Genomic DNA, 56,006 nt, shown 5'->3' on the forward strand with positions numbered 1-56,006 from the left:
GCGCCGCTGCCGCCTCCGGGACGTCCGTGGAGTCGGGACCGGTCACCGTCACCGCGGACGTCCGCGTGACGTACAACGCGACCGTCGCCTGAGCGTCGTCCCCTGAACGCTTTTCTTGTGCCCGCGTGAACGCCCGGTCGTGCGACTCGTTCAGGCGACCGTTCCGACGGGCAAACGCGAGGCCGTCCTCGACGCGCTCGACGAGGAGGGCATCGACTACGTGGTCAGCGACGAGACCAGCGGTCGCGACTACAACGCCGTCGTCCACTTCCCGATACCCACCGAGGGCGTCGAGGACGCGCTGGAGGCGCTCCGCTCGGCGGGGCTCTCCGAGGACGCCTACACGGTCGTGTTGAGCGCGGAGACGGTCGTCTCCCGGCACTTCGACGACCTCGAAGACCGCTACAGCGAGGAGGAGGAGAACGGCGACAAAATCGCCCGCGAGGAGCTGGTCGCCCGCGCGAAGGAGCTCGCGCCGTCCCGACCGACGTACGTCGTGATGACGCTCGTCAGCACCATCATCGCGACCGCGGGCCTGCTGTTGGACTCGCCGGCGACGGTCGTCGGCTCGATGGTCATCGCGCCGCTTCTCGGTCCGGCGATGTCCGCGAGCGTCGGCACCGTCGTCGACGACGAGGACCTGTTCCGCAGGGGCGTCTATCTCCAGTTCGTCGGTGTCGTGCTCGCCGTGGTGGGCGCGGCGGCGTTCGCGTTCTTCGTGAAGTACACGAACGTCGTCCCGCCCGGGCTGGACGTGCTGACGCTGTCGGAGGTCAGCGAGCGCCTGCGCCCGGACTTCCTCTCGCTCGTGGTCGCGCTCGGCGCCGGCGTCGCGGGCGTGTTCAGCCTGATGACCGGCGTCTCGTCGGCGCTGGTCGGCGTCGCCATCGCCGTCGCGTTGATTCCGCCGGCCGCCAGCGTCGGCATCGGCATCGCGTGGGGCGTCCCGGCGCTCGCCGTCGGGTCCGGCGTGCTCGTCATGGTGAACGTCCTCTCCATCAACCTCGCCGCGCTCGTCGTGCTGTGGTACTCGGGCTACCGCCCCCAGCGCTTCTTCGAGGTCGGGCAGGCGCGCTCGGCGCTCCTGAAGCGCGGCGCCGCGCTCGCCGTCGCCATCGTCGTGCTGTCGGCGTTCCTCGGCGGCGTCACGTACACGTCTTACCAGTCCGCCACCGAGGAACAGGCTATTAACGACGCCGTCGGCGACGTGCTCTCGCAGTCCGAGTACGGCGACGCCGCGCTGCTGGACACGAACTACGAGTACGAACAGGGGCTGATTCAGCGCGAGCCACAGCGCGTCGTCGTCACCGTCGGCGCCCCGCCCGGCGCTGACTACCCCGGGCTCTACGACGCGCTCGACGAGCGCGTCAGCGCGACCACGGACCACGACGTCGAGCTGGAAGTCAGGTACGTCTACCGCCAGCAGTCGGGCTGACTACTCCTCGTGGGGGAGCGTCGGCTCGTAGCCGACCGCTTCCACCGCCGCGTCCAGCGTCTCCTGGACGCCCTCGCCGTTCTCGACGCTCATGTAGCAGTCCGCCGCCACGTCCTCGGAGAGGTCCGCCTTGTTGCAGACGGTGACCAGCGGCACGTCCCCGAACTGGTCGGCGACCTCCGCGCGGAGCGCGCGCTGGTCCTCGAGCATGTACCCGCAGGTCTCGCTGGCGTCGAGGAAGAACAGGATGACGTCGCCGGCGTGCGCGAGCGCCGACACCGCCTGATTCTCGATTTCGTTGCGCTCGTCGGCCGGCCGGTCGAGCAGGCCGGGCGTGTCCACGATCTGCCAGCGCACGCGCTCGACGTCGAAGTGGCCGACCTCGATGCCCTTCGTCGTGAACGGGTACTCGGCGGTCTCGATTTTCGCCGACGACACCGCGTTCACGAACGACGACTTCCCGACGTTCGGGTAGCCTGCGACCACGATGGTCGGGGCGTCCGGGTCGATTTCGGGGAGGCCCTTCAGCGCGTCGCGGGCGCGCCCCACGGCATCGAGGTCGTCGTCGATTTGCTCCATCACGGAGCCCATGCGCGCGAACCCCTGCTTGCGGACCTTCCGCATCGCGTCGGTGTCCCCGCGCGGGAGCTTCCCGATGTACTCGCGGCCGAGGTCGTGGGTCTTGTTCGCCGCCCACGAAATCTCGGAGAGGTGCTGGCGGAGCGCGTCTATCCCCCTCTCGTCGTCGAACTCCCGGCGGAGCACGGCGTCCGCGAGCTCGTAGTAGAACGGGTCCACGCTGTCGAAGTCCGGCCACGCCGTCACGACGTTGTGGAGGTTGTCACCGAGGATGTTCGACGACGTCTGCAGCATCGACTCCTGGGCCTCGTAGCCGCCCTTCGCGCGGCCCGCCCGAGCCGCCCGCGAGAACGCCTTGTCGAGGAGCTCCTCCGACGTCGGCGTCGTCGGCAGGTTCTCGAAAATCATACACCGAAGTAGGTCCGCGGGACGTAAAAGCGCACGTATCGCCGCCGACGGCCGCCCGCGAGGCTTTTCGGCGTCGCCCACCTCTCTCCCGGCATGGTCAACTGGCGCGCGGTCCTCACCGGGTTCGCCGTGGAGTTCGTACTGGGTGTGTTCGCGTTCGCGCTCCCGGGCGTCGGGCACGCGGCCGCCGGTCTTGTCGGCGGCTTCGTCGCCGGCTGGATGGCCGACGACGGCGTCTGGGGCGGCGTCGTCCACGGCTTCCTCGCGGGCGCGCTCGGCGGCCTCCTCGTCGCCGTCGTCGTGCTCGTGCTCGGCGTGCTGTTCTCCGCGACGGGCCTCCTGCCCGTCGGCCTGCTCGGGCTCGGTATCGGTGCGATAGCGCTGGTTTTCTTCGGCCTGCTCGCCATCGACAGCGCCATCGCGGGCGCAATCGGCGGCTGGCTCGCCGCGTCGTAACTACCGCCGCGCTTCCAGTTCGTCCAGCAGGTCCTCGGCGTCCACGTCGTTCTGCGCGAGCACGACGAGCATGTGGTAGACGATGTCCGCGCCCTCGTGGGCGAGTTCCTCCTCGTCGCCGTCCTTCGCGGCGAGGATGAACTCCGTGGCCTCCTCGCCGAGCTTCTCTAGGGCGGCGTTCTCGCCCTTCTCGTGGGTGAACAGGTCGGCCGTGTAGGAGTCCTCGGGGAGAGTCTCTTTGCGGTCCTCGATGACGGCGAACAGCTCGCGGATGGTGTCGCTCACGCCGCCATCACCTCCCGGATGTCGTCGAGGTCGTCGAACTCCGCGGGGTCGCGGCGGCCGTCCTCGAAGACGGCGTCGTCCACCTCGATGGGGGCGTCCGTGCGCGCGGCAAGCGCCAGCGAGTCGCTCGGGCGCGCGTCCACGATGGCGTCGCCGCGCGGTGTGTCCACGTGGAGGTCCGCGTAGTACGTGCCGCCGTCCACGTCCGAGACGGCGACGTGGTCGATGCGGCCGCCCAGCTCCTCCACGAGGTCGAGCGTGAGGTCGTGGGTCAGCGGCCGCCCGATGTCCGTGGCGTCCAGCCCGCGCGCGATGCTCGTGGCCTCCTCGAAGCCGACGAAGATGGGGAGCACGTCGTCCTCGCCGTCGACGCCGACGAGCACGACCGGCAGCGGGCCGTCCGGCGTCCCCGCCACGCGGACGCCGTCGATGTGAGCGTTCATGGCCATGGTTTCGTGAGGACGGTCAAAAGCTTGCCTCCTCGTTCAGGAAGAAGGCTAAGTCGTGGATGCGGGAGTCACTCGTCAGTTCGGGGTGGAACGACGTGCCGACCACGGGGCCGTCCCGAATCGCGACCGGGTTCCCCTCCCAGTCCGCGAGCACGTCCACGTCCGCGCCGACGTCGGCGACCAGCGGCGCGCGGATGAACACCGCGGGGAACGGCTCGTCCAGTCCCTCGACGTCCAACGGCGCCTCGAAGGAGTCCTTCTGCCGGCCGAACGCGTTCCGGTCCACCGTCGCGTCCACGAGGTCCAGCGTCTGCACGCGGTCGTCGTTGGCGTCCGTCGAGGAGACGATGAGGCCCGCGCACGTCGCCAGCATTGGCTTCCCGCTCTCGACGTGTGCTTTCACTTCCTCGTCGATGCCCTCGCGGGCGAGCAGCCGCGAAATCGCGGTCGACTCCCCGCCCGGCAACAACAGGATGTCACAGTCCGGGACGAGCCCCGAGCGCCGAATCTCGGTGACCTCGGCGTCCAGCCCGTGCTCGTCGGCGGCCCGACGGATGGCGTCCGCGTGCTCGGAGACGTCCCCCTGCACGGCGACGACGCCGGCGCTGACAGTCATGGACTGGCCTACGGACCGCCGCGGAAAAAGCCTCTCGGGGTCGGGCTACGCGAAGAACTGGAGGAGGAGGACGGCGATGCCGAAGAACGCGCCCGTCGCCACCACGGAGCGCGGGTCGATACGGATGGCGTTCGGGTCCTCGGAGTCGAAGTACCGGACCAGCCCTGCGCTGGACATCAGTCCGCCGGAGTTCTGTCCACTGCTCATACGACCGAGTCGGGACCGAACCCGCGTAAACCTTTCGTGTCCACCCGGGCGTGCCCGCTGTAGCCCCGCGAGCCGCGCCGTACCGGGGCGCTCGGCGTGGGCGTCCCCCCGGTTCGCGGCCCGAACGAAGCGGCGAGGGTCGTCCCGTGAGAAACCCTTATGCGGGGCGCGGGGCAAGGGAAAACAGACCGATGACTGTCACCATCAAGGACTTCTACGCCGACTGGTGTGGCCCCTGCAAGACGCAGGACCCCATCCTCGAGGACCTCGAGGAGGACTACGGCGACCGCGTCACCTTCGAGAAGATCGACGTCGACGAGAACGAGGACGTCGCCAACGAGTACCAGGTGCGCTCGATTCCGACCGTCGTCATCGAGGACGACGACGGCGTCGTCGAACGCTTCGTCGGCGTCACGCAGCGCGACCAGCTCGAGGACGCGCTCGAAGAAGCCGGCGCGTAAGCGCTCGTTCTCGCGGCCCGGCCGACACCTCCCTCCCCGTTGTTTTCGCCCCGCCAGCGCAGCGACCGTCAGGCTGTTGTAACCCACCGCCGACAGTCCCCCCATGTTCGCGTCTCTGCCGCTCGCCGCACTCGGGGACCTCCCCCCGGTGACGACCGAGATGGCAGTCGTCTTCGTGCTCGTCGCAATCACGCTGGTGTTGTTCGTGACGGAGGCACTGCCGCTGGACGTCACCGCGATTCTCGTGATGGTGACGCTGATGGTCCTGCAGGACTGGACGAACATCTCCGTCACGGAGGGGCTGTCGGGGTTCTCGAACCCGGCGACCATCACGGTGCTGGCGATGCTCATCCTGAGCAACGGCATCTCGCGGTCGGGCGTCGTCCAGATCATCGGTCGGTACATGTCCGCGTTCGCGGGCACGAACAAGCACCGCCAGCTCGCCTCCACGATTCTCGCCACGGGGCCAGCGTCGGGGTTCATCAACAACACGCCCGTCGTCGCCATCCTCGTCCCCGTCATCAGCGACCTCGCGCACAAGGGCGGGACCTCTCCCTCGAAACTACTGATGCCGCTGTCGTTCGCGTCGATGCTCGGCGGAATGTTGACGCTCATCGGGACGTCGACGAACATCCTCGCGAGCCAGACCGCCGAGCGCATCGGCACCGAGCGCGGCGTGGAGGCCCTGCACGCGTTCTCGATGTTCGAGTTCACGCACCTCGGCGCCATCGTGCTCGTGGTCGGCGCCGCCTACCTGATGACCATCGGCTACTGGCTGCTCCCCGAGCGCGTCCCCCCGGAGGAGGACTACCTCGCGGAGTACGACATGCAGGACTACCTCAGCGAGGTCGTCGTGCAGGCGTCCTCGCCGCTCGTCGGGAAGACCGTCTCGGAGGCCATCGACGAGCAGCGCTTCGACGCGGACGTCCTCCAGCTCGTGCGCGGCGGCGAGCGGTTCATCGAGCCCATCGGGCAGAAAGTCATCAAGCCCGGGGACGTGCTCACGATTCGGACGGACCGCGAGACGCTGGGCGCTATCGCGAACGTCGACGACCTCGCGCTGACGGGCGCGCCCGAGACCGACCCCGAACTGGAGCCCAGCACCGAGGAGGCAGAGCAGACGCTCGTCGAACTGGTCATCCAGTCGGGGTCGTCGCTGGTCGGCGAGACGCTGCAGTCGTCGTCGTTCCGCGGGCGCTACGACGCGAACGTGCTGGCGTACCGCTCCCGGGGGGAGACCGTCCGCCAGCGCATGGACGAGCTGAAGCTCCGCGTCGGCGACACGCTGCTGATTCAGGCACCCGAGGACAGCATCGACCGGCTCTCCCAGAGCCCGGACTTCATCCTCGCGCACGAGCCCGACGAGCCCGACTACCGCACCGAGAAGATTCCGTACGCCGTCGCCACCATCGTCGGCGTCATCGGCGCGGCGACGCTGCTCCCCATCAACATCGTCGTGTCGGCGCTCGCGGGCGTCGTCGCGATGGTTGCCACCGGCGTGCTGCGGCCCGGCGAGATTTACGAGTCCGTGGACTGGAACGTCATCTTCCTGCTGGCGGGCGTGATTCCGCTCGGCATCGCCTTAGAGCAGACCGGCGGCGCGGAACTACTGGGAGCGCTGGTCGCGTCCACCGGCCAGTTCCTCCCCGCTATCGGCGTGCTGTGGGTGTTCTACATGGCGACCAGCCTCATTACGGGCGTCATCTCGAACAACGCCAGCGTCGTGTTGATGATTCCCGTCGCCGTCGAGGCCTCCCTGGAGGTCGGCGCGAACCCGTTCGCGTTCGTGCTCGCGGTGACGTTCGCGGCCTCGACGGCGTTCATGACGCCCGTCGGCTACCAGACGAACCTCTTCGTCTACGGGCCGGGCGGCTACAAGTTCAGCGACTACGTCCGCGTCGGGATGCCGCTGCAGCTGCTGTTGTCGTTCGTCACGGTCGCCGGCATCGCGTTCTTCTGGACGCTGTGAGCGCCCCCGTCAGAAGCCGAAGACGGGGACGAAGCGGAACGTGAGGTAGGCGCCGACGGTCGCCAGCATCGGGACGACGTTCTGCATGAGGACGACCCGGGCGGTCGTCCCGGGGTCGAAGAGGTCCGACGCGCTCGGAATGTCCTCGGGCTCCTCTTCGCCGATTTCCGGCACTTCCTCGTCGCCCTCCTCGTCGGCGGCGAGCCCACCCACGGAGACGGGAACCTCGCCCTCGCCGCGGACGGCGTCGGGCACCGACACCGGGCGCGTCGCGCGCCCCCAACCGAGGCCGACGATGGACATGGTCGCGATGACGACGAAGCTCGCGGGGATGCCGATGGCCGACAGGAAGATGACCAGCGACGCGCTCACCACCGCGACGACGATGGCCGCGGTCAGCGGGAGTTCCGTGATGTCGCTGCCCATCGTCTCCAGCGTGCGGCGCGCGATGGTGAACGCGCCGATGCCGACCGCCACACAGCCGATGATGATAGCCGGGTTCATCTCTAAGACGCCGCTGCCCACGAGCGGTGCGATGGCGTTGGCGACGTTGCTCGTCCCCGAACTGAACGCCATCAGACACCCGATGGCGATGACCGTCGTGACGCCCCACAGCTCGCGGCGGTTCGTCGTCTCTGTCGGCCGCGGCACCGGGACGACGCCCGAACGGTCGAGTTCCAGCAGGTCGCCGCCGCTGCGCTCCATCGCGATGAGCCGGTGGAGCCGCGCGTAGAAGTACCGGCCGACGACCAGCGACACCCAGAAGCCGATGACGGGCGCGACCAGCCACCAGATGGCGATTTCCCCGAACACCGCCCAGTCGAGGGCGTTCTGGGAGACGCCCAGCCCCGCGATGGCGCCGACGGCCGTCATCGACGTGGAGGCGGGCACGCCGAAGAAGTTCCCGACGAACAGCGCCAGCCCCACGAAGAACAGCACGCCGATGCTGGCCTCCAGCGTGAAGATGCCGGGGTTCGTGACGAGCTCGCGCCCGAGCGTGTCCACGACCCGGCGGCCGAGCGTCCACGCGCCGACCGCGAAGAACGCGGTCATCAGCAGCGCCGCCACGGGCTTCGAGATGGCGTCCGCGCCGACCGCCGGCCCGAACGCCGGTCCGGTCGTCGACCCGCCGACGTTGAAGCCGACGAACATCGCCACCAGAATCCCCACGAGGAGCAGGACGCTAATCACGCCGCCACCCCGCTGTCGGTCCGCGTGACGAGCGCGCTCATTTGGGCTCGTCCTCGTCGGGCTCGACGTCGTCTTGCGACCGCTTCTCCTCCTCGCTGTCCTCGTCTTCGCCGTCCTCGTCACCGTACCGCTCTTCGACGGCTTCGACTTTCTCCTCGACGGACTCGTCGGTCTCGGTGTCGCCGGTCGTCTGCTCCACCGTCTTCTCGACGGTCTCCTCGACGGTCTTCTCCACCGTCTCCTCGACAGTCTCCTCGACGGTTTCGCCGACTTTCTCCTCGACCGTCTCCCCCACTGTCTCCTCGACGGTTTTCTCGACGGTCTGCTCGACGGTTTCGCCGACTTTCTCTTCGACCGTCTCGCCCACTGTCTCCTCGACAGTCTTCTCGACGGTCTGCTCGACGGTTTCGCCGACTTTCTCCTCGACCGTCTCACCGACGGTTTCTTCGACGGTCTGCTCGACGGTTTCGCCGACTTTCTCCTCGACCGTCTCACCGACGGTTTCTTCGACGGTCTGCTCGACGGTTTCGCCGACTTTCTCCTCGACCGTCTCACCGACGGTTTCTTCGACGGTCTGCTCGACGGTTTCGCCGACTTTCTCTTCGACCGTCTCGCCGACCGTCTCCTCGACGCTGGCCTCCACGGTCTTGTCGACGGTTTCGCCGACGGACTTCTCGACGGTCTCTTCGACGGTTTCCTCGACAGTTTCGCCAACCTTCTCCTCGACCGTCTCGTCGACGGTCTCGCTGACGGTCTCCTCGACGGTGTCGGTGACCGCTTCGGTCATCCAGTCGGGGTCGAAGCGCGCCATCTTCCACGCGATGTGGACGACGTACGACGCCAGCACGCCCAGCCCGAACGCCAGTCCGGTCCGGGTGCCGACGACCGAGAACAGCGCCACCGAGACGAAGATAAGCACGCCGTACACGAGGTCGGTGAGGCTGTCAACGCGGTTCGGGTTCATGCACTCACCTCCGTCTGCGCGAACGCGCCGCCCGCTGTGCAGGTCGTTTGCAAGCCACGCGACCGTGTGTAGCCCGGCGCTAACGGGCTACGGTGGACGAGAAATGTGATACTAACACGGAGGGCGCGCACGGAGAAAGGGATTCCGATGGGTGGGGTCTCCCGGCGACAGGTGTCCGCCCCGCCCGAGGCCGTTCGACGCCGAAACTCGGCTGTGGGCCCGCGGCCGCAGTCGCACACCCCAACCGATAAGTAGTCGGTGGTAACACTAGCGAATATGTCGTTCGACTCGTTCGCCGACGCCGACGAAGCACAGGTCACGCGCGCAATTGCCCGCCAGTGGACGGAGGAGTTCATCGACGACACCGAGACCGACGTCATCATCGTCGGCGGCGGCCCCTCCGGGCTGATGGCCGCCAAGGAGCTCGCCGAGCGCGACGTTGACGTCACCGTCGTCGAGAAGAACAACTACCTCGGCGGTGGGTTCTGGCTCGGCGGCTTCCTGATGAACAAGCTCACCGTCCGCGCGCCCGCCGACGACGTCCTCGACGACCTCGGCGTCCCCTACGAGTACGACGACGAGACCGAGGGGCTGGCGGTCGCGGACGGCCCGCACGCCTGCTCGTCGCTCATCAAGGCCGCCTGCGACGCCGGCGCGCGCATCCAGAACATGACCGAGTTCACCGACGTCGTCGTGCGCGACGACCACGAGGTCGCGGGCATCGTGATGAACTGGACGCCCGTCCACGCGCTCCCCCGCGAACTCACCTGCGTCGACCCCATCGCCGTCGAGTCCGACGTGGTCGTGGACGCCACCGGCCACGACGCCGTCGTCGTCTCCAAACTCCAGGAGCGCGGCGTCGTCGAGGCCGAGGGCATCGAGCACGCCGACGAACACAACACGGGCATGGACAAGACCGCGGACGGCGAGTACGGCGCGCCCGGCCACGACTCCCCCGGCCACGACTCGATGTGGGTCGCCGACAGCGAGGACAAGGTCGTCGAACAGACCGGGAAGGTCCACGACGGCCTCGTGACCGCGGGCCTCTCCACGGCGACCGTCCACGGCCTCACGCGCATGGGCCCGACGTTCGGCGCGATGCTGCTCTCCGGGAAGGCCGCCGCCAACGCCGTCATGGACGAACTCGGCACCGACGAACCGCGCGTCGACCTCCCGTCGCGGGCCGCGCCCGCCGCCGACGACTGATGCGCCCCGTCGCGCTCACCGTCGCCGGGTCGGACAGCGGCGGCGGCGCGGGCGTGCAGGCCGACCTGAAGACGTTCGAGGCCTGCGGCGCGTTCGGCACGTCCGCGCTCATCGCCGTCACCGCGCAGAACACCACCGGCGTCACCCACAGCGCCGTCCTCGACCCCGAGACCGTCCGCGCACAGTACGACGCGGTCGTCTCGGATTTCGACGTCGCCGCCGCAAAGACCGGAATGCTCGGTGGCGCCGACGTGGTCGAGGAAGTTGCGGACGCAATCGCCGCAGCCGACTTCCCGGTCGTCGTCGATCCCGTCGTCGTCGCGCAGTCCGGCGACCGCCTGCTCACCGAGCGCGGCGTCGACGCCGTCCGCGACGACCTGCTCCCGGAGGCCGCGCTCGCCACGCCGAACGTCCCCGAAGCCGAACTGCTCGCGGGCGTCGAAATCGAGGACGAGGCCGACCTCCGCGCGGCCGCCGAGGCCGTCCGCGACCTCGGCCCGGACGCGGTCCTGCTGACTGGCGGCCACCTCGACGGCAACCCCGTGGACGTCTACGCCGGCGAGACGACGCGGGCGTTCTCCCGCGAGCGCGTCGACACCGACGACACCCACGGCTCCGGCTGCACGCTCTCCGCTGCCATCGCCGCTCGCCTCGCGGCCGGCGACGACCCCGAGCGAGCGGTCGAGCGCGGCGTCGACGCCACCGCCAGCGCCATCGAGTCGGACCTCTCGCTCGGTGCCGGCAGCGGTCCCGTGGACCACGCCGCAATCGCTGACGGGCGCCGCGCCGTTCCGGACGGCTCGCGCGCGCCCGAGAGCGACGACGCGACCGACGCAATCGAAGCGGTCCGGGACGTGGCCGCCGTGCTCGAACGCGAGTGGCCGCCCGAACTCGTGCCCGAAGTCGGAACGAACGTCGCTGTCGCTCCCGCCGACGCGACCGCTCCCGAGGACGTGGTCGCCGTCGATGGGCGCTTGCACGCGACGAAGCGCGGCGTCCGCGCCGTGGGCGGCGTCGCGCCGGGCGCGTCCAGTCACGTCGCGCGCTTCCTGCTGGGGGTCCGCGAACGCGACCCGCGGGTTTCGGCGGCCGGGAACGTCCGCTGGAGCCGGGAGCGCGAGGCGGCGCTGCGCGAGCGCTGGGACGTCGAGCGCATCGACCGCACCGACGAGCCCGCGGACGCCGACGGCACGATGGACTGGTCCGCGCGCGAGGCGATGGCCGGCCGCGAGCGCGCGCCCGACGCCGTCGTCGACCGCGGCGCAGTCGGGAAGGAAGCGATGATTCGCGTGGTTGCAGCAGACGCCGACGCGCTGCTGGAGAAGCTCAGCGAGGTCGCGTCACTCGAACGTGACGCCGACGTCGTGTAGGCCGTCGTTGTGGAGCGCGAGGTCCACGAGCAGCGGCGTCAGCGATTCGACCTCGGCGGCGTTCGCCAGCGGCCCGGCGTCCAGCGCGCGGATGCCCTCGATGCCCTCCGCGAGCGAGACGACGTTCTCCTTGGCGTCGCCGTCGTCGCCGACGACGAGCGTGTCCAACTCTAACTCCACGTCGAGGTTCGCCAGCCGGTCGGCCGCGAGGTTCTGGAACGCGCCCACTACCGGCACCTCGTCGGGCGCGGTCTCGGCGACGAGTTCGGTGACGCTGCCCGCGCTCGGCGGGTTGTAGTCGAAGCCGCCCTGCCGCTTCTTCATGCCGACCGCGGGCGACACGAGCAGGGTGTCCTCGTCGATGCGGTCCGCGATTTCCGCCACGAGGTCCGCGACGTGGTAGGGGGGGACCGCCAGCACCACGACGTCCGCGCGGTCGGCCGCCATCTCGTTGGCGAACCCCGTAATCTTCCGGTCGATGCCGCGGCTGTCCAGCTCGGTCTCGTACTCCTCGGCCTTCCCGCGAGCGCGCTCGGGGTCCCGCGACCCGACCACGACCTCGTGGTCGGTGTCGTACGCCCACCGCAGCGCCAGCCCTTCGCCGATGTCGCCGGTCCCGCCGAGTAACGCGATTCGCATACCTCACCGTCTCCCGGCGCGTGGTTAAGAATTGTGTGGGCGCCGGCGCGGGCGGCGGCCCGAAAAATAATTTACTACATAAAACATTAAGTTTTGGAACACACTGGGTGGGGGTGCATGCCAACACTCGACAGGCGAACGCTGTTGAAGGCGCTCGGCACCGGCGCGGCCGCGGCGGTTGCGGGCTCAGGGAACGTCGCGGCGGCCGGCGCGCCGTCCGGCGGCGACGACGCGTACTGGACGACCGGCGAGCAGTACGGCGTCGGTACCGTCGCCGACCACGCGGCCGACGACCCCTCCCGCGTCTGGTACACGCTCACCGAGGGTGCGCTCGCGCAGGCTCGCTTCCCGCGCGCGGACCTGACGAACGTGCGGACGCTGGACGTGCTCGTCGCCGACCCCGACAGCGAGTACGCCGCCCGCACGTTTCAGGTGGACCGCACGGGCGACGCCCTCGAACGCACCACGGAGCCGGTCGCGGACGACGCGCTCCTGTTCCGACAGACGGTGACCGACCCCGAGCGCGGCTGGGAGGTGGCCGTCGAGTACGCCGCCGACCCCGACGGCGACGCGGTGCTCGCGGACGTCGACTTCGACGGCGCCGGCCGCGAGTACGACGTCTACGTCGTCTGCGACCTCGCGCTGTCGAACTCCGGGCTCGGCGACGACGCGTCCGTCCGCCAGCTCCGCGAGGCAAACGGCAACGGCAAGGCGAAGGGCGGCGGCAAGGGCAACGGCAAGGCGAAAGGGCACGGCCCCGCATACGCGCTCACCGCACACGACACCGGCGAGAACGACGACCAGGCCGTGATTCGCGACGAGAACGGCGACCCGTACAACGTCGCGCTCGCGCTCGCCGCGCGCAGTGGCTTCGAGTGGGCGAGCGTCGACGTGGTCGGCGGGGACAGCCTCTCCCCGCTGCTCACGGCCGGCGACGCCTCGACGGCCTACGAGAACGCGTCCGGGAACGTTGCGCTCACCGCGCGCATCGGCTCCGGCGCCGCGCTCTCGGAGACGGTCGCGCTCGGGTTCGCCGAGAACGCCGACGAGGCCGCCGCGCTTGACGAAGCCACGGGCAGCCTCAAGCGGTCGTTCGACGCCACGCGAGCGAAGTACGCGAAGTCGTGGCGGTCGTGGCTGCGCGGCGTCGACACACCCGCGTCCGTCGCCGGCGACGACGTCCTCGAACCCCAGTATAACTTCGCCGCGATGGCGCTGAAAGCCGCCGAGTCCAAGCAGTTCCCGGGCGCAGGGCTGGCGGCGCTGTGCGTGCCGTGGGGCACCGAAGTCCAGGCGAACCAGCCCAGCGACTACGGCTACAACTACGTCTGGGGGCGGGACCTCTACCAGTCCGCGACCGCCTTCGAGGCGATGGGCGACGTCGAGTCGATGCGCGCCGCCGTCGAGTACCTCTACGGTGTCCAGCAGCGCGAGGACGGCTTCCTCCCGCAGAACACGTACCTCGACGGCCGCACGCGCTGGGGCGGTGAACAGCTCGACGAGATTGCGTTCCCGAGCCTGCTGGCCCACCAGCTCGTCGAGCGCCACGACCACGCCCTCGCGGACCTCGACTTCGACTACGCCGACGTGAAGGCGTCCGCCGACTACGTCGCCGCCCACGGCCCCGAGACCGGCCAGGAGCGCTGGGAGGAGGAGGGCGGCCTCTCGCCGTCCACGACCGCCGCGGAAATCGCGGGTCTGGTCGGCGCCGCGCACCTCGCGGCCGACGCCGACGCCCGCGAGGACGCGCTGCTCTACCTCGCGCTCGCGGACCACTGGCAGGCCAACACCGAGGCGTGGATGGCGACCGAGACCGGCGCGGACGGCAACGAACCCACGCCGTACTACGTCCGCGTCAACGACGACCGCGACCCCGACGACGGCGCGCCGCGGAGCCTCGCCAACGGCGGGCCGACCCTCGACGAGCGCGCGGTCGTCGACGCCGGCTTCCTCGAACTCGTCCGCCTCGGCGTGAAGCCCGCCGACGACCCGGTCGTCCAGAACTCCGTCTCCGTCGTGGACGACGCCATCCGCGTGGAGACACCCCACGGCCCCGCGTTCTACCGGTACAACGGCGACGGCTACGGCGAGCAGGACGGCTCCGGCCAGTACCGCGCGGGCGCCCCGTGGAGCCTCGACAACGCCGGGAAGGGCCGCCTGTGGCCGATTTTCACCGGCGAGCGCGCGGAGTACGAGCTGCTCGCGGGCGACGAGGACCCCGCGGCGCTGCTCCGTACGATGGCCGGGTTCGCCAACGACGGTCGGATGCTCCCCGAGCAGGTGTGGGACCGCGAGGAGCCGACCGCGTTCGGCTGGGAATTCGGCGAGGGCACCGGCTCGGCGACGCCGCTGTCGTGGAGCATGGCGCAGTTCGTCCGGCTCGCGCACTCGCTAGACGCCGGCGAACCGGTCGAGACCCCGGCGGCCGTCCGCGACCGCTACGCCGACGGCGCGGCGCCCGAGGGGCCGTCGCTGGACGTGTCGTTCCCGCTGCGGGTCGTCGGCGAGCAGCCCGCGACCGTCTCCGGCACCACGGACGCCGAGGAGGTCGTCGTGAGCGCGCTCGGCGACACCCGCAGCGTCCCCGTCGAGGACGGAGCCTTCGAGACGACCGTCGAACTGCCGGACGGCGAGACCCGCATCACCGTGGTCGCCGCGGACGGCGGCGACGTCGCGGAGGCGGGGACGACGGTCGCCCGGAAGACTGTCGCGTACGCCGACGTCGGCGACCCCATCGCGGAGTTCGACGACGCCACCGGCGACGACCACGGCCCCGGCGACTACACGCACCCGACCGCGGACGTCTTCCAGGACGGTGTCTTCGACATCGACACCTTCGGCGTCTACGAGACCGACACGACCGTCCAGTTCCTCGTCTCGCTGGCCGGCCCGCTCACGAACCCGTGGGGCGGCAACGGGTTCAGCCTCCAGACCGTGCAGGTGTACGTCAGCGACCCCGCCGCCGACGACGGCACCGTCGAGGCCCGCGAGGGCGTCAACGCCACCTTCGAGGCGCCCTACCAGCAGCGGGTGTTCGTCGAGGGGTGGAACCCACCGCAAGTCGAGGCCGCCGACGGCACGACGGTCACCAGCGACGTGTCCGTCTCCGCGTACCAGTCGCTGGACGCGATAAAGATCGAGGTGCCGAAGAGCGCGTTCGGCGGGTCGCTCGCCGACAAGCGCATCGCGCCCCTCCTGCTCTCCCAGGAGGGAAGCGTCCCGGGCCGCGTCCGGCAGGTGCAGGCGTCGAACTCCGGCTACTACTTCGGCGGCGCGCGCAACGACAACGCGCCGAACGTCCTCGACCTCGTGACGCCCGAGGGCGTGACGAACGCCGACGCGCTCGCGTACACCGACGCGGAGACGGCGACAATTCCCTACGTCGACCTCTGAGCTACTCGCCGCGCGGCTCGACGGCCTCGGGGAGGTCGTTGACGGAGTCGAGCACGCCGTCCGCGCCCGCGTCCTCGTACTTCCGGCGGCCCTCCGGCCCTGTCAGCCCCCCGGTCAGCACGCCGAACGCGTAGTACGACCGTTCCGGGTCCGCTTCGCTCGCGTTCACCGCCGTCTCGACGTCGTCGAGGGTGTCCCCGACGAACGCCACGCTGTCGGCGCCCGTGCGCTCGGCGAGCGCGACGAGCGCTCGCGGGTGGGGCTTGCCCTCCTCCCAGTCGTCCATCGTGAACCGGCGCTCAGCGGGCACGTCGAGGCCCACGCGCTCTAACGCGATTTCGGCTTCCGCCTCCGGCCGGCCGGTCAGCACGCCGACGGGGAACTCGCTGGTGAGCGCGTCGATTGTCTCGGGCGTCACGATGACCGGCTCGTCGTTGATGTACCCCTCCTCAGCGGGGAGGTCGGCCTCCTCGCCCTCCAGTTCCTCGTAGAGGTCGCTGCCGAGGTACAGTTGCTGGAACACCTCGCGGAGCCGGTCGGGGCGCCAGTCCTCGCGCACGCGCTCGACGCCCTCGGGGTCCAGGTGCGACTCCACGACTTCCTCCGCGCCCGCCAGCCCGCCGCCGTGCGCGGCGACCTGGTCGGTGAACTCGCCGACGTCGCCCTCGTAGCCCTCGCGTCGGGCGAGCACGAACAGCGCCGCCGCGTCCGTCAGCGTCCAGTCGTTGTTGAACCCGCCCGCGTCCTTGAACTGCTGGACGGCGGCCTTCTCGATGGTGTCCCCGTAGACGTACTGGACCGACTCTACGATGGCGCGCCGGTAGGAGTCCGCGACGTCCACGAGCACGCCGTCGACGTCGAGCACGACCGCGTCCACTTCCATGTCTCGACCGACGCGGCCCGCCGAAAAGACAGTTACGTCCCCGGACGCCCCGACTCGCCGCGCTCCCGCGCGACGTACAGCGTCCCCGAGGCGACGGGCCGCCGCTCGACGGGAACTGCGGGCTGGTCGCCGCCCAGCGTCGTGAACAGGCACGCCGCGTCCGCGGCCTCCGCCACGGCGACGAGCGGCCGGTGGAGTTCCGGCGGGCAGTTCAGCGCGTACACGGCGTCGGCGTCGGCGTACACCGACGCGTCGGGGTCGGTCACGTCGTCGCGCACGAACGTCACTCCCTCGGGCACCTCGCGCTCGTGGACGTCTGTCGCCGTCACGTCTCGACCGCGAGCCGCTAGCTCGGCCGCCATGTCCGGCCGCCGGCCCACGCCGACCTCCACCAGCCGCTGGTGGTCGGCGAGCATCGCCACGGCCTCGGGTGGGTTTCCCACGCCGGGATGTTTATATCTCGCGGCGCTTAACGTCGTCCCAATGCGGGTCGACATCGTGCCCGTCGGCGACGTTCCCGCGAACGTCAAACGCGAGGCCTCTGCGAGCCTTCGGAGCATCTACGACTGCGACGTCGTCGTCGCGACAGAACAGCCCGTCCCCGAGAGCGCGTACGACGACGCCCGCGGCCAGTACCGCGCCGCCGAACTCATCGACGTTGCCACCCGCGCCGGCAACGGCGACAAGACCATCGCCATCACGCCCGAGGACCTCTACTACCGTCGCCGCAACTACGTCTTCGGACTCGCATACCTCGACGGCCAGGGGTGTGTCGTCTCCACGTACCGCCTCCAGACCTCCAGCGACGGTGGCTTCTCCGAGCGTCCCGCCAGCGACGTCTTCGCGGACCGCGTGCGCAAGGAGGTCGTCCACGAAGTCGGGCACACGCTCGGCCTCGAACACTGCGACAACAACCGCTGCGCGATGAACTTCTCCCCGACCGTCCGCGAAGTCGACCGCAAGGAACAGCACCTCTGCGGCAGCTGCCAGCGCACGGTCTTCTAAGGGCGCTTTTGCGCTGCGCTCGGCGGCTTCGCCGCCTCGCTCGGCAAAACCGACACCAAAAGCACTCCTCGCGCCCTACGGTCACTCGTCGGCCCGCGCTCACTGCGTTCGCGCGGTGAACCGCTCGCCTCGGGTCTTTCAGACCACTCGGCTCGCGGATGCTCGCTATCGGCTGGTTCGCTCTGCCGTATCTGTGTTCGGTGAATCCCGCGACGAAGAACTGACTGCGACCGTACCGCGATTAGGGGAGCAGCGCGGCGAGCGCGTTCCAGTCGACCAGCGAGCGACCGGGCGAGTCGTTCCCGTTGCCCGCGTCGTCGGGCGGGCCCGCGTTGCCGTCGCCACCGCTGCCGGCGCCACCAGTGTCAGAGTCGCCGCTGTCGGCGTCGCCGTCGCTCGTCTCGGTCGTGTTCGCGTCGGCGTCGTTACCGGGCGCGTCCACGCCAGGGCCGGCGGTGTCGTCGTCCGTCGCGTTGCCGGCGTCACTGTCGTTGCCGGGATTGGTTGGCGCGTTCCCAGGCGCACCGGGCGCGTTCCCCGGGCCGCTGTCGGTCTCGTTGTCCTCGCCGCCGCCGGGCACGTCAGTCGGCGGGCCGCCCATGCCGTTGCCGAACGGCGGCCCCGCGCTGCGGTTCCCGGGCGGGCCGGCGATGTCGCGGGCGATGGCCGCGACCTCGGGGCCCGAGAGGTTGCTCGCGGACGTCCGCAGCCGGTCGAGCGCCGAGACGTTCACGCCGTGGGCTTCGAGCTCGTTGTCGGGCAGGCTACGGGCGGTGTCGGCGGTCTCGTTGCTCATCGCCTGTAGCGTCGAAATCCGGGCCGCGAGCCCCGCCACCTCGCCGCGGTAGCGCCCCGGGGGGATGGTCCCGTTGTCGCGGGCCGCTTCCAGCTCCTGCTTGCGCTCGCGGAGCTCTTCGAGGCGCTGGTCGAGGGTCCGCGTCTGGTTGGCGACCACCGACGCCTTCGAGGCGTTCGAGTTCGCGGCCCTGAGCCGTTCTCTCAGCGACCGCTGCTCGACTTCGCCCTCGACTTCGGCGCCCTGCACGCCGACGACGCCGGCGAGCCTGGCGCCGGGCGCCGTCTCGGTCTCGTTGTCGGTCCCGTTCGCTGCGTCCTCCTCCTGCGTCACCACGGCGTCGGCCGCCGCCGACCCGTCGGCCGCTGACGCGGCGACCGCCATCGGCGCCGCGGCGCCGACGACGAGGAGCGCAGTCACGAGCAGTACGGTCGCTTTCATCTCGACCGGTCGTTGGGCGTCCCGGGGCTTATACCCGCGGGACCGTGGACGCGACTTCCGTACAATTAACGCCGATTAAGTCGGGTTAAGCGGCTCTCCGGGCGGAACAGCTGTCTCGGGCGATGGGTCACGAGAATCTGCTCGAAAAACCGCGAGTGGCGCGTCGGCGCGCTACTCGGTCGTGTAGTAGTACTCGCCGTCGCGCTTCTGCTGTTTGTCGAGTTGGCTGCCGGGCTTGTTGATGCGCGGGCGGCCGAGGTTCTCGTCGCGGCGGAAGGTGACGTCGAGGTTCGCGAGGAACTCGTTCATGCCCGAGCGCATCGGCTGCGGCGTCGAGGCGCGGCCGTGTTCGGCGGGCTCGCCATCGAACACCATCAGCCGGTCGCTCACGAGGTCGATCATGTAGATGTCGTGGTCGATGACCATCACGGTGGTCTCGCGGTTCTCCGCGAACCGCCGGATGGCGCGGGTCGCGAGCACGCGCTGCTCGACGTCGAGGTGCGCGCTCGGCTCGTCCAGCAGGTAGAGGTCGGCGTCCTTCGACAGCGTCGCGGCGATGGCGACGCGCTGGCGCTCCCCGCCCGAGAGGTCCGTCAGATTCTGTTCGAGGATGGGGTCCAGCTGCAGCGGGTCGCCGATTTCGGTGTTCCAGTAGCTTGTCCCGAAGTCGTCGGTAATCGAGGAGAGGAACGCGTCCACGCGGATGTGCTGGTCGGCCTCGACGTACTGGGGCTTGTACGCGATGTCCAGCCCGACATCGAGGTCCGCGCCCGCCTCGCCGGCGACGCTCGTCGCGTCGAGGTCGCCAGCGAGGAGTTGGGCGAACGTGGACTTCCCGATGCCGTTCGGGCCGACCACGCCCAGCACCTCGTTGCGGTTGATGTCGCCGCCGTCGACGGACAGCGTGAACTCGCCGTCGCCGTAGGACTTCGTAAGGTCCGGGTACGAGACCAGCGTCTCCGCCGTCGAGGTCTCCCGGGGCGCGTGCTCCTCGAACGTAATGGCCTCCGGCCGGATGCGCATGTTCTCGTTGTCGAGGTAGCCGCGCAGGTACTCGTTGATGCCGTTGCGCACGCTCTTCGGTGGCGTGACGACACCATATACGGAGGGTTCACCGTACGCGACGTGGATGGAGTCCGCGAGCAGGTCCAGCACCGCGAGGTCGTGTTCGACGACCAGCACGGCCTTGTCCTCCTCCTCGGCGAGTTCGCGGACGATGCGCGCGGCGGTGACGCGCTGGCCGATGTCGAGGTACGGCGTGAGCTCGTCCACGAAGTAGAAGTCCGCGTCGCGGGTCAGCGTCGCCGCCAGCGCCACGCGCTGGAGCTCGCCGCCCGACAGCGAGTCGATGGATTGGTCGATGACCGGGCGAATCGACAGCCGGTCCACGAGGTCGTCGAGGACGCCCCGTTCGTCCGTGCGTTCGAGCAGTTCCCGCGTGGTGCCGTCGAACTGGTCGGGAATCTGGTCGACGTACTGGGGCTTGCGCGCGACGTCGACGTCGCCGGCGCGCACGGCTTCGAGGTAGTCCTGGAGCTCGGTGCCGCGGTACTCATCGACGACCTCGTCCCACGACGGTTCGTCCTCGTGGCGGCCGAGATTCGGCGTGATTTCGCCGGCGAGAATCTTCACCGCCGTCGACTTCCCGATGCCGTTCGGGCCGAGCAGGCCGGTCACCTTCCCGGACTCCGGAACGGGGAGGCCGTACAGCGAGAACGCGTTCTCGCCGTAGCGGTGCGTGGGCTCGTCGTCGAGTTCCTGCGGGAGGTTGATGATTTCGATGGCGTCGAACGGGCACTTCTCGACGCAGATGCCGCAGCTCTCCCCGAGACAGATTTCCTCGGAGATGCGGACCTGGTCGGGGTCGCCGTCCTCGGCCTCCTCGCCGCGCAGCGTGATGCACTCCTTGCCCGTCCGGTTCGGCGGGCAGTAGTTCGAGCACTCGTAGTTACATCGGTCGGGCTGACACCTGTCGAGGTCCACGACCGCGATGCTGTCGTCGGCCATCGTTAGAAGGTGATGCCTTCCGAGAGCAGTACGCCCCACGTGATGAACCAGAGGGCGAACGACATGAAGCCGACGTAGAGGTGGTCTTTCGCTGAGAAGTCGGTGACGTCGACGCCGGTGGCGCGCATCAGCCCGAGTTCGACGGCGACCACGCCGAGCAACACGAGCAGCCCCGTGCGGCTGGTCGCGTCGGCGACGACCGCCTCCGAGGCGAACGCCGCGGCGACGCCGCCTAGAGTGGCGATTGTGGTCACCTTCAGGCTGCGCCGGTGGGCAGCCGTCGGGTCCACTGTTTCTGTCATACCTACATCTCAGGGAGCCGCGCTCAAAAGGTGTTCGCTTGCAGAACGGCGGGTTTCGTCCACGGTCGAACCGTGTGAGGGGGTCCCGCAGTTTTAAGCGCGTGGAGTGTTTCGAAACGTAACGATGGCTGAAGACGACAGTGTGCTGGAGGACCTCCCGCCGAGCGCCAAGCTCGTCTACAAGGTACTCGAGTACGACGGCCCCCTCACCCAGAAGCGAATCGTCGAGGAAACGATGCTGTCGGCGCGCACCGTCCGGTACGCGCTCGAACGGCTCGAAGACCGCGGCGTCGTCGACGAGGACATCTACTTCGCCGATGCCCGCCAGAGCCTCTACCAGTTGACCAGCGAGACGGAAAACGAGGACGCGTCCGCCGACGCCGAAGCCGCCTGATTACTCGTTCGGCACGACCGTAATCGTGCGCTCGCGATCGATGGCGCGCTCTAACTCCTCCGCGATGGCCGAGCCTCGGGAGACCTGGATGTCGCCGCCGCGGCCGACCGTCGCCGTGAACAGGTACTCGCCGTCCGCCTGCACTTCCACGGTCTCGCCCGCGCGGTCGCCCGACAGCGGGAGGATGATGTGCCGGGACGTGACCTCCGGGGTCACGACCTGGCCGGCCGTCGTCGCGCCGCCGCCGCCCGCGGTCTCGGTGGTGCGCTCGTCGAGCGTGCGCACGTCGATGTTGATGCCGAGGCGCTCCTCGATGTCCGAGATGCGGCCGCCGCCCTTCCCGATGACGTGGCTGATCTCGTCCTCGGAGACGTACACCACGGCCTCGTTCGGGCCGCGGATGTCCACCTCCACGGGGCCGCGGGTCGCCGCCTGAATCTCGCGTTCGACCTCCTGCTTCGCGAGCTTGTCCACGCCCGACTCCGGGGCCTCGTCGGTCTCCTCGAGGGGGACCGTGACGACCTGGCGGTTGAACGTGTAAATCTCGTAGGCGGGCGTCCCGGTCGCGAAGTCCTTCACCTGGATGACCGGGCGCGCGAGGTCCTCCTCCATCAGGCCCTCGGGCACCTTCACCTCGGTCGTCACGTCGTAGACGGTCTCGACGTCGCCCTCCTCGATGTAGACGACGGTGTCCACGATTTGCGGAATCATCCCGAGTTCGACGCGGCCGACGAGCCGCTGGAGCGCGTCGATGGGCCGCGTGGCGTGGACGACGCCGACCATCCCGACGCCCGCCAGCCGCATGTCCGCGAACACCTCGAAGTCGTCGGTCTTGCGCACCTCGTCGTAGATGGTGTAGTCCGGCCGCACCATCAGCAGGGAGTCGGCGGTCTTGGACATCTCGCCGCCCAATTCGGTGTACTGGGTGACCTCCTTGCCGACCTGCAGGTCGCGGGGCTTCTCCATCGTCTTCACGACGTTGTCGTGCTCGGAGAGGAACTCCGCGACCGCCTGCGCGAACGTCGACTTCCCGGCGCCCGGCGCGCCCGCGATGAGCACGCCGCGGTCCCGCTTCAGCAGTCGCTCGCGGAGCTCGTCGGCGTGCTCGTAGTCGTCCATCGTCGTCTTCACGATGGGGCGGACGGCCGTGATTTCGACGGCCTCCGAGAACGGCGGCCGCGAGACGGCGATGCGCATGTCCCGCACCTGCGCGATGGTCATCCCCTCCTCGGAGAGCTCGACGAACGCGTCGTCGTCGCGCTTCGCGGTCGTGATTACTTCGTTGGCGTACTCCTCGATGGTCTCGCGGTCGAGTTCCTCCTCGCCCGCGGGCTGGTACTCGATGTCGCCAACCTCGCCGCGCTTGACCATCGGCACCATCCCCTCCTTCAGGTGGACGCTCATTGTGAGTTCGTCGAAGTACTGCTCTAAGCCGAGCTCGCCGAGTTCGCGTTCGAGCGGTTCGAGGTACTCCACGTCGATGCCCTTCCCCTTCGCGACTTCCGCCTGCACGATGTCGCTGGTGAGCAGGCGTGCGTCGTGCTCCATCGCCACGTCGCGGATGATGGCGTCGATGGCGCCCGCCGCGGCGCGCTGGATGTCCTCCTCGCCGGCGCGCTCGCCGACGTACTTGATGCTAATCTTCCCGTCGTCCGCGAGTTCGACGAGTCGCTGGAGCTCTTCGAGGGCGTCCCAGCCGGTCTGTCGGCCGCTGTTCGCCTGCGCTTCGACCTCGCCGACGACCGCCTCCGGAATGTAGACAGTGTCGCCGTCGTATTCGCCGTCCTCGACCCGCTTGGAGATGCGGCCGTCGACGACGACGCTCGTGTCGGGCACGATGTTCATGTTGGCTCCAGATACGCGTCGCCGGGTTGATAAGGCGTGTGACCGGGGGCGGCGTCACAGCGCGGTGGCGTCCTCGGCGGTTCCATTGCCACCGCGCTGCCGACCAACTAAGGGCGCGGCGGCCGACGTGCCGACGTGTCCGAACTCCGCGACCTCACCGAGCGCCTCGTCTCGATTCCGAGCCACGACGACGAGACTGCCGCTGGCGACGCCATCGCATCGTGGCTCCGCGAGCACACCGCCGCCGACGTGACCCGCGACGACGCCGGGAACGTCATCGCGTGGCGAAACCGGGATGCCGACGGCGACAGCCTCGCGCTCGTCGGCCACCACGACGTCGTGCCGCCGGACGAGACACAGGTAGAAGACGGCGACTACGTCGTCTACGAGGACGAGAGCCGGATCTACGGCCGCGGCACGGCGGACATGAAGGGTGCGGTCGCGGCGATGCTGCTGGCGTTCCGGGACGCTGACCCCGACGGCCCGCTGGCGTTCGCGTCGTTCGCCGGCGAGGAGCTGGGCGGCGTGGGCGTCCAGCAGGCCATCGACGAGGGGTTCGCGCCCGACTACGCGGTCGTCGGCGAGGGCTCGACCGGATACTCCGCGGATGGCACCTTGGACGTCGCGGTCGCGCACAAGGGCCGTCGCGCGAGCACTGTCACGGCCGCCGGCGAGGCCGCACACGCCAGCGAGGTCGAATCCGGGGAGAATGCGGTCTACCGTGCGTGCGACGCGGTGGACGTGCTCCGCGACCTCGACGCGCCCGAGGCGGACGTGCTCGGCCAGCACCTCGCGGGGAGCGTCGCCGTCACGGAAATCGAGGGCGGCTCCGCGTGGAACGTGATTCCCGAGTCCTGCGAGGTCACGGTGGACGAGCGCACCGTCCCGGGCGAGCGTGCGGACGTCGGCGCGGTCGAAGCCGTCGAGGGCGTCTCGTGGACGGTCGAGCAGGACCTCCCGCCGATGGCCTGCGACGACGCCGCGTTCGCCGACGGCGTGCTCGACGCCGTGCGGGAGGTCCAAGACGGCGCCGGCGAGCACGTCGCCAAGCCCCACGCGACGGACGCTGGCTGGCTCGCGGCCGCGGGGACGACCTGTCTGGTCTGTGGACCGGCCGAACAGGGGGAGGCGCACACCGCTGACGAGAGCGTGTCGCTGGACGTGCTCGAACGCTGCAAGGGCGTTTATCGGCGTGCTGCGGACGCAGTTCCGGGAGGGCAATCCTGATAGGCCGCGGTGCGCACGCCTAGGGTATGTCGTCGCAGGCCACCGAGGAGACCCCCGACGCGTACGAGGCGCTCCTCGACCACTACGAGCAGATATCGAACGTCAACGCCGCCGGCAGCATCCTCCAGTGGGACCAGGAAGTGATGATGCCGGAGGGCGGTACGCCCGCTCGCTCCCAGCAGAAGTCTGCGCTCTCCTCGCTGTCCCACGACCTCCTCACCGAAGAGAAGGTCGGGGAGTGGCTGGACGAACTCGACGACGCCGACCTCACCGACGAGCAGGAAGCGGTCGTCCGCGAGATTCGACGCGAGTACGAGCGCGCCGACCGCGTGCCCAGCGACCTCGTCGCCGAGATTTCGGAGACGACGTCCGAGGCGCTCCCGAAGTGGAAGGAGGCCAAGGCTGAGGACGACTTCTCCATCTTCGCGCCGGTCCTGGAGAACCTCATCGAACTGAAGAAGGAGTACGCCGAGCACATCGACCCCGACAAGCCCGCCTACGAGGTGCTGTTCGCCGACTACGAGCCGTACCTCGACCTCGACACCGCCGAGCGCGTGCTCGAACGGCTCCGCGAGGAGCTCGTGCCGCTCATCGAGGACGTCCGCGCCAGCGACGTGGAACTCGCGGACCCCTTCGAGGGCGACTTCGATGTGGACACGCAGGAGGACCTCGCGCGGGACGTGCTGGACACGCTCGGCTACGACTTCGAGCACGGCCGCGTCGACACCGCGCCCCACCCGTTCTCCACGGGGAATCAGTTCGACGCGCGCGTCACCACGCGCTTCAGCGAGGACGACCCCGTGGGCGCCCTGATGAGTACGATTCACGAGTTCGGGCACGCGCGCTACACGCTCGGCCTGCCTCGCGAGCAGTACGGGAACCCGCTCGGCGAGTCGCGGGACCTCACCGTCCATGAGTCCCAGAGCCGCCTCTGGGAGAACCACGTCGGGCGCTCCCGCGTCTTCTGGGAGAAGTTCCTGCCCGCGATGAAAGAGCGCTTCCCCCAACTCGAAGACGTCACCCCCGAGGAGGCCTACGAGGCCGCCAACGAGGTGTACGAGGACAACCTCATCCGGGTCGAAGCGGACGAGCTCACCTACCACATGCACATCATCGTGCGCTTCGAAATCGAGCGCGAGCTCATCGAGGGCGACCTCGACGTCGAGGACGTGCCCCAGCGCTGGAACGACAAGTACGAGGAGTACCTCGGCATCCGCCCGGACACCGACGCGGAGGGCTGCCTGCAGGACATCCACTGGAGCCACGGCTCCTTCGGCTACTTCCCGACGTACTCGCTGGGGAGCGTGCTCGCCGCCCAGATTTACGACGCCCTCGAAGCCGACGTCGGCGACGTCGACGAGAAGGTCCGGAACGGGAACTTCGATGTCATCGCCGACTGGCTCGAAGAGCACGTCCACCAGCACGGCGCGCGCTACACCACGCCCGAACTCGTCGAGGAGGCTACCGGCGAGGCGTACAACGCCGACCACTTCGTCGACTACGTCACCGAGAAGTACACCGACCTCTACGACCTCTGAGGTCGCTCGCCTGATTCCGGCGAGACCGTCGCCGGCCGGGTGGCTTTTTCCGCGCTCCGCACGCAGTGAGCGTATGCGCGCAGCAACCTATCAGGGTCCCGGCGAGATTACCGTCGAGGACGTCCCGAAGCCGGAAGTTGAATCGCCCGAGGACGCGGTCATCCGCGTCACGCACACCGCGGTCTGTGGGTCGGACCTCTGGTTCTACCGGGGGGAGAGCGACCGCGAGGAGGGGTCGCGGGTCGGCCACGAGCCGATGGGCATCGTCGAGGAAGTCGGCGACGACGTGACCTCCGTCGAGCCCGGCGACCGCGTGCTTGCGCCGTTCGCCATCTCTTGCGGGGAGTGCGAGTTCTGTCGGAAGGGCCTGTACACCTCCTGCGTGAAAGACGAGTCGTGGAGCGGCGAGAACGGCGGCGGGCAGGGCGAGTACGTGAAGTGCCCGCACGCGGACGGCACGCTCGTCCGGGTGCCCGACCGCTACGCCGACGACGAGGACACGCTCGAATCGCTGCTGCCGCTGACGGACGTGATGGGGACGGGCCACCACGCGGCGGTCAGCGCTGGCGTCGGCGAGGGCGACACCGCCGTCGTCATCGGGGACGGCGCGGTCGGGCTCTGTGGCGTGCTCGCCGCCCAGCGCCTCGGCGCCGAGCGCGTCATCGCGATGGGCCACCACGAGGAGCGCCTCGAACTCGCCGAGGAGTTCGGCGCGACCGACACCATCGCCGCCCGGGGTGACGAAGCCATCGAGCGCGCGAGAGAACTCACGCACGGCGGCGCGAACCACGTCATGGAGTGCGTGGGCGCGGCGTCCGCGATGGACACCGCCATTGCCATCGCGCGGCCGGGCGGGACGGTCGGCTACGTTGGCGTCCCGTACGGCGTCACCGAGGAGGGGCTGGACGTGTTCACGATGTTCAGCGACAACATTACGCTGAACGGCGGCGTCGCACCCGTGCGAGCGTACGCGGAGGAGCTGATGGACGACGTCCTGCAGGGGACGCTGGACCCGTCGCCCATCTTCACGAAGACCGTCGGGCTCGACGACATCGACGAGGGCTACCGCGCGATGGACGAGCGAGAGGCCATCAAGGTGCTCGTCAAGCCCTGACGTTGTAGCTGGCTGTCACCCCGATAGATTCAAGTAGTGGTATGGCATAGCGTACCACGTATCATGTCGAGCGCATCGACCCCGGACGACGACTCGCTTCTGGACGAGTTCCTCGAAGACCGCGGCCACGAGACACAGACGTGGGAAGAGAGCTATAACAAGAAGCAGTGTCCGGAGTGCGGTGGGCTCCACGACGGCAACGCGCGAACCTGCACGGTGTGTGGCTGGTCGCCCGCGTAGTCGGGCATCGTCTTCCTTCGACGGCCAGCACACCTAAGACGAACCCCGAGAAAGGTTGGCGTGAATTCATGCCGGAGTGCCAGAACTGTGGGTCGTTCGTGACCGACGCGTACGCGAGAGTGTTCACGCCGAACGAACAGGGCGCCCCGCGCGTGTGTCCTAACTGCGAGGACAAGATTCGCGACGGCGCGGAAGTCCGGGAGGCGAGGTCTACGCGGCGGACGTAGGCCTTCCTGTCTGCGTATCGGAGAATTTCAAGCGGTTTATACCGTCTCGGTTCCTCTAGTTGTCTAATGACGGACTCGGAGCCGGAAGTCACGCGGCTGTTCGGTGGTCCGGGGAGCGGGAAGACGACCGCGCTCCTCGACCACGTCGAGGAAATTCTCGAAGACGACGACGTGGACGTACGCGACATCCTCGTCGTCTCGTACACGCGTGCCGCAGCGGCCGAGGTCCGCGAACGGCTCGCCGAGCGGCTCGACGTCAACCCGCGCTCGCTGCGCGGGAACGTCGCCACGATGCACGCGAAAGCCTACGAGCTGCTCGGGCTGTCCCGCGGCGACGTCGTCGGCGAGGACGACAAAGAGGAGTTCTGCGAGGAGTACGGCATCCCCTTCGAGGACGAGTACTCCTCGGGGTCGCGGCGCACCGCGCGCTCGACCACGCTCGGGAACAAGGTCATCGCGACCTCCCAGTGGCTCCAGCGAACCAGCCGCGACGTCGCCGACTGGTACGACGTCCCGTTCCGCTGGAACGACGAGGAAGTCCGACTCCCACCGGAAATCGACGAGAACGCGCAGGTCGGCAACAAGTACACGCCGACGTGGCCGTCCAGCGACGAGCGCTACGACATCCCGGAGGCGATTCGGGCGTGGCGTGCGTACAAGGGCGAGAACGAGCTCGTCGGGTTCGCGGACATGCTCGAACGCGTCCAGCAGCGCTCGCTGCTCCCCGATGTCGACTACCTCGTCATCGACGAGTTCCAGGACATCACCAGCCTCCAGTACGACGTCTACGAGGAGTGGCGCCCGCACATGGAGCGCGTGCTCATCGCGGGTGACGACGACCAGGTCGTCTACGCGTGGCAGGGCGCCGACCCCGAACTCCTCCTGAACACGAAGGTGACCGACGACGTCGTCCTCCCGAACTCCTACCGACTGCCCTCTGAAGTGCTGAAGGTCGTCCAGCAGGAGATCAGCCACATCGACACCCGCCAGGAGAAGGACCTCGAACCCCGCAAGGAGGGCGGGAGCGTCGAGGCCGTCGAGAGCCCGTCGATGCTGGACCTCGTGCGGAACGTCCGCCGCACCATCGAGGACTCCGAGGACGAGACCGTGATGGTGCTGTTCCGCGCGCGCTACCAGCTGTTCGACTTCGTCGACGAGTTCATCGGCGAAGGTATCCCGTTCAAGGCGCTGACCGACCAGCGGCTGTGGACGGACCGCCTCCAGCAGTACATCTCCGCCGTCGAGGCCCTGGAGAACGACGACCCCATCGACGGCCTGCAGGCCCGCCGCCTGATGGACATGCTCCAGGACTCGGCGTTCGGCACCCGCGAGCGCAACGACCTCCGGGAGGCCATCGACGAGGCCCAGGGCGAGGACACCGACCTCACCGAGCTGACGTTCACCGCGGAGTTCATCCGCAACTACGTGCCGTTCGTGCCCGGCCCGTCGGCCGCCGCGGACATGCTCCGGAAGGTCACGCGCTACCAGCGCCGCAGCATCGACGCGTACTTCCAGGGCGACTACCGCGGGATGGACCCCGACCGCGTGCGCGTCGGCACCATCCACTCCGCGAAGGGCCGCGAGGCCGACCACGTCTTCGTCTCGACGGACCTCACCGAGAAGGTCGTCGAGCAGATGGCGGCGACCGCCGACCCCGAGGACATCCCGGAGGGCGTTGAGTTCACCTCCAAGACGAGTCCCGTCCCGATTCTGACGGACAACGAGCGCCGCGTGTTCTACGTCGGCATGAGCCGGGCGCGCGAGCGCCTCGTCCTCCTCCAGAACCTCATCAACGGCGCCCCGACGCTGCCCATCGACGTGCTGCTGTACGGCGAGCAGACCGGGCAGACCCTCGACGAGGCGCTGGAAGCCGACACCCCCGTCCACCTCCCGTGAATGCGGCCCGCGGTGCTGGACAGCGCGCTCGCCGACGCGGGCGCTGACGCCTTCGTTTTCGTCGGTCCGGCCGGCGACCCGCTCGTTCGCGCGCTGAGCGGCGCGACTCTCCCGTGCCGCGCGGCCGTCGTCTACGCGGGCCGTGTCGCCGTCGTCCCCGAGCGCCCGCTCCCCGACTACGTCTCCGTCCACGACGATGCGCGCGTCCTCGACCCCGCAGCGACGCCCGCCGAACGCCTCCCCGACCTCGTCGGGGAGTCGGTGCTGGCGCCGCGAACGCTTCCCCACGACGCCGCGCTCTACCTCGACAACGCTGGCGTGGACGTCGCCTCGACGGACGCTCACCTGCGCGCACGGGAGCGGAAGACCGACGGCGAACTGGAGGCGCTCCGGGACGCGCAGGCGGCCGCCGAGGACGGGATGGCGGCTGCCGCCGCACTCCTCGCGAACGCCGACGGCGACCCGCTCGCGGACGACGCGGGCGACGTGACCGCCGAGCGCGTGCGTCGCACCGCGAACGCGGCGATGGCGAACGTGGGCGCGGACCCCGAAACCGTCGTCGCCGCGGAGGGAGCGATTGCCGCCAGCGACCCCGTGCCGATTCGCGTCACCCCGCGCGTGGACGGCTATCACGGCTGGCTCGCGCGCACGTTCGTCGCGGACAGCGACGGCGGCTGGGAGCGCCGCGCGACGCTCGCCAGCGAGTACGCCGTCGACGCCGGCATCGACATCGTGGACGTCGGCGAGACGACTGTCGACGCTGCTGCCGACGAAGTCACCGCGGAACTCGGCTCGTACGGCTTCCCGCCGACTGCCGGTACTGGAACTGTTCACGGCGCCGGCCTCGAACGCCGCGAACGCCCTGCCGGCGACGATATTATCGAGCCGGGCGCGACGCTGGCGGTGCGGGCGGAACTGGACGCCGAGAAGACGGTGTGGGTCGCGGATCTCGCGGTCGCTACCGAGGAGGGCGTCGAGCGAATCGGCGCGTTTCCGCGGTCGGTCGTTCCGAAGCCCGACTACTGATTGTCGTCGTCCGGTTCTTCGACGACGGCGTCCGTGGCTTTCTGCGCGGCGAGAATCGGGACGTCCGTCGGCATCGTCACGTACTGCTCGAAGGCGATGATGCCGGCGGCGAACCCGAGGAACACCCAGCCCGTGGGGTCGCCCGCGAGCAGCGTTTCGACGCCGAACAGCGCGGCTGGCGCGGCGAACGCCACCGCGACGGCCAGCGAGACGGCGTCGAGCAGTCGCATACCCGTCCGTGGGCGCTCGGGACAGATAAGCCCGTCCGAAACCACAGCGTTTTCGTTACGGATAACGAATCTGATAGCGTGTTCACCGGCATCATCGAGGAGACCGGCACCGTCGAGGACGTCGTCGACGAGCCCGACGGCCGTCGCATCCACATTGCGACCGACGACCTGAGCGGCTTCGGCCACGGCGACAGTATCAGCGTCGGCGGCGTCTGCCTCACCGTCGAGGAATACGGGGACGACTGGTTCACCGCCTTCACCGCCACGGAGACCCTCGACGCAACCACCTTAGACTCGGTCCGCGAGGGCGACGCGGTCAACCTCGAACGTGCGCTCCCCGCGGAGGGCCGCCTCGACGGCCACATCGTGCAGGGCCACGTCGACACCACCACGGAAGTCATCGCCGTCGAGGAAGTCGGCGAGGACTGGACGTACACGTTCGCGCTCCCCGAGGGTCACGAGCAGTACGTCGCGCAGAAGGGCTCGATTACGCTCGACGGCATCAGCCTCACCGTCGCTGACGTGGACGACAGCGAGGGGACGTTCTCGGTCGCGGTGGTGCCGACGACCTACGACCTCACGACGCTCTCCGAGCGTTCGCCCGGCGACCGCGTGAACGTCGAGGTCGACGTCGTCGCGAAGTATGTCGAACGCCTCGACGCCTACTGACGGTCCTCGTCGTCGAGGCCGATGAGGAACTCCGCGTCCTCGTGCTTGTACTGCTGTTGGCTCTGCTCGAACATGCTGGCGCCCGTGCGTTCGTAGGCCGCGCGGTACCTCACGAGCTTCCGGTAGAGCACGTAGAACAGCGTGCCGTCGTAGACGACGACGAACCCGAGGAAGACGAGGCCGGGCGCGACGCCGAGCGTGTTCGTCACCACGCCGAGGTTCGTCACGACCGTGTTGTACGTCGCGTGGATGACCGCCGCGATGACCAGCCCCTTCACGATGATGGGGCCGGCGTCGTCTGGGTTGAACTTCGCCAGCCCCAGGTAGTAGCCCGCGAACGCCGAGTAGATGACGTGGCCGGGACCGGCGAGCGTGCGTACGGCAGCGGTCTGGAGGCCGACGTCGATGGCGGCGGCGCTGCCTGCGGCGCTGGCGGCCATCACCACCTCGCGGCCGATGTAGATGGCGTTCTCGATGGTGGCGAACCCGAGGCCGGCGACCGCGCCGTACACCGCGCCGTCGACGACCGCGTCAAAGCGGTCGCTGCGGAACGCGTACAACCGAATCGCGAGCCACTTCACGGTCTCCTCGACGGGACCGACAATCAGGAAGTAGTAGAGCGCGGGCGCCAGCACGGCGATCCACAGCGGCGCGTCCGCGGTCACCGACCCGAGGAACAGCCCCGAGAAGACGGTGTTGAGGATGGCGGCGAACCCCGCGAACAGGAACCCGAACGCGAACGTCACCACGAGCAGTTCCAGCGGCTCCTGCTTGGTCACGTCCGCCTTCCAGACGAACGCCGCCATTCCGAGCGCGGGCACCACCGACAGCAACACGTAGAGGCCGACGACCGGCCGGTCGACGAACACCAGCCCGAGCGCCGCCGCGAACTGCGCGAGGACGATGAGCACCGCGAGCACGACGACGCCCGCCCGCGCGCTCGTCACGATGCTCCCGTAGAGCCACGTCGAGACGCGGTCCAGCGCCGTGCGCGGCTCCCACGTCGCCACGTCGTAGAGGTCCTCGTCGCCCTCGCTCGCGCGCTGGACTGGGTCCCGTTCGGCCGACATGGTCGTCTCGTTTCTCGGCCTCCCTCTTGAGTGTGTTCGCGGTGCCGCGGCCCGCGCCTTCCATTGTACCCGGTTCCTTAAGGAGCAACCTTATCCGTTCGTCAGGAATCCTCGTGGGTATGCCACACAGTCCCAGCCGCGGCCTGCTGTACTCCGCGCCGCCGACGCCCGAATCGAACCGACGAGACGACGCCGACGCCGAGGAACCCGAGGCGAGCGCCGAACCGACGCCCGCCGCCGCCGACGACTGACGCAACATTCTCTTCCGCGCGTTCGACGGTCGGCAGCGACAGCGCTACCCGAGGCGACAACGCTGAAAACCCCGCGCGTCGAAAGAGGAGTATGCTCTTCGACCAGCGGACCCGGGCGGCGCTCCGGGACGCCGGCCTTTCGCAGGACGACATCGCCGACATCGAGGACGACGTGGCCGAACAGGCCCGCGCGGACGCCCGCCGCGTCGAGGCCTTCTTCGACGGCCGCGACGTCGTCTACTCGGACATGGACCTCACGCACTCGCGTTCGGACTACCCCGAGCACGACTTCAACTACGTGGACCTGTTCACGCACAGCGAGGATGTCAGGGGATTCGTGCGTTTCGAGACGTGGGGCGCGTACGTCGAGGGCGCGCGCGTGCTGGAAGAGGCCGAGGGCGAGCCGGCGGTGGTGGAGTTGGCGCTCGGGCCGACCGTTGACGCCCGCGTGCGCTTCGCCGGCGACCGGAGCCAGCTGGAATGACTCGGGTTCGCGTCCGCGGCATCTACAGCACCGCGCTCACCCGCAGACTGCTGGACGCCGGCTTCGACGTGGTGGACGCCTCACCGCCGATTCGCGAGCGCTTCGACGCCGACTTCCACACCGAGCCGTACGACGTCGATGTCTGGATGACGCCCGACCGGCAGGGCGTCGGCGTCTCGGGGCGGCCCGACGCCGCCGACGACGTGCTGGACGTGGTCGGGGACACCGGTATCGACACGTTCGTCTGGCCGGACCGCGCGGCCCGCGGCGCGGTCTTCAACGCCGTCGTCGAGCGCACCGTCCGCGGCGGCGCGGTGGTCGCGCTCGCGGGCGACCACGAGGGCTACCTGCCGTTCGACGCCGCCGACGAGCACGTCGAGGAGGGCGACCACCTCCGCGTGCAGGTCCGCGAGCCGAACCCGTGGTGGGCCGACGACCGCCCCGTCGTCGGCACGGATCTGCGCGCCATCGGCGGGCTGACGAGCCTCGAACGCGGCGTGGACGCGCTCGTCGCCGGGACGCCGGACGGCTCACGGAATCACGAACTCGCGCGCACGACGGAACTGCTCACGCCCGACGTCCCCGACCGGTGGGGCGTCCAGTGGCACTACGCCGCCGACGGCGCGAGCATGGACGCGCTCGGCGACGCCCTCGACGACGCCGTCTCGCTGGCGAACCGGCTGGAGGAAGCGATTTCGAACGCGCCCGCCCCGAGTGACACCGCACCGTACCGTGTCGCCGCGCCCGAGCGCACCGTCTGGGCCTGGTTCGGCCGCGACTCGCGGTTCGCGCTCGACGACGCACGCGGTGCGGTCACGTCGACGATGGACGGTCACCACCGCATCAAGGCGGGCAGCGAGGCCGCCAGCGGCGCGGTCGACTTCGCGGAGGCGCTGGGTGCGAGCACGGACGGCTTCCCGTTCGGCGCCGTCACCGACCAGTTCGGGCCGACCGAGGGCGACCTCGTCGCCATCGAGCACGGCAAGCCCGACGGCCGCCTCATCACGCTCGGGCGCGGCGAGGTCACGGACCGCGACCGCGACGCCGGCCGCGTCACCGTCCGCCGCGAGATGAGTCCCGGCGGCGCCTACGACGAGCTTGGCGTCGAACGCGAGGAGGGCGACGTCGCCACCACGCGGTTCACTGAGGGGAACTGGTGGTATCCAACCGTCTACAAGGGGACGGACGGCCACGTCAAGGGGACGTACCTGAACGTCTCCACGCCCGTGGAGGTGTTCCCGGACGCGGTGCGCTACGTCGACCTCCACGTCGACGTCGTGAAACACGCCGACGGCACGGTCGAAGTCGTCGACGAGGACGAACTCCGTGAGTGCGTGGACGCGGGACTGGTCAGCGAAGAACTCTCGGAGAAAGCGCTCTCGGTCGCCGAACGCGTGCGGGCCGCGGTCAGCGACGACGACTAGAAGTGCGAGTCGGAGTTCGGGCTACCCTCGCCGCGGCCGCCGCGGCCGCCCTCGTTGCGGTCGACGCCCATGTAGCTCTCGGGCTGGTCGCCGCCCCAGCCGCCGCCATCGCCGTCCGTGAACCGGACGACCACGTCCTCGACCTCGTCGAACTCCGCGGCGAGGTCCATCTTGATGCGCTGGGCGGTCCGCGGGCTGATGCCGCAGCCCGAACACGCGCCCCCGAGTTCGACGACGACCTCGCCGTCGGCGGGGTCGGCCTTCCGGACGGCGCTGGTGCCCCCGTGACTCCGGATGATGGGCATCTGGGCGGTGAGCCACGTCTCGACGCGCTCGTGGAAGCTCCCCGCTCCCGCTGTCTCGCTCATGTCCTCTCTTTGGGCGGCCGCGGTTGATGTAGTTTCGGTTGCAACGCTAGGCATCGTTCGTGTTGGACGCCACCGTTTCGACTGGAACCCGGACGCCTGCTGTTCGACGCGCGCGTCTCAGTCGTTGTTCCGCCACGCCGCCAGCGCGGCTGCCGACGCGCCCGCGAGCGCAGCGAGCGCGCCGAACCCGGGTGCGCCGCCGCCTGACTCGTCGCTCGCCTCGGCCGCCGTCGGCGTCTCAGTGGTCGTGGTTTCGGCGGCCGTGGTCTCCGTCGCCGTGCTCGTCGCAACTGCCGTCGTCTGGAGTTCGGGCGGGTCGGGCTGCTCGCCAGCGCGGTTCGGGAACGTGTAGACGCCCGCGTCGTACGTCTGGCCGCCCATGTCCCCCGCGACGAACGCCTCCTCGGTGGCGTACCGCGCCGTCCAGAACCGTGCCTCGTCGGGGTTCCGCCACCACGCCAACTCCTCAGGGCTGGCGGGGTCGCTGACGTCATGAATCTTCACGCCGCCCTGGTACCACGACGTGTAGAGGCGGTCGCCGCGGAACTCGAAGTTGTGGCTGGTCGTCCACGTCCCGTTCCGCGTGCCGTTCGGCGTCGGCGGCGGCGCGATGAACGATAGCTTCTCGGGGTTCTGCGGGTCGCTGACATCCCAGAGGTCGATGCCGCCCTGTCCCGGGTCGCCGTCGTCCGTGTCGACATCCCACGACTCCGCGCCCGACGCGAGCACGGACGCGTCCTCGTTCACCGCGACGTAGTGGGAGTTGCCGGGAACGGAGAGGCTCTCCGCGCCCGCCTCGCCGGTCGGGATGTCCCGTAGCTCCTCGACGCTGTAGTGCCCGAAGTGGTTGACGTACTCGGGGTTTGCGGGGTCGCTGATGTCCACCAGCCACGTCCCCGCGTCCCAGTGCGCGACGTACAGCGTGTCCTCGTGGACGTAGACGTCGTGGCACGAGCGCAGTCCCGCATAGACGTCCCGCCAGCGCTCATCGTGGTCGACGCTCGACCACCGCCCGACCTCCTCGGCGGTGTCCCCCGAGACGTCGACCATCACGATGGGGTTTTTCGCGCCGTCGTTCGCCGTGAGGTACGCCACGCCGTCCTGCAAGTAGGCGTTGTGAACCGCGAAGTCGGTCTCGTGGAACCCGGTCTGCTCGGGGTCGGCGGGGTCACTGACGTCGAAGACGACCACGCCCTGCACGGTCTCGCCCTGCGTCGGGTTCGCCGGCCCGACCGCGATGAGCGTCTCCCCGTCCAGTTTCACGTCGTAAACCATCCGCATCGGCCCGTCCTCGCGGTCGGCCAGCAGTGGCGCCACGCTGGCGAGTTGCTGGGGGTTCGAGGGGTCGGAGATGTCGACGGTTGCGATACCGTCGGTCGTCGCCACGTACGCCGTCTCGCCGGCGTCGCCGACCACGACCTCCTTGGTGCCGTCGAGGTCGAGGACGCCCAGCGGCTCGAACGCCGACTGCTGGGCGCTGGCGGTCGTCGCGGCGAACGGGAGGGCGGCGGCAGCGGCACTCGCGCGGAGTACGTCTCGTCGTCGCATACCGCTCCCTCCGCCGGTTGCGTGGAAAAGTCCTGCGGGGATTCGCTCTACCTGAGTTCTCGTCGCGCTCGGGCTCGCGTCCCCCGCCGGCACCGCCCCTGCCGGTCTACGCCGCTCTGGGGCGAGTCGCTGGCAACCGAATTTATCCCGGCGCAGGGCGAGACGACGAGTATGGATTACCGCGAGCTGTTGCTGCTGCGGGCCGCCCGGGAGACGGGCGTGCTGGACGCGCTCGTCTCGAACGCGTACACGGTCGACGACGTGGCGCGCGAGGCGGGCGTCACCGAGCGCGCCGCGCGCGTGACCGTCGACGCCCTGTTGGACATGGGGTTACTGGAGGCGGTCGAGGCGGGCGTGGAGCCGACGAATCGAATGCTGGGGTTCGTCACGAAGACCGACGTGCGCTCGATCGGCCGGCTCCCCCACGAATTGGACACCGTGGAGGCGCTGGTCGCCCTCCCGGAGACGATGCAGACCGGCGAATTACCGGAGCGAACGGGAGACTGGACGCGGAACCGGCTCGGCGCGCGCGCCGCCGAAGACGACGCCAGCGTCCGCGCGGCCGTCACGGCGGCCGTCCGCGAGCATCCTGATGCCGAGGACGTGCTCGTGGTCGCAGATGGGGCGGGCCAGCACGCCGTCGAGTTCGCGCGCCGCGGGTTCGACGCGACGCTGTTGGACACGCAGGCGGTCATCGAGGCGGTCGACCCGCTGTTGGAGCGCGAGCGCGTGGACCTCGTCGCCGGCGACCCCCTGGCGGGCGTGGACGGCGAGTTCGACGTCGTCTTCCACGCGGGCGTTGCCCGCGAGTACGGCCCGGACGACAACCGCCGGCTGCTGTCCGCCGCCAGCGACGCCACGGCGGCCGACGGGCTCGCGATTCACGTCGACGCGTTCCGCGACGGGACGCCCGACGCCGCGGTCGCCGCCGAACTGCTCGCGACGACCGAGCAGGGCGCGTGCTACGAGGAGGGCGCGGTCGGCGAGTGGTTCGCGGACGCCGGGTTCGCGGACGTCCGCGCGGGCGACGTGCCCGGCACCGACTACCAGTTCGTCGCCGGCCGCAGGCGCGCAACTGAATAGGCTGGGCGGCGAATCCGGGGTATGGAGTTCGCGGCGTTCCGGGCGGAGATGGTCGACAGCCTCGAACACGACACGAAGGCTGCCGTCCAAGCGAGAGCGACCGCGCGAGCGATGCGCGAGGTGCCCCGCCACGAGTTCGTCGAGGAGGGGCGGCGCGCGTACACCGACCAGTCGCTGGAACACCGCGGCACGCGCGTGCTCGCGCCGTCGACCGTGGGTCGGCTGGTGGACGCGCTCGCGGCCGCCGAGGACGACGACGTGCTCGTCGTCGGTGCGGGCGTCGGCTACACGGCGGCGGTGCTCGCGGAAATCGTCGGCGCCGAGCGCGTCCACGCCGTCGACATCGACCGGCAGGTCGTCTACGACGCGCGCTCGAACCTCGCGGACGCCGGCTACGGCGACGTGCTCGTGGACTGCCGGGACGGCGCGCGCGGCCTCCCCGAGTACGCGCCGTTCGACCGCGTGCTCGTGGAGGCGGCGGCCGTCGACCCACCGACGGCATTACTCGACCAGCTCGCGGACGGCGGGCGGCTCGTCTACCCGGAGGGAACGACCGACCAGCGCCTCGTCGCAATCGAGGACCGGGAGACGGCCTCCGTCCACGGCCCGGTGGCGTTCGCGCCGCTGCTCGTGGACGGCGAGCAGGCCAGCGCCCTCGAACAGAACCGGACGGTGCGCGAGGACCGCGAGCGCGCGGCCAAGGAAGCCCAGTCCCGGAAGGGCTGGGAGCAGGACTGGATCGACTGGGAGTAGCAGTCGCGCCGGCACGAGTTCTTCGCTCAGGTGGGACTGACTTCGGTGGCCGACTCGTGGTGTCGCGACGCGCGTTTCCGTGTGGGATTCGGGGTTGTGTTACTGTTCTCGGATGTAGTGTTCGCCGGCGGCGATGACGCCGATGACGACGAGGAAGACCGGCCAGACGCCGAAGTAGAGTGACGTCAGCGACCCACCGCTGAAGCGGTGGGCTTGTCGGTGGACTCCCGTTCAAACTCCAAGCTGGAGTGGACGTTGGACACGTCGCTCACGTTCAACGTCCCCGACTTCAGGGCAAGCTGACCGTTGCCCAACCCATCGGGACGTTTGCCCGGTGGTAAAGCTAACAGACGGAGGCCGACGTTTTTCGCCGCGTTGTAGTCGCCGTCCACCTCGTACCCACACTCGTTGCACGCGAACCAGCCCGTCTCGCTGTCGCGGTTCGTGCTGGACTGGTGGCCGCACTTCGAGCACGTCTGCGAGGAAAACGCCGGGTTGACCGACTCGACGCGAATCCCGTACTCTGCGGCCTTGTACGCGATTTGTTCTTGCAGTTCGCGGAACGCCCAGTTGTGCATCTGCCGTTTCAGCTGGTCGTCGCGGGCATCCATTCGCTCGCGGATGTGGGTTAGGTCTTCGACGGCGATGTACGAACAGCCGTGTCGCAGGGCTTCCTCCACGATTCCACGCGAAATGTTGTGCAGGCGGTTCAGGACGAAGCGGTTTTCCCGTCCCGACAGTCGCCGTAACGCCTGCCGAGCGGAACGGGTGCCTTTGTCCTGAAGGCTCCGTCTCACGCGGAAATAGTGATTCTGGCCCCACAGCAGTTCACCGCCGTCGAAGAACCGTCCCGTACTCGTCACAGCGACGTTCTTCAGGTTCAAATCCACGCCAAGCACGCGGTCGCCGTCACGCTGGTCTACCTGCTTTTGGATGACGACGTGGAGGTAGAACGCATCCTCGCCGGGACGGTAATGAAGTGTCCCCATCCGTTTCTCGTAGTCGTCGTCTTCAAGGTACGACCGCTGGTACTCACCAAGCACGAAGTCGGCTTCGACGCGCCCGTTGACCGTCGAGAGCGTGGCGTACTCGTCCTTGATAGTCAGGGTGCGTTTATCGTAGACGGCAGACGGTTCATCGAACGAGGGGAGCGGTCTGCTGTTGCCGTTCTCCCACTCCGCGACGGTGGATTTCATCGCTTCGACGGCTTTCGAGTAGGCGCGTACCACGAGGTTTGCGGGCAGGTCGGTTCTGTCCCGCAAGTCGTGGTACACTTCGTCGTGGATGGTGGACTTGTTGAGAATCAGGTCGCCGTCGTCGTCTCTGCCGTGGTCGATGGTGTAGTTGGCGGCAGTGTTGAACTGCTGGATGGTCTGATGGAGGTCGTCGCGCCGCTCCTTGGGTACGTCGAGTTTGACGGGAACGGTGCGTTTGACCTCCATCGCATATTCACATACGGATGTTTTATTTATACATTCTGTGCCGGCGTTGGGGAGTCGGTCCTGTCGTCGTCGGTGGGTTGTCGCACGGAGTGTACGCGCTTCCTCCCACTCCTAAAGGGGTGGGCTTCCGCGCTGTACCTCGAGTGAGTCGCGCCCCGCCGGCGCGGTCCTCGCAGTCCTTATGAGTGAGCCGCTGGATGGAGGAGATAATGGGCGTGCGTGATCTCCTTGCCGGCGCCAAGATCGACCTCAGGCGGCTGCTGAGCGCTTGGCGTACCATCGTGTTCTCTCGGCAGACCGATGAGTACTCGGTTCAAGACCGGTGGCATCCTGGATCGCCCGGAGCGAAACTTGCGTTCTGGGCATGGAGCATTCTGGGGGTCGTCCTCATCGGTGTCGTTTATCCGTTCGCTGCGCTCGGCTTCTGGACGCGCTACGTCGGCCGGCAAATCGACCGCATCGTAGCTGGCCTCGGCGTCCTCGTCATTATCGCTGCGATGGCCGTCCTCTGGGGTGGCCTCACGGCGCTCGCCTGGGACCGCCTCCCAACAACTGGCTTCCGCGCCGTGCTCGCTGCAAGCGTCGTGGCGACAGCGTCGGTTGGCCTCAGCTGGGTGTTCGCCCGCTACGGGTCGCGCCGCCTCACGCTCGTCTTCGCGTACCCGTTCGCCGTCGCAGCTATCTTCGTCCCGCCGGTCACCGCCGCGCTGTTCTCGCCAACCATCGGCGCCGGCCTGCTCTCAGAGAGCGAGCTGTTCGCCGAATGGCTCCTCAACAACGTCGTCATCGGCGGCCTCAGCACGACCATCCGTCAACAGTTCGAACTGGCAGGGCTCGCCTTCATCGGCATGTGGTTCGGTTTTGCCGTCCCCGTCGGCTGGGCGCTCGCGCTCCTCGTCTCGCTCGCGAATCTGATCCGGCCGCGTACTCGCAGGAACCCCCAGCAGTAGCGGCCCCCACGCGAACGTGCGCCGTCGCAGTTTGGCTTCCGTTGGTCTTCCGATCACACCACGGGTGCGGCCGGGCAGCCGAACACGGCACACACACGAGTGCGGCTTCTGTACCGCCAACACACTGTTTGGCGCGCGTCCACCGACGCTAGTCCGGGTTTTCGGGCGGCACCGCTTCCTCGCTGGGTTCGTCACTCTGGTCGGCTTGGTAGTCGACGGCCTGTTGCTGGAGGGCGTCGATCCGTGGGACGTCGGTCACATTCGAGAAGAGGACGACCGCTTCGAGGGTCTCGGAGTCGGTCCGGGGGTCGTCACCGGCGAGGATTTCGACGGTGTCGGTCTCCTGTTCGAGCCACTGGCGTGCGCTTTCGAAGCCACGCCGCGAGAGCTCCTGTGGCGGGCCTGAGAGCACGACTAGCGCGCGTTCCGCGCTCGCAATGTCACAGGGGAGGGTGAGCCGGGAGTTGGCGGCCCGCCGGACGAGCGATTTGACTTTCGCGGCGTCAGTTGTTTGTGGCTCCGTCTCGTCGCGAACGCCGAGCCACGAGAGCAACCGAGCGAGGACGCCGGACGGCGTCGACTCGAGTTCGGTTGCGGCGTGCCCGATCGACGAGAGGCCACCAGGTGCGAGCGTGCGAATCATGTCGCTGGAGTCAACCGCGTTCTCCGCGACCGTCGAGGCGTCGAGTTCGCCCGCCGCGAACAGCGTCACGACGCGCGTTGCGAGCGCCTGTGTTGCCTCGTCGTGGCCAGCATCGTCCAAGCGGGGCTGCCAGGTTTCGCGGTCGAACGTGAGCATGCTGTCTGCTGCGGGCACGATCGAGCGGAGCGCGCGGCCCGCGTTGACGGCCGCTTGGCCGCCCTCGGATTCGGCGGGCAGGACGCCCAGTGCATACACCGGCTCGTCGTACGTCGCCTGCAGCTCCTCGATGAGCACCGACCCGGCGCCGCTGCCAGTGGCACTGCCGAGCCCGGTGACGACGAGGATGCCGTCGCAGTCGTGGATGGGCAGCGAGTCGAACGCACGCCGGATCTCGGGCAGGTCGTTCCGCGTGACGTCGACGGCGAGGTCCGGATCGTCGACGCCCTGCTCGTCCACTGCCTGGTGGGTGTCGCCGATCAGGAACCGCTGTGCCTCGGACACCATCTCTAGGTCGTCGGGGACAGTTTGGGAGATCTCGCAGACGAGCGCGTTGCCGTGGCTGAACGTCCGCTCCGTCTCCGCTTCCACTGCGAGGATGCGATCGACGATCCGACTCCCGGTCTCGCCGACCCCAACGAGTGCGAGTTCCATTAGACAACCGGGTCGAGGTCGTCGTTCTCGTCGGTGATCAGGTCGTTAATCTCCTCCTCGCGGACGGCTTCCTGCTCGGCGATCTTCTCTTGGGCGTCGACGGCCTGGTTCTGGATTTCCTCGATCCGCGGGGTTTCCGTGACGTTCGAGAGCAGCACCGCCGCAGCGAGCTGTGGGGACTGCTTACGCGGGTCGTCACCCACGAGCACTTCCACCGTGTCAGCCTCCTGTTCGAGCCACTGGCGGGCGCTCTCGATGCCTTTCCGCGAGAACTCGCTGGGCGGCCCCGAGACCACGACGAGAACGCGGTCGGCGCTGGAGATCTCCGCGGGCACCGTGAGCCGGGAGTTGACCGCGCGACGCACGAGCCCCTGAATCTTCGTTGCGTTGCTCCCGTCGTCCTGTTGGGTGGTCTGGTCGCCGCTCCACCGGTCGAGAAGCCCCTCGCCTGCCTCGTTATCCACTTGGGTTGCGGCGTACCCGATGGTTGAGACCCCGCCCGTGTCGAGGGTGCGAATGATGTCGCTGGAGTCCATGGCGTTCTCCGCGACTTCCGAGTCGTCCGTTTCGCCGGCCGCCAGCAGCGTCACCAGCCGGGCCGCCAGCTCGCGGTTCATCTGCTCGTAGCCTTCCTCGATGGTCTGCTCGCGAGCCCGCCAGGCGTCGTTGTCGAAGCCGATGAAGTTGTCGACCTTCGTGACGAACGACTGCAGCGACCGCGCGGCGTTCAGCGCCGGTCGGCCGCCTTCGAACTCGCCGGGCAGCACGCCGAGGCCGTACACGGGCTCGTCGTACATCTCCTGGAGCGCGTCGATGACGACCGGGCCGCCACCGCTGCCGGTGCCGCCGCCGAGGCCGGCGACGACGAGCATCGCGTCGACCTCGTGAATTTCGATGTCGTCGAACGCGCGACGAATCTCCTCGATATCGGCCGAGGCGACTTCGGCGCCGACTTCGACGTCACCGCCAACGCCGTGGCCTTTCGCCTTCTGGTTCGTGTCACCGATGAGGATCCGCCGCTCTTCGGGGATGTAGTCGGGCTTGGCAAGGTCCGTTCGCGCGGTGTTGATGGCGTGGACGTGTTGGCAGAGGTTTCGATCCGTTCGGGATTCGAACTCGAGCATTCGATCGACGATTTTGCTGCCGGCGTTCCCAACGCCGATCGTTGCGAGTTTCATTGTGGTGGGTCTATCCCGTCATGGATATTTAAAACCCGCGAGTATTGAAACATCAATGACGGGTTTCCTGTGGGTGGTTCTTCACAGGCGGCCCAAGGCGGATGCCCTGACCCTTGAGGTCGGGTAGGAAGCCGACAGCAGAATACACAAACCACCGGTCTCAAACACGTGCGTTCTCGCGGGACTCGCCGTTCCGAGTCCCACTGCTAGGCACTGGTGTAGGAAAGCTTGGAAGAACCGATGACGCCGCCCTCAACAGCGTCTATGTCCCTCTTCCAAGGTCGGTCGGGCTCAACGGCTCCAACCAACAAGAACACATTCTGTATCGGTCCAATTAAACCTATCGGGCGGTCCGATACGCCCCAGTTTGCACATGTTTGTATTTGAAAGCCTTCACTTCTCTCTTGGCGGTCGGGTAATGGCCCATGTTACCCCATCCGAACTTCCGCCCCATCGCTCAAACTCGAACGCTGTCGTCCGCGCTTCGAGATCTGTCATTGCAACCCCAACGCGTTTTACCGATGCGTCGAGAGCGGTTGCAATGTGGCGGCTTTTGACAAATAGCCGTCCATCTGTGGCCTCGGCGTCCAAGTACTGGAGGATTCTGTCCTGTAACGCGGGTTGGCTTGCTTCAGACACATCTATGCTGGCCACATTATCGTTATCAACTTTTCGCGAACCAGTTACTGTCTCGTCTGCGAGACAGCGGGTTCCGTTTGTCCTCCGGTTCGGGGTGGTCACGCCAAGTGGCCGGTTCTCCGCTTACACGGCGAGTGCGACGCCGAATTCACGGCCACACCCCTCTTCGAGCGAGCGCGTCAGGTTTCCGAGGTTGTATACAGTGCGAGGCTGCAGACGACGAACAGGGCTTCAGCGAGCTTTGCTCCCAGCGCGTTCCAATTGAGCGACCCCTGCATGTAGAACGCCGAGAGGAATCCCTCAAACCCGCCGTAGAAGAAAAACGAGAGGATGGTGACGAACGCGTAGGCGGCCGCCACGAGGTAGAGCTCGCGCCGCCAGTACCGTGTCAGGTATAGTCCGACGCCGCCCAAGAAGCCGAGACCGTTGAGCGCGAACAGGATGCCCAGCGTCTGACTGAAGCCGTAGAACTGTGGCGCCAACAGCAGGTGGATAATGCCGGTGATGACCGCGAGGTCGTTGGCGAGATAGCCAATGAGGCTGTCTGGGAGGCTGATGAGGTCGCTACTGCGCCCCGTCGTATTGGTACCGAGATCTGACATATTCCCCACTACTGAACACACCGCAATAGCTTTGGGGGGTAACCCGTGAGCAAGGGCGAGTACGGTTGCCTCAGACCGCCGACGACAGCTATCTTTCCCGAGGAGCGAATCCCGCCGTTTACGACTCTTCGACGGCCAAGAGTCGGTCTTCAATATAGTCATCGAGCTCTGTACGGACGGTTCGATGCCTATCCACTGTAATCCGGTCAAATATTTCCCCACTAACCAGTGCGAGGATGAAATCTGCAACGGAATCAGGGTCAACCTCTCTGAAATCACCGGACTCGATGCCAGCCACGATGATCTCTCGCACCGACTCCCGGAAACCCATTTGTGACCGATTAAAACATTCTCGGTAGTCCTCATTGTGGATTGCTCGTGTTCGTAATTCGACCAGCACCTTCTCGTAGTCGCGTTTTTGGTGTTCATCACCGGTCGGGAGAATGTTGTCAAGCAGTGCTCGAAGTCGTGTTTCCGGATCTACATCGTCAGCGATGGGTAGTCTGCCCTTCTGAACGCGTTCAAGCAGGTACTTAAGAAGCTCAAGGAGTATCTCGTCTTTCCCGTCATAGTGGTAGAAAATCAGGCCTTCCGACTTGGCGAACCGCTGGCTCACCTGATTAATTGTGAGGTCACTGTACCCGTGTTCAGCCAGCGCATCAAATGTCGCCTCCATGATGGCTGCCCGAGTGTCGTCAGGGTCCTCCGGGAAGAGCGGGTTATTCGCCATACTTTGTATTGTCCTTGCTCATAGTTAGCCGTTGCTTCCCAATCAAAGGGGTTGTCTTGGTCCAACCTCACCCACGGAGGAATCCCCCCTTCAGGGTGGGAGGAAGCCAAGTCGTTGAAATTGGGGCAGCGCGCCTGGGTTCGCTGTGTTTCTTCCTGGCGGTCGGTTCGGTGTTCTGTATCTCTGCTCCGTTGATTCCGGTAGGGTAATATACCCGGGGCAAAAACTGAGTGAGCACTCAGTCAAATATGGCTGCTCGGACGGAAACCGGCCACCCAGGGAACCAGGTCGTCGATGACCTCCAGCCATTTCGCGCAGCACAGAACCGAGCAACCGTAGCAGAACGTAACTCATGACTCAGAAAACGCCAGAACACACGCACAACTCGAAGGTATTGCACCTCCTCATACTATCCGTCCTGATAACCGGGTCAGTGGTCGGCGGTGTCGCCGTTACAGCGACGGCTCAAGCCGGCTCTTCTGGCCAAGTAATTGGCGCCCCAGATATCTCGTTTGCGACCGGTTCGGGCACGTTTTCGGCCGGGACCACCGGTGAACTAACGGTCTCGATCGTTAACCGTGGCCAGATTCTGAGAGCCGGTCCGTCCCAGTATGAAGACCGGGTCACCACCGCGGAAGCATTAACCTTTGAACCGCAAGATGATGACGTTCCGATCAAGATCCAAACCGAACGAGTGACGGTCGGTAATTTCCCGGTTGGAGGGGCGGAACAACCGATTTCGGTCACTGTGCCGGACGATACTGAACCCGGGACATACGACATTCCGATTACGGCCGAATATACGTACACCCGATTCATCGATTATACCGCCAACGGGGTCGATGAGATAACGGAATCCACGAAAGAGAAAACCGACTCGATAACCATCCATGTCAATGAAAATGCGCAGTTCGAGATCGTCGACTCAAATGCGTCAGCACAAATCGGCGATGAGAACGATATCTCAGTTGCGCTCCGCAACACGGGCTCCGAGATTGCTAGTGGGGCGAGTGTAACGGCTGAGTCCAGAAGCAGCTCGGTAACGTTCGAATCTGCCGATACGTCTTCATCCACCTTCGTTGGCGATTGGGAACCGGGTGAGGTTCGAACCGCTACCTACAACGTTCGACTCGAGTCTGATGCCGTCCTCCGTGGCTATCCGCTTGATTTGACGGTGAACTACGAGGACAGTGACGGGTTCGACCAGACGTCCAACCCACTGACTTCCGTGGTCCAGTCGACTCCGGAACAGTCCTTCGCCGTTACCGATGTCTCGTCGTCGCTCCGTGTTGGCGAAAGTGGGGCGATTACGGGGACGATTGAGAACACCGGCCCCACTCCGGTGGAGAGTGTGGCGGTCCGTCCGAATGAGAACCTCTCGTCGGTCGTCCCGGGTGAGAAATCTGTCGTTGTTGGGTCGCTTGCCCCCAGTGAGTCCACGTCGTTCCGACTTCCGATGGAAGTCACCAGCGAGGGTGAACCAGGCGAGAAATTGATCGGGCTTGACGTGCAGTACCGGGACAGCGACGGCGATCAGCGAACGTACAGCAAACACGACATTTCAGCGTCTGTTGGACCGGAGCGGGACGCGTTCAAACTAGCGGCCACGGATCAAACGATTTCTGTGGGGAGTTCGCGGACGCTCGCAGTTGAAGTGACAAACAATCTCGACGAGACCGTGACTGACGTCGATGCACGGCTGTTCGCAGATGACCCACTCGCCACCGGTGACACGGATACCAGCTACATCGAATCACTAGAACCCGGTGAGTCCACGACGCTTGACTTCGACGTGTCGGCTACAGCCGCCGCGACAGCCGGGAACACGTATCCGATTTCCTTTGACTTCCGGTACACGGACCGCCGTGGCGACACCCACCTCTCAGATACGTTCCGGTATCCGCTTAACGCAGCTCAATCGACGAACGGCGGCGGGCCACCGCTCGTCCTTATTGGCGGGGCAGCAGTAATTGTCCTCGGGGGTGCAGCAGTCGTCTATCGGAGGTATAACTGATGGCAGTCGCGGAGGCGGTTGAAGCGGCGATAAAACGCCTTAACAACGGTATCGTAGACCGACCCCGCGCCATAATTATTGCATTCCTGCTTCTGACAGGCGTGTTTGCGGGAGGCCTCGGCTCTGTCTCGATGGGGGAAGGAGGCCTTGATGCGTTTACCGAGGGACTCCCAGAGCAGAACGCGCTCGACGATGTCAACGAGAACTTCCAACAGCCATTTGCGCCGAACACGGAGACGACACAGCTCATCCGAACGGATGATAATGTTCTCACGAAAGAGTCGCTGATTCGCGAAGCACGCGTTCTTGAACAGATCGAATCACGAGACGATCTCTGGATGGACGCAGCGAGTGGGCCGGTCCCACTCATCGCGCAGCAGCTGAATCCGTCGGCGTCGACACCGACGGCGTATCGGGAGACGCTCGAACGGGCAAGCCCGACTGAAATCCGGCAGACCGTTCGCGATCTCAAAGGGAACGCTCAGTTCACTGGCTCGCTCGCCGATAACTTTAATCCAACCAGTGTTTCGGCTTCGGCGTCGATTACGACGGTCTCGCATACGCTCTCGAAGAGTTTGGGAAGCGACGAATTGACCACCGTTCAGACGGAGATCCAGTCGATCGCTGAGAACGCACCCAGTGATCTTCGCGCGTTCGGATCGGGGACGACACAGGCTGAGATCACCCAGTCGATGACCGACTCGCTCACTATCGTGATGCCGATCGTGATCCTGTTGTTGCTGTTCTTCCTGGTCGTCGCCTACCGTGACCCCATTGACGTCGCGCTCGGACTGATCTCGCTGGTGATGACGATCATCTGGACGTTTGGCTTCCTCGGGTATGCCGGCATTCCGTTCAGCCAGCAGATGATCTCCGTGCCGGTGTTACTGCTTGCTGTCGGCGTCGACTTCGGCATCCACATCATTAACCGCTACCGCGAAGAGACGGAACGCGGATTTGAGGGAATTGAGGCGATGCGGGCAGCAAATGGCCAACTGATGGTCGCGTTCATCATCGTCACCGTGACCGCCGTGTTCGGGTTCGGCGCGAACGTCATTTCCGACCTCTCCCCGATCCGGAACTTAGGGATTGCCTCCGCGCTGGGAATCATCTTCACGTACCTGATCTTCGGGCTGTTTTTACCGGCCGCGAAGCTGGCTACCGACGACGTCCGGACCCGGCTTGGCGTCCCGGAGTTCAACTCGAAACCGATCGCCTCGGAAGACTCGGCTCTCGGGCGCGTACTCGCATTCCCAGCACAGGTAAGCCAATACGCCCCAACAGCGATTGTCGTTGCGCTACTTCTGTCCGGTGCTGTCATGGGTGCGTACGGGTCTGGCGTCGGCACCTCCTTCGAGAACGAGGACTTTCTGCCACCTGAGGAACTCCCGGATTACCTCGAGGTCTTACCGGCTCAGTTCAGCCCCGGGGAGTATACGATTACGGAGACGATGAATCTGCTCGACAATAAGTTTGGTCAGCGTGATTCGATTAAAATCTATCTCGAGGGGAACTTCGAAGAAGATCACGCACTCGAAGCCATGGCTGCCTCCGACGAGAGCCCACCAGAGCCACTTGCCGTTGGTGCAGGCGGCCAAGCAGAAGCCCAGAGTATCGTGACGGTGATTCAGTCCCATGCCGACCAGAATCCGGAGTTCGCGTCCTTAGTCGCTCGCAACGACCAAAACGACAACGGGATTCCGGACCAGAATCTGGAACGCATCTACGACGTGTTGTTTGCCTCGTCAGCAAGTGGGCAAGCCGAGCAATATCTGACGGAAGACCACCGAACCGCACAGATCGAGTATACGGTTGATTCGGACGCAACCCCGTCAGAAGCTTCGTCTGCAGCAAGCGAACTCGCCGAGCGATTCCCAACTGAAGCAACCGGAACGGGGAATACCGTCGTGATGTCCGCAGTGATGGACCGAATCTTCCAGTCGGCGATTCAAGGGCTGGCGATCGCGGTCGTGTTGACGGCGTCGTTCCTGGTGGTTGTGTACGGGGTGCTCGAACGGAAGCCGCTGTTAGGCGTCGTGAACGTGTTCCCGATCCTGATCTCGATTGCGTTCCTCTTGGGAACGATGCGATATCTGGGAATGACGTTGAATGCGTTGACAGCGACGATTCTCTCGATCTCAGTCGGCGTTGGGATTGCCTACTCGGTGCACACGACCCACCGGTTCATCGACGAGTACGATCAGGCAACGGGCGCGCATGAAGCGATGGTCGTGACACTCTCGGGGACTGGCGGTGCGTTGTTCGGCAGCATGCTCACCACAACGCTCGGGACCGGGGCGCTCGCATTAGCGATTACCCCACTGCTCGGCAACTTCGGGACCTTGATCGCACTCAGCGTCTCCTACTCGTTCCTGATGTCGATCATCGCACTGCCCCCCGCAGTGTTGCTCTGGGAACGAGTCCGCCAGTGGGAGCTTCAGCCGCTCGCACGGCTCCGGCCAACGACCGACTAGAACACGCCCACCGAGTCAGCTACCCACTCTGAGACAGCCCATCGTCTCTCGAAAAGAACTTTATACGCCGTGTCGACGTACGCTGCGACATGAGCAAATGGCCGGATTACGTCATTACTGCCGTTCGATACGATGGGGACACGATTGAACGAGTGCGGGTCTATGAGGGCGATGGAGAGCAGCTGACTGATCGGCAGACGAGATCTCGCACGGCAGTCATGCTTAGCTTATTCGTGCAACGAGATTACTGTACGGCGTATCAGGATGGCAATGGGGAGTGGAGGAAGGGGGCTGACGTGGAGACCGTAGACGTTGACGGGACAACATACATTCGGACTGATGGCAACGACATCGCGAGCGACGACCTGGGCGAATTACCGGACTTTTAGCTGAATACAGGCGCTAAGCCCCCCCGTCTTCACGGCGCGAACGAAGTGAGCGAGGAGGTCGGGGATACCGCGCCGTCATCATATAATCACTTTCTCGTCGCGAATGTCGAACGCCGAGGGCTGCCCGAGATTCGAATGCCGCCCATTTTCTTCGAATGGACGGAGCTGGTTGAGCAGCCACGTCGCATCCCCGGCGAGCTTCCCAGCCTCCTCGTCAGTCCGCACAACGAACTCCTCCGGTTCGTTGACCATCCCTTCAAGCATGTCCATCACGTCCCGGATTGTCGTGGGTCGCGATGTCGTCGGTAATCCCACGTTCGTGGTACGCTCGCATGAGCGTCAGTTGTGTGGAGACCGCTGCCACGACGTACAGTGACGATTGGTACGCGCAAAACGAGGGCTGGGAAGACGAGTACCCCGACCTGAGCAGCGAGGCAGAGTAGCTGATGCCGTATCCGCAAGGAGCAGTCGTCGTCGCGACAGACATCTTCGGGAACAACCCGTCGCGCTAACCCGTGGGGAGAGAGCGTCCGTTGGGAACCCGGACGCGATGACTTGCTACAGGACGGGAGCGTCTGTGACAGCGCCACAGTCCACCGCAAGACGAGCGGGGACCCCTCGCAGATGACGCTCGCGGCCTACTCGGACTGAAACCTGCCACCGCGGATTCCTCTCGTAGGGGAAGCCCCGCCGTTCACGGCGGGGAGGTTGTCACCCGATGTCAAACGCGTCTGCTCCACCGTTCATAACTATATACAAGGCCGATATACAGGCCCGAGTCTGGGCGGAATCTGGATCACCTCGCGGCAACGAAACCGTGTTTCTCGTTAATGGCGCACCCACACTGAAAGACGCTTGTCAGCGACACGGCCTCCGATTCCAGTATGAAACACATGGGAATCGGAACAGCGTCGAACGTATTTTTCGTGAAGTAAAACGTCGGACAAACCAGTTCTAAAACTGTTTCAGCCACGCCGAAGCAAATACTGTCGAAAATTGGCTTCAAGCGTTCGCCTTCGCATGGAACCAGCTTATCTGAACACTACTGTGGCGGCAAGGAGAGATTTTAAGCGGGTGAGTAGCGTCGTGCTGGATAATGAGTGACGTCCGGGATGCAACGGACGAGATTCTCGCTGACCGTCCCTCCATCGAAGACGGCCTCCAAGAGCTACTTGACATTGATGCGAACGCGGAGACGTGGACGTTCGACGATGTCCCCGTTGATTCAGGAGCGTTCGGCGAACTCGTGTCGAACGGAATCGTCGAGGCGGATGGTGATGAGTACCGGCTCGCCGACCGTGCCGCCGTCCAGGCAGCGCTCGACGGCGACACCCCTGTCGAGGAGGAAACGACGACCGACACCGGGCCGTCAGTCGATGATCGGCTCCGCGCAGTCGATCCGGGCCTCGCGGCAAGCCTGGTAGCGCTGCTCGGGCTCGTCGTCGTGATGCGGACCGCGTTCTCGTGGCCGGCGGTCTTCCGCGGGAACGACGTCGTGCTGTCGGGGAACGACGCGTACTTCTACCGGTACTGGCTCGAAGAGCTGTTCCGGACCGGGACGTCGGTGACGTCGCTGCCGCCAGCCCTCCAGGACCACGACGTCGCGATGATTGCCGCCACGCACACGATGGCATCCCTGCTTGGAGGCGGGCAGGACGCCGTCAGTCTCGTCCTGGCGTGGTATCCCGTCGTCGCGGCGGTCGTCGTCGGCGGGCTCGTCTACGTGGTCGCGATGGTCGCGTTCGACGACCAGCGCGTGGCACTCGCGAGCGTCGCCTTCTACGCGATTACGCCCATCGTGGCGTACCGGTCCGCGCTCGGGTTCGGCGACCACCACGCCTTCGACTACCTGCTGGTCGCGCTCGCCATTACTGGGTTGCTCGTCCTCGTCGACGAGCGCGCGGACTGGCGGACGGTCACGCGACGACGCTTACTGGGGCTCGCGGTGTTCGCGGTCGCCGTCGGGACACAAGTCCATGCGTGGCGTGGCGGCCCACTATTGATCCTTCCAGTCGCGGCGTACGTCTTCCTGCGCGTCGGCTCGGACGTCCGAGCGGGCGAGTCACCACTCGAGGCAAACGCGTGGACGCTCGCCGCGCTCGCCGTCTCTGCCGTGCTGGCACTCCTCCCGCACGTCGCGTTCGACTGGTCGGGCGCGTACCGCGCGTTCGCCCCGGCCTTGTTGTTTGCGGGGAGCCTCGTCGTCGTCGGCATCGGCGAACTCGCGGTCCGACGGGGAATTAGAGCGCGGACGGTGTTGGGGTTGGAAGTCGTGGGCAGTCTCGTTGCTGGTGTTGTTGCGTGGGTGGCTATGCCGGGTGTCCGGAGCGCGGCCCAGCGCGGGATTGGGTATTTCACGCGGACTGGCCAGACATCGATTACGGAGACGTACTCGTTGTTGAGTCCGGAGTATGGTGTGATCACGACGCCCATCTTCTACCTCGGGTTTGCGTTCTTCCTCGCGGTCGCCGCCCTCGTGTGGGCGGCGTGGCGGGTAAACCGCGAGCATCGCCCGACGTGGCTGGCGCTCACCGTCTACACGGGCGGATTCTTCCTCGCGGCGCTCGTGCAGCTCCGATTCGCCGGCCACCTCGCCATACTCTTTGCAGTCTTTGCCGGGCTCGGGTTCGTGTACTTGGTGGCAGCCGTGGATGCGACCGCCCTCCCGCGGCCGTTCGTCGACGCGGGCGACTCCGAGACCGTTCCACCCCGATTCCGTGAAACTGACGCCGAATCGAGTGGACTGTCGTTCCCGGACCGCGAGTCGACGTTCGCGGTCGTCGCACTGTTCCTGCTCGTCGGGAGTCTCGGCGTGTTCCAGACGGTCGGTGGCACGAACGACCTGACGATCGAGGGCGCGACCTACGACGCAGCGAACGCGATCGATGATCACGCCGCCGCGGCGAACGTCTCGTGGCCCGACAACTACGTGTTCAGTGACTGGGACCGAAATCGCGTCTACAACTACTACGTCAACAATCAGTCCCGGTCGTACGCGTACGCGCAGGACCACTACAACGAGTTCGTGACGTCGAGTAATGCCAGCGCGTGGTACGACCAGTTGACGGCGAACTTGACGGGGTACGTCGTCGTTGAGGACCTCGACGAGAACTTCTCTCAGACGTCGCTACAGTCCCGGCTCTGGCAGAACTGGGGCAGTTACAGTGATGGCGTCGAGGGGCTTGGCCACTATCGCGCCGTGTACGCCAACGACGGCCGGAAGGTCTTCGACCTCGTGCAGGGTGCGATGTTAGTCGGGCAGGGTGAGCCTGGTGAGACGCAAACCGTGAGTACGGCGTTCAATGCGGGCGGCGACTCGCACACGTACGAGCGACAGGTGACGCCGACTGCGAACGGTTGGTACGCCGTCCGAGTGCCGCACAACGGAACGTACGAGGGCACGGCGGGGACTTCTGTATCGGACGAAGCGATAGAGAACGGGTCGTTCGTCGGCCCGAACAGCGAACAGCCTGGAATGTCGTACTGGCCGCTGAACGCGAGCAGTGGTGAGGTCGCGTTCGACGTCACGGGCGGAAACCATGGCTGGATCGATGGCGCGACGTGGACTGATTCTGGACTAGCATTTGATGGAAACGATGTCGTAACCGTTCCGAACACGAGTGACCTGTCCAGCAATCAGGACGTCTCGATCTCCGTTACGTTCCGGACGGACAACAGCACGGACTACGTCAATAACGTCTCGTTCCCACGGCTCGTTGGTACGGCAGCTCCATCGCAATTCGCGAACACGAGTGGCGTCCAAATCGCGCTGGCAAATGGACAGATTCTCGGCGCACTTGGCAACGGAGAGCAGGCAGCCGTCCTAGAGGGGCCACGCGTTGACGACGGCCAAGTACACACAGCGACACTCGTTCGTGACGGAAACACCATACAGTTACAGGTCGATGGTGAGGTGAGGGCAGAGCGGAGCTATTCAGGAGAGATCAAAGCATCAGACACGTTCTCCATCGGGTCTATCTCGACGGGGTCGCGAGGATTCGTCGGCGAAGTATTAGCCGTCGACGCCTCCGGTAACGCGAGCAGCTCGTAACTGGACGAGTCACCCCCACGTATTTTCAATAGCGGCCCGGTACGCTTCTGCTGCGTTCGTAGCAACGTTATCCCAGTCGAACTGCTGAGCAGCTCCTTTCGGATCGCAAGGCGGGGCTGCTCCGTGAAGCGCTTGTTCAAGCGTTGCGGCGAGCGCGTCGGTGGCCGGTTCGACGAGTCGCGTCGCGATTTCGTGGATGCGCTTCTCGGCGCCCCCATCACGAACGGATAGACAGCGTTCGAGACCTCGGACAGCCTGATTTGGAGCGTTGGGTCGCTCAAGACGGGACGAACCTGACGTCGGGGCCGGCGTGTGATGATGGCGAAACGTGGACGAGTCTTGCCGATGGGACGACGTACACACCCTATTGCAGGGCGGCTATCATCACTGTACTTCCGAGGCAGCAAAATCTGATGAACCCACTGCTCAGCAAGTTACTCGTGGAGGGCGTGAAAACGGGTTAGAAAAGACTATTTGTCGTTCCTTAGAATCCCTATCCGACTTCGTTTACCGTATGAACATTTTGCCAAACCGAGCACAAATTAAAAGTGCCCGTCGACAACTCCAAATCAGGATTCAAGAGTACCGTTATGCTCTTGCTGCAATTCTACTTTTTTCAGCAGCGCCGCTGACGCCATTGATATTTAGCCGTGGGTTTCTCGCCAGTGGCGACACAGTCGCGAATCTTGTACCTGTTGTTCATGTTCGGAATAATCCAGTAAATCTTCTGTACGTAGAGAACTGGTACAACGGGTATAGCCCACTTATACACCCATATTCGAAAATTTTCTATCCATTTTGGTGGCCGATGTACCTTTCATGGATTCCTGTGAATGTTATATATCGAGTGGTTCTGTATGGGCATCTTGTCGCCTCTGCGGTGGTTTCGTGGTATTATGCTCACAAACACCTTAATGGAATACTTCCAGTCGCGATTGGTGTCCAAACAGCACTCGTAGCAAACATTTTCTGGATGCACACCTGGAAGGTACTCGCTTGGCCGTGGCTAGTTCTTCTCACGTGGCAGGTTGCTCCTCCGCACGTCAAAAACTGGGATAGACGGACTGGAGCCTTGTGTGGGCTATGCGTCACTGCGATGATTTTGACCGGGGGTGGTATCTACTATGCTTTTTATGGGTTGGCGATACTGACCCCATTCATCATACAATACGGCTCTCGTGAGTACTTGGTCGGTTTAATCGCCGGCGGTAGTGTTTCCCTTTTGAAAGCACCAGCATATCTTAATAGCCTCGGAAATCCGCGCCCTCCTGTTGGATACAGAATTGACGCGTTTAACATATTTTTAGGCTCGTCTGGCTTGGCTAACGAACTATTGCGTGCTGCCTTTGAAATTGATCTTGGGACCGTGTTTGATTCGCCCTATGAAGGATTTGCTGTGGTCGGACTCCCTATTGTATTCTTGGCTGCCGGAGTGTTCGTGCTCTGGTTTGTAAACTACGGACCGTCGAAACACTGGTATACGGCCCTTGTGGGTTCATGTTCCTTCTTAGTGCTTTTCGCAACTGGGGCAGCTCAGGACTTCCTAAGCGTCGGCATCCTTCGAACAGCAGCTCGAGCGAATCACGCAATCGCCATGATTGTGATTATAAGTAGTGTTATAGTCGCTCACTGGGTCCACAGGAGATACGGTCATGTAGGGAAAGTAGTGATTATAACGCTAGTAGTGCTGAGTGTGATCCAATCCGGGCTTGTTGTCGGCAGCTTTCTCCCTCATCAAGGAGTAACATTGGAGGAGGAGTCGGAAGTAGCAGAGGTCATTGATTCAGCCGGGGG

53 protein-coding genes and 2 pseudogenes (2 of these 55 only partly in view) are annotated in these 56,006 nt (G+C 66.4%); 30 read left to right on the plus strand and 25 right to left on the minus strand.

The window, feature by feature from the left end; translation table 11 throughout:
• A protein-coding gene (locus HHUB_RS00555; RefSeq protein WP_059055228.1) for an SIMPL domain-containing protein crosses the window boundary here: on the plus strand, positions 1-92 show its final stretch. Its footprint begins 664 nt before the window's first position; 92 of the gene's 756 nt are visible here — the last part of the coding sequence; its start codon lies off the left edge, out of view; the stop codon is at positions 90-92.
• A gap of 47 nt (positions 93-139) precedes the next feature.
• Positions 140-1,435: a TIGR00341 family protein gene (locus HHUB_RS00560; RefSeq protein WP_059055230.1), complete on the plus strand. Its 1,296-nt coding sequence runs from the start codon at positions 140-142 to the stop codon at positions 1,433-1,435.
• Here HHUB_RS00560 and HHUB_RS00565 read toward each other — a convergent pair whose 3' ends face one another.
• The gene (locus HHUB_RS00565) at positions 1,436-2,422 is read right to left on the minus strand and encodes an NOG1 family protein (RefSeq protein ID WP_059055232.1); all 987 of its coding nucleotides are present in this window, start codon (positions 2,420-2,422) and stop codon (positions 1,436-1,438) included.
• A 93-nt stretch (positions 2,423-2,515) separates the two neighbouring features.
• On the opposite strand from HHUB_RS00565, the gene HHUB_RS00570 reads away from it, so the two are divergent.
• Positions 2,516-2,878: a DUF5518 domain-containing protein gene (locus HHUB_RS00570; protein WP_059055233.1), complete on the plus strand. Its 363-nt coding sequence runs from the start codon at positions 2,516-2,518 to the stop codon at positions 2,876-2,878.
• On the opposite strand, the gene hisE is transcribed toward HHUB_RS00570, so the two are convergent.
• Genes hisE through HHUB_RS00590 form a run of 4 tightly spaced genes read right to left on the minus strand, consistent with a single transcriptional unit; the run spans position 2,879 to position 4,435 of the window.
• Positions 2,879-3,163 (minus strand): phosphoribosyl-ATP diphosphatase, encoded by a 285-nt coding sequence (gene hisE, locus HHUB_RS00575; RefSeq protein ID WP_059055236.1) that lies wholly within the window; start codon positions 3,161-3,163, stop codon positions 2,879-2,881.
• The gene (locus HHUB_RS00580) at positions 3,160-3,606 is read right to left on the minus strand and encodes a bifunctional nuclease family protein (protein ID WP_059055238.1); all 447 of its coding nucleotides are present in this window, start codon (positions 3,604-3,606) and stop codon (positions 3,160-3,162) included. The genes hisE and HHUB_RS00580 overlap by 4 nt, the downstream gene beginning before the upstream one ends.
• Positions 3,607-3,628: 22 nt before the next feature.
• On the minus strand, positions 3,629-4,228 hold the full coding sequence (gene pdxT / locus HHUB_RS00585) for a pyridoxal 5'-phosphate synthase glutaminase subunit PdxT (protein WP_059055239.1): 600 nt from the start codon (positions 4,226-4,228) through the stop codon (positions 3,629-3,631).
• Positions 4,229-4,273: 45 nt separating this feature from the next.
• Entirely contained in the window at positions 4,274-4,435 is a 162-nt protein-coding gene (locus HHUB_RS00590) for a preprotein translocase subunit Sec61beta (protein ID WP_059055241.1), read from the minus strand.
• A gap of 191 nt (positions 4,436-4,626) precedes the next feature.
• Here HHUB_RS00590 and trxA point away from each other — a divergent pair, with 191 nt between their 5' ends.
• Entirely contained in the window at positions 4,627-4,896 is a 270-nt protein-coding gene (gene trxA / locus HHUB_RS00595; protein WP_059055243.1) for a thioredoxin, read from the plus strand.
• 103 nt (positions 4,897-4,999) lie between these two features.
• Positions 5,000-6,865, plus strand: coding sequence for an SLC13 family permease (locus tag HHUB_RS00600; RefSeq protein WP_059055245.1), 1,866 nt, complete (start codon positions 5,000-5,002; stop codon positions 6,863-6,865).
• A 9-nt stretch (positions 6,866-6,874) separates the two neighbouring features.
• Here the strand turns inward: HHUB_RS00600 and HHUB_RS00605 are convergent, their stop codons facing one another.
• Positions 6,875-8,056, minus strand: coding sequence for an inorganic phosphate transporter (locus tag HHUB_RS00605; RefSeq protein ID WP_059055247.1), 1,182 nt, complete (start codon positions 8,054-8,056; stop codon positions 6,875-6,877).
• A gap of 37 nt (positions 8,057-8,093) precedes the next feature.
• Positions 8,094-9,020, minus strand: coding sequence for a hypothetical protein (locus HHUB_RS00610; RefSeq protein ID WP_059055249.1), 927 nt, complete (start codon positions 9,018-9,020; stop codon positions 8,094-8,096).
• A gap of 276 nt (positions 9,021-9,296) precedes the next feature.
• Here HHUB_RS00610 and HHUB_RS00615 point away from each other — a divergent pair, with 276 nt between their 5' ends.
• Positions 9,297-10,226, plus strand: a complete 930-nt coding sequence (locus HHUB_RS00615) for a sulfide-dependent adenosine diphosphate thiazole synthase (RefSeq protein WP_059055251.1) — start codon at positions 9,297-9,299, stop codon at positions 10,224-10,226.
• Positions 10,226-11,596, plus strand: a complete 1,371-nt coding sequence (gene thiD / locus HHUB_RS00620; RefSeq protein ID WP_059055253.1) for a bifunctional hydroxymethylpyrimidine kinase/phosphomethylpyrimidine kinase — start codon at positions 10,226-10,228, stop codon at positions 11,594-11,596. The genes HHUB_RS00615 and thiD overlap by 1 nt, the downstream gene beginning before the upstream one ends.
• Here the strand turns inward: thiD and npdG are convergent.
• A complete protein-coding gene (gene npdG, locus HHUB_RS00625) occupies positions 11,567-12,235 on the minus strand; it encodes an NADPH-dependent F420 reductase (protein ID WP_059055256.1) in 669 nt (222 codons plus the stop codon). The two genes, thiD and npdG, sit on opposite strands and share 30 nt — an antisense overlap.
• 117 nt (positions 12,236-12,352) lie before the next feature.
• On the opposite strand from npdG, the gene HHUB_RS00630 reads away from it, so the two are divergent.
• Positions 12,353-15,628, plus strand: coding sequence for a glucodextranase DOMON-like domain-containing protein (locus HHUB_RS00630; RefSeq protein WP_082687130.1), 3,276 nt, complete (start codon positions 12,353-12,355; stop codon positions 15,626-15,628).
• 1 nt (position 15,629) lies between these two features.
• Here HHUB_RS00630 and HHUB_RS00635 read toward each other — a convergent pair whose 3' ends face one another.
• Entirely contained in the window at positions 15,630-16,511 is an 882-nt protein-coding gene (locus HHUB_RS00635; protein WP_059055257.1) for a TIGR01548 family HAD-type hydrolase, read from the minus strand.
• A 32-nt stretch (positions 16,512-16,543) separates the two neighbouring features.
• Positions 16,544-16,927: a UPF0146 family protein gene (locus HHUB_RS00640; protein ID WP_059058135.1), complete on the minus strand. Its 384-nt coding sequence runs from the start codon at positions 16,925-16,927 to the stop codon at positions 16,544-16,546.
• Positions 16,928-16,994: 67 nt separating this feature from the next.
• On the opposite strand from HHUB_RS00640, the gene HHUB_RS00645 reads away from it, so the two are divergent.
• Positions 16,995-17,516, plus strand: coding sequence for an archaemetzincin family Zn-dependent metalloprotease (locus tag HHUB_RS00645; RefSeq protein WP_059055259.1), 522 nt, complete (start codon positions 16,995-16,997; stop codon positions 17,514-17,516).
• 241 nt (positions 17,517-17,757) lie between these two features.
• Here HHUB_RS00645 and HHUB_RS16450 read toward each other — a convergent pair whose 3' ends face one another.
• The 3 genes from HHUB_RS16450 to HHUB_RS00660 all read right to left on the minus strand — a co-directional run bounded on the left by HHUB_RS16450 (position 17,758) and on the right by HHUB_RS00660 (position 21,062).
• On the minus strand, positions 17,758-18,753 hold the full coding sequence (locus tag HHUB_RS16450; protein ID WP_059055261.1) for a coiled-coil domain-containing protein: 996 nt from the start codon (positions 18,751-18,753) through the stop codon (positions 17,758-17,760).
• Positions 18,754-18,924: 171 nt separating this feature from the next.
• Positions 18,925-20,760: a ribosome biogenesis/translation initiation ATPase RLI gene (locus HHUB_RS00655; RefSeq protein ID WP_059055263.1), complete on the minus strand. Its 1,836-nt coding sequence runs from the start codon at positions 20,758-20,760 to the stop codon at positions 18,925-18,927.
• 2 nt (positions 20,761-20,762) lie between these two features.
• A complete protein-coding gene (locus HHUB_RS00660) occupies positions 20,763-21,062 on the minus strand; it encodes an EMC6-like membrane protein (RefSeq protein WP_059055264.1) in 300 nt (99 codons plus the stop codon).
• A gap of 124 nt (positions 21,063-21,186) precedes the next feature.
• Here HHUB_RS00660 and HHUB_RS00665 point away from each other — a divergent pair, with 124 nt between their 5' ends.
• The gene (locus HHUB_RS00665) at positions 21,187-21,456 is read left to right on the plus strand and encodes a MarR family transcriptional regulator (RefSeq protein WP_059055265.1); all 270 of its coding nucleotides are present in this window, start codon (positions 21,187-21,189) and stop codon (positions 21,454-21,456) included.
• Here the strand turns inward: HHUB_RS00665 and HHUB_RS00670 are convergent, their stop codons facing one another.
• Positions 21,457-23,301, minus strand: a complete 1,845-nt coding sequence (locus tag HHUB_RS00670) for a PINc/VapC family ATPase (protein WP_059055267.1) — start codon at positions 23,299-23,301, stop codon at positions 21,457-21,459.
• 135 nt (positions 23,302-23,436) lie between these two features.
• Between HHUB_RS00670 and HHUB_RS00675 the strand changes: the two genes are divergently transcribed.
• The 7 genes from HHUB_RS00675 to HHUB_RS00695 all read left to right on the plus strand — a co-directional run bounded on the left by HHUB_RS00675 (position 23,437) and on the right by HHUB_RS00695 (position 30,569).
• Entirely contained in the window at positions 23,437-24,528 is a 1,092-nt protein-coding gene (locus tag HHUB_RS00675) for a M20 family metallopeptidase (RefSeq protein WP_059055270.1), read from the plus strand.
• Between the two features lie 26 nt (positions 24,529-24,554).
• The gene (locus HHUB_RS00680) at positions 24,555-26,066 is read left to right on the plus strand and encodes a carboxypeptidase M32 (RefSeq protein ID WP_059055272.1); all 1,512 of its coding nucleotides are present in this window, start codon (positions 24,555-24,557) and stop codon (positions 26,064-26,066) included.
• Between the two features lie 73 nt (positions 26,067-26,139).
• Positions 26,140-27,180 carry a zinc-dependent alcohol dehydrogenase family protein gene (locus HHUB_RS00685; protein ID WP_059055274.1) on the plus strand — a complete coding sequence of 347 codons (1,041 nt, stop codon included), beginning with the start codon at positions 26,140-26,142 and terminating at the stop codon, positions 27,178-27,180.
• A 63-nt stretch (positions 27,181-27,243) separates the two neighbouring features.
• Positions 27,244-27,420 (plus strand): HVO_0416 family zinc finger protein, encoded by a 177-nt coding sequence (locus HHUB_RS16970; protein ID WP_169793377.1) that lies wholly within the window; start codon positions 27,244-27,246, stop codon positions 27,418-27,420.
• 68 nt (positions 27,421-27,488) lie between these two features.
• Positions 27,489-27,647 carry a DUF7563 family protein gene (locus HHUB_RS16975; RefSeq protein WP_169793378.1) on the plus strand — a complete coding sequence of 53 codons (159 nt, stop codon included), beginning with the start codon at positions 27,489-27,491 and terminating at the stop codon, positions 27,645-27,647.
• Between the two features lie 66 nt (positions 27,648-27,713).
• On the plus strand, positions 27,714-29,543 hold the full coding sequence (locus HHUB_RS00690; RefSeq protein ID WP_059055276.1) for a UvrD-helicase domain-containing protein: 1,830 nt from the start codon (positions 27,714-27,716) through the stop codon (positions 29,541-29,543).
• Entirely contained in the window at positions 29,544-30,569 is a 1,026-nt protein-coding gene (locus HHUB_RS00695) for a M24 family metallopeptidase (protein WP_059055278.1), read from the plus strand.
• On the opposite strand, the gene HHUB_RS00700 is transcribed toward HHUB_RS00695, so the two are convergent.
• Positions 30,563-30,799 (minus strand): DUF7533 family protein, encoded by a 237-nt coding sequence (locus tag HHUB_RS00700; protein ID WP_059055280.1) that lies wholly within the window; start codon positions 30,797-30,799, stop codon positions 30,563-30,565. The two genes, HHUB_RS00695 and HHUB_RS00700, sit on opposite strands and share 7 nt — an antisense overlap.
• Positions 30,800-30,877: 78 nt before the next feature.
• On the opposite strand from HHUB_RS00700, the gene HHUB_RS00705 reads away from it, so the two are divergent.
• Positions 30,878-31,468, plus strand: coding sequence for a riboflavin synthase (locus HHUB_RS00705; protein WP_059055283.1), 591 nt, complete (start codon positions 30,878-30,880; stop codon positions 31,466-31,468).
• Here the strand turns inward: HHUB_RS00705 and HHUB_RS00710 are convergent.
• Positions 31,462-32,538, minus strand: a complete 1,077-nt coding sequence (locus HHUB_RS00710; RefSeq protein ID WP_059055285.1) for a PrsW family intramembrane metalloprotease — start codon at positions 32,536-32,538, stop codon at positions 31,462-31,464. The genes HHUB_RS00705 and HHUB_RS00710 overlap by 7 nt on opposite strands.
• A 119-nt stretch (positions 32,539-32,657) precedes the next feature.
• On the opposite strand from HHUB_RS00710, the gene HHUB_RS17475 reads away from it, so the two are divergent.
• From HHUB_RS17475 to HHUB_RS00720, 3 genes are all read left to right on the plus strand, one after another.
• Entirely contained in the window at positions 32,658-32,789 is a 132-nt protein-coding gene (locus HHUB_RS17475) for a hypothetical protein (protein WP_272948274.1), read from the plus strand.
• A 91-nt stretch (positions 32,790-32,880) separates the two neighbouring features.
• Positions 32,881-33,273, plus strand: a complete 393-nt coding sequence (locus tag HHUB_RS00715; RefSeq protein ID WP_059055286.1) for a DUF7532 family protein — start codon at positions 32,881-32,883, stop codon at positions 33,271-33,273.
• Positions 33,270-34,697: a DUF402 domain-containing protein gene (locus tag HHUB_RS00720; protein WP_059055288.1), complete on the plus strand. Its 1,428-nt coding sequence runs from the start codon at positions 33,270-33,272 to the stop codon at positions 34,695-34,697. Before HHUB_RS00715 ends, HHUB_RS00720 begins: the two co-directional genes overlap by 4 nt.
• Here the strand turns inward: HHUB_RS00720 and HHUB_RS00725 are convergent.
• Positions 34,694-35,065 carry a NifU family protein gene (locus HHUB_RS00725; RefSeq protein WP_059055289.1) on the minus strand — a complete coding sequence of 124 codons (372 nt, stop codon included), beginning with the start codon at positions 35,063-35,065 and terminating at the stop codon, positions 34,694-34,696. The two genes, HHUB_RS00720 and HHUB_RS00725, sit on opposite strands and share 4 nt — an antisense overlap.
• A gap of 117 nt (positions 35,066-35,182) precedes the next feature.
• Positions 35,183-36,613 carry an LVIVD repeat-containing protein gene (locus tag HHUB_RS00730; protein WP_059055291.1) on the minus strand — a complete coding sequence of 477 codons (1,431 nt, stop codon included), beginning with the start codon at positions 36,611-36,613 and terminating at the stop codon, positions 35,183-35,185.
• Between the two features lie 171 nt (positions 36,614-36,784).
• Here HHUB_RS00730 and HHUB_RS00735 point away from each other — a divergent pair, with 171 nt between their 5' ends.
• Entirely contained in the window at positions 36,785-37,696 is a 912-nt protein-coding gene (locus HHUB_RS00735) for a methyltransferase domain-containing protein (RefSeq protein ID WP_059055292.1), read from the plus strand.
• A 21-nt stretch (positions 37,697-37,717) separates the two neighbouring features.
• The gene (locus HHUB_RS00740; protein ID WP_059055294.1) at positions 37,718-38,449 is read left to right on the plus strand and encodes a protein-L-isoaspartate O-methyltransferase family protein; all 732 of its coding nucleotides are present in this window, start codon (positions 37,718-37,720) and stop codon (positions 38,447-38,449) included.
• A gap of 185 nt (positions 38,450-38,634) precedes the next feature.
• Here the strand turns inward: HHUB_RS00740 and HHUB_RS17285 are convergent, their stop codons facing one another.
• Entirely contained in the window at positions 38,635-39,891 is a 1,257-nt protein-coding gene (locus HHUB_RS17285; protein ID WP_157533962.1) for an RNA-guided endonuclease InsQ/TnpB family protein, read from the minus strand.
• Between the two features lie 209 nt (positions 39,892-40,100).
• Here HHUB_RS17285 and HHUB_RS00750 point away from each other — a divergent pair, with 209 nt between their 5' ends.
• Positions 40,101-40,841, plus strand: coding sequence for a hypothetical protein (locus HHUB_RS00750; protein WP_143416398.1), 741 nt, complete (start codon positions 40,101-40,103; stop codon positions 40,839-40,841).
• Positions 40,842-40,989: 148 nt separating this feature from the next.
• Here the strand turns inward: HHUB_RS00750 and HHUB_RS00755 are convergent, their stop codons facing one another.
• The 5 genes from HHUB_RS00755 to HHUB_RS00770 form a co-directional block, all read right to left on the minus strand.
• Positions 40,990-42,135: a tubulin/FtsZ family protein gene (locus tag HHUB_RS00755; RefSeq protein WP_059055299.1), complete on the minus strand. Its 1,146-nt coding sequence runs from the start codon at positions 42,133-42,135 to the stop codon at positions 40,990-40,992.
• Positions 42,135-43,313, minus strand: a complete 1,179-nt coding sequence (locus tag HHUB_RS00760) for a tubulin/FtsZ family protein (protein ID WP_059055301.1) — start codon at positions 43,311-43,313, stop codon at positions 42,135-42,137. The genes HHUB_RS00755 and HHUB_RS00760 overlap by 1 nt, the downstream gene beginning before the upstream one ends.
• A 393-nt stretch (positions 43,314-43,706) precedes the next feature.
• A complete protein-coding gene (locus HHUB_RS17655) occupies positions 43,707-44,054 on the minus strand; it encodes a DUF7123 family protein (protein ID WP_449271429.1) in 348 nt (115 codons plus the stop codon).
• Positions 44,055-44,131: 77 nt separating this feature from the next.
• Complete coding sequence (locus HHUB_RS00765; RefSeq protein ID WP_059055302.1) at positions 44,132-44,554, minus strand: DUF7475 family protein; 423 nt, start codon at positions 44,552-44,554, stop codon at positions 44,132-44,134.
• 118 nt (positions 44,555-44,672) lie between these two features.
• Positions 44,673-45,284: a TetR/AcrR family transcriptional regulator gene (locus tag HHUB_RS00770; protein ID WP_059055304.1), complete on the minus strand. Its 612-nt coding sequence runs from the start codon at positions 45,282-45,284 to the stop codon at positions 44,673-44,675.
• 352 nt (positions 45,285-45,636) lie between these two features.
• On the opposite strand from HHUB_RS00770, the gene HHUB_RS00775 reads away from it, so the two are divergent.
• From HHUB_RS00775 to HHUB_RS00785, 3 genes are all read left to right on the plus strand, one after another.
• Positions 45,637-47,298 (plus strand): COG1361 S-layer family protein, encoded by a 1,662-nt coding sequence (locus HHUB_RS00775; protein WP_157533963.1) that lies wholly within the window; start codon positions 45,637-45,639, stop codon positions 47,296-47,298.
• Entirely contained in the window at positions 47,298-49,772 is a 2,475-nt protein-coding gene (locus tag HHUB_RS00780) for an efflux RND transporter permease subunit (RefSeq protein ID WP_059055305.1), read from the plus strand. Before HHUB_RS00775 ends, HHUB_RS00780 begins: the two co-directional genes overlap by 1 nt.
• A gap of 89 nt (positions 49,773-49,861) precedes the next feature.
• Entirely contained in the window at positions 49,862-50,161 is a 300-nt protein-coding gene (locus tag HHUB_RS00785; protein ID WP_059055307.1) for a DUF3892 domain-containing protein, read from the plus strand.
• Positions 50,162-50,245: 84 nt separating this feature from the next.
• Here HHUB_RS00785 and HHUB_RS00790 read toward each other — a convergent pair.
• Positions 50,246-50,507, minus strand: a pseudogene (locus tag HHUB_RS00790) (VirB4 family type IV secretion system protein); the annotation flags it as partial.
• 462 nt (positions 50,508-50,969) lie between these two features.
• Between HHUB_RS00790 and HHUB_RS15955 the strand changes: the two are divergent.
• The 3 genes and pseudogenes from HHUB_RS15955 to HHUB_RS16470 all read left to right on the plus strand — a co-directional run.
• A pseudogene (locus HHUB_RS15955) lies at positions 50,970-51,200 on the plus strand (IS6 family transposase); the annotation flags it as partial.
• 57 nt (positions 51,201-51,257) lie between these two features.
• Positions 51,258-54,212, plus strand: coding sequence for a LamG-like jellyroll fold domain-containing protein (locus tag HHUB_RS00795; protein WP_059055310.1), 2,955 nt, complete (start codon positions 51,258-51,260; stop codon positions 54,210-54,212).
• Positions 54,213-55,020: 808 nt separating this feature from the next.
• Positions 55,021-56,006, plus strand: the 5' portion of a protein-coding gene (locus HHUB_RS16470; protein WP_157533964.1) for a hypothetical protein. 328 nt of this gene lie beyond the right edge of the window; the window shows 986 of its 1,314 coding nt (coding positions 1-986); it begins with the start codon at positions 55,021-55,023; its stop codon lies off the right edge, out of view.

It is taken from the genome of Halobacterium hubeiense, assembly GCF_001488575.1.
GTDB classification, from domain to species: domain Archaea; phylum Halobacteriota; class Halobacteria; order Halobacteriales; family Halobacteriaceae; genus Halobacterium; species Halobacterium hubeiense.

What these genes read in the sequence shown, in the direction of transcription:
- HHUB_RS00795 (WP_059055310.1), top strand. Translation starts at nt 51,258, where the DNA reads ATGAGTGACGTCCGGGATGCAACGGACGAGATTCTCGCTGACCGTCCC.
- HHUB_RS00645 (WP_059055259.1), top strand. Translation starts at nt 16,995, where the DNA reads ATGCGGGTCGACATCGTGCCCGTCGGCGACGTTCCCGCGAACGTCAAA.
- HHUB_RS00755 (WP_059055299.1), bottom strand. Translation starts at nt 42,135, where the DNA reads ATGGAACTCGCACTCGTTGGGGTCGGCGAGACCGGGAGTCGGATCGTC.
- HHUB_RS00710 (WP_059055285.1), bottom strand. Translation starts at nt 32,538, where the DNA reads ATGTCGGCCGAACGGGACCCAGTCCAGCGCGCGAGCGAGGGCGACGAG.
- HHUB_RS00690 (WP_059055276.1), top strand. Translation starts at nt 27,714, where the DNA reads ATGACGGACTCGGAGCCGGAAGTCACGCGGCTGTTCGGTGGTCCGGGG.
- pdxT (WP_059055239.1), bottom strand. Translation starts at nt 4,228, where the DNA reads ATGACTGTCAGCGCCGGCGTCGTCGCCGTGCAGGGGGACGTCTCCGAG.
- HHUB_RS00780 (WP_059055305.1), top strand. Translation starts at nt 47,298, where the DNA reads ATGGCAGTCGCGGAGGCGGTTGAAGCGGCGATAAAACGCCTTAACAAC.
- HHUB_RS00785 (WP_059055307.1), top strand. Translation starts at nt 49,862, where the DNA reads ATGAGCAAATGGCCGGATTACGTCATTACTGCCGTTCGATACGATGGG.
- HHUB_RS00580 (WP_059055238.1), bottom strand. Translation starts at nt 3,606, where the DNA reads ATGAACGCTCACATCGACGGCGTCCGCGTGGCGGGGACGCCGGACGGC.
- HHUB_RS00760 (WP_059055301.1), bottom strand. Translation starts at nt 43,313, where the DNA reads ATGAAACTCGCAACGATCGGCGTTGGGAACGCCGGCAGCAAAATCGTC.
- HHUB_RS00735 (WP_059055292.1), top strand. Translation starts at nt 36,785, where the DNA reads ATGGATTACCGCGAGCTGTTGCTGCTGCGGGCCGCCCGGGAGACGGGC.
- HHUB_RS00720 (WP_059055288.1), top strand. Translation starts at nt 33,270, where the DNA reads ATGACTCGGGTTCGCGTCCGCGGCATCTACAGCACCGCGCTCACCCGC.
- HHUB_RS00730 (WP_059055291.1), bottom strand. Translation starts at nt 36,613, where the DNA reads ATGCGACGACGAGACGTACTCCGCGCGAGTGCCGCTGCCGCCGCCCTC.
- HHUB_RS00590 (WP_059055241.1), bottom strand. Translation starts at nt 4,435, where the DNA reads ATGAGCAGTGGACAGAACTCCGGCGGACTGATGTCCAGCGCAGGGCTG.
- thiD (WP_059055253.1), top strand. Translation starts at nt 10,226, where the DNA reads ATGCGCCCCGTCGCGCTCACCGTCGCCGGGTCGGACAGCGGCGGCGGC.
- HHUB_RS00655 (WP_059055263.1), bottom strand. Translation starts at nt 20,760, where the DNA reads ATGGCCGACGACAGCATCGCGGTCGTGGACCTCGACAGGTGTCAGCCC.
- HHUB_RS17475 (WP_272948274.1), top strand. Translation starts at nt 32,658, where the DNA reads ATGCCACACAGTCCCAGCCGCGGCCTGCTGTACTCCGCGCCGCCGACG.
- HHUB_RS00565 (WP_059055232.1), bottom strand. Translation starts at nt 2,422, where the DNA reads ATGATTTTCGAGAACCTGCCGACGACGCCGACGTCGGAGGAGCTCCTC.
- HHUB_RS00665 (WP_059055265.1), top strand. Translation starts at nt 21,187, where the DNA reads ATGGCTGAAGACGACAGTGTGCTGGAGGACCTCCCGCCGAGCGCCAAG.
- HHUB_RS00750 (WP_143416398.1), top strand. Translation starts at nt 40,101, where the DNA reads ATGGGCGTGCGTGATCTCCTTGCCGGCGCCAAGATCGACCTCAGGCGG.
- HHUB_RS16975 (WP_169793378.1), top strand. Translation starts at nt 27,489, where the DNA reads ATGCCGGAGTGCCAGAACTGTGGGTCGTTCGTGACCGACGCGTACGCG.
- HHUB_RS00640 (WP_059058135.1), bottom strand. Translation starts at nt 16,927, where the DNA reads ATGCTCGCCGACCACCAGCGGCTGGTGGAGGTCGGCGTGGGCCGGCGG.
- HHUB_RS00715 (WP_059055286.1), top strand. Translation starts at nt 32,881, where the DNA reads ATGCTCTTCGACCAGCGGACCCGGGCGGCGCTCCGGGACGCCGGCCTT.
- HHUB_RS00610 (WP_059055249.1), bottom strand. Translation starts at nt 9,020, where the DNA reads ATGAACCCGAACCGCGTTGACAGCCTCACCGACCTCGTGTACGGCGTG.
- npdG (WP_059055256.1), bottom strand. Translation starts at nt 12,235, where the DNA reads ATGCGAATCGCGTTACTCGGCGGGACCGGCGACATCGGCGAAGGGCTG.
- HHUB_RS00765 (WP_059055302.1), bottom strand. Translation starts at nt 44,554, where the DNA reads ATGTCAGATCTCGGTACCAATACGACGGGGCGCAGTAGCGACCTCATC.
- HHUB_RS00615 (WP_059055251.1), top strand. Translation starts at nt 9,297, where the DNA reads ATGTCGTTCGACTCGTTCGCCGACGCCGACGAAGCACAGGTCACGCGC.
- HHUB_RS16970 (WP_169793377.1), top strand. Translation starts at nt 27,244, where the DNA reads ATGTCGAGCGCATCGACCCCGGACGACGACTCGCTTCTGGACGAGTTC.
- HHUB_RS00775 (WP_157533963.1), top strand. Translation starts at nt 45,637, where the DNA reads ATGACTCAGAAAACGCCAGAACACACGCACAACTCGAAGGTATTGCAC.
- HHUB_RS00700 (WP_059055280.1), bottom strand. Translation starts at nt 30,799, where the DNA reads ATGCGACTGCTCGACGCCGTCTCGCTGGCCGTCGCGGTGGCGTTCGCC.
- HHUB_RS00740 (WP_059055294.1), top strand. Translation starts at nt 37,718, where the DNA reads ATGGAGTTCGCGGCGTTCCGGGCGGAGATGGTCGACAGCCTCGAACAC.
- HHUB_RS00600 (WP_059055245.1), top strand. Translation starts at nt 5,000, where the DNA reads ATGTTCGCGTCTCTGCCGCTCGCCGCACTCGGGGACCTCCCCCCGGTG.
- HHUB_RS17285 (WP_157533962.1), bottom strand. Translation starts at nt 39,891, where the DNA reads ATGGAGGTCAAACGCACCGTTCCCGTCAAACTCGACGTACCCAAGGAG.
- HHUB_RS00630 (WP_082687130.1), top strand. Translation starts at nt 12,353, where the DNA reads ATGCCAACACTCGACAGGCGAACGCTGTTGAAGGCGCTCGGCACCGGC.
- HHUB_RS00660 (WP_059055264.1), bottom strand. Translation starts at nt 21,062, where the DNA reads ATGACAGAAACAGTGGACCCGACGGCTGCCCACCGGCGCAGCCTGAAG.
- HHUB_RS00680 (WP_059055272.1), top strand. Translation starts at nt 24,555, where the DNA reads ATGTCGTCGCAGGCCACCGAGGAGACCCCCGACGCGTACGAGGCGCTC.
- HHUB_RS00695 (WP_059055278.1), top strand. Translation starts at nt 29,544, where the DNA reads ATGCGGCCCGCGGTGCTGGACAGCGCGCTCGCCGACGCGGGCGCTGAC.
- HHUB_RS00635 (WP_059055257.1), bottom strand. Translation starts at nt 16,511, where the DNA reads ATGGAAGTGGACGCGGTCGTGCTCGACGTCGACGGCGTGCTCGTGGAC.
- HHUB_RS00770 (WP_059055304.1), bottom strand. Translation starts at nt 45,284, where the DNA reads ATGGCGAATAACCCGCTCTTCCCGGAGGACCCTGACGACACTCGGGCA.
- trxA (WP_059055243.1), top strand. Translation starts at nt 4,627, where the DNA reads ATGACTGTCACCATCAAGGACTTCTACGCCGACTGGTGTGGCCCCTGC.
- HHUB_RS00670 (WP_059055267.1), bottom strand. Translation starts at nt 23,301, where the DNA reads ATGAACATCGTGCCCGACACGAGCGTCGTCGTCGACGGCCGCATCTCC.
- HHUB_RS00725 (WP_059055289.1), bottom strand. Translation starts at nt 35,065, where the DNA reads ATGAGCGAGACAGCGGGAGCGGGGAGCTTCCACGAGCGCGTCGAGACG.
- HHUB_RS16450 (WP_059055261.1), bottom strand. Translation starts at nt 18,753, where the DNA reads ATGAAAGCGACCGTACTGCTCGTGACTGCGCTCCTCGTCGTCGGCGCC.
- HHUB_RS00570 (WP_059055233.1), top strand. Translation starts at nt 2,516, where the DNA reads ATGGTCAACTGGCGCGCGGTCCTCACCGGGTTCGCCGTGGAGTTCGTA.
- HHUB_RS00685 (WP_059055274.1), top strand. Translation starts at nt 26,140, where the DNA reads ATGCGCGCAGCAACCTATCAGGGTCCCGGCGAGATTACCGTCGAGGAC.